A 56,341-nucleotide genomic window follows, 5' to 3' on the forward strand; every position below is an offset into this window, starting at 1 on the left:
CCGAAAACTCAGCAAAGGCGAAAAGACAGCCAACACGGCACTATCCGCACTCCGCGCACCCATCGAGCGGGTCGTGGCACACTTCAAGAACTGGCGGATACTTCACACCGACTACCGACGCCCCTACACCACATACCGGGACGCGTTCGATGCTGCCCGAGCATTGTTCTTCTTCTCGATCAAGTGGGGTTTTGAATAAGACTCATACCAGAGACCTGTCGGGAATCCCGACGGAGGGTCAACCTTTCGCCGGCCACCGGTGAACCCACGATGGCCTGGTCGAACGCCAGACCAGCAGCAACCAGCCTGCGCGCAACCCACGGCAGTTGCGACATCCGGCGCGGCGGTCGCGAACTTCACCGTGGCGAGCACGCCGCGGACGTTCGACGAGCAGAATGGCGCATGGAAGGACGGCGAGACCACATTCCTGCGCTGCACCGTGTGGCGCCAGTACGCCGAGAACGTCGCCGAGAGCCTCACCCGGGGAGCGAGGGTGTTGGTTCAGGGTCGGCTGGTGCAGCGGTCGTTCGAGACCCGGGAGGGCGCCAAGCGAACGGTGGTCGAGGTGCAGGTCGACGAGGTCGGCCCGGCGTTGCGGTATGCGACGGCGAGAGTCAACAAGGTCAGCCGCGGCAGCGCGGTGAACGCTGCGCCTGATGACCCCTGGCAATCCGCGTCAGTGCCCACCGGTCCCGCCGCGGACGTCGAGCCGCCTTTCTGATCGTCCGGTGGACGAGTCCCGCTGATGCCGGTCAGCTGGCGAGTGCGCGGGTGAGGATTTCTTCGACGATATCGGACTTGGCATTGGCGTAGTGCTGGACGTACTTCCAGTTGCGTTTGGCGAGGGTGCGTTTGGTGCGTTCGTAGAGGGCGCGGTCGTCGTTGTGGGTGCGGAGGTGGTCGCGGAAGGCGAGGATGCGGGTGATCTCGGGGTCGGACCTGCCGGGTGAGAAGACGTGGAGGTTGATGCTGTGCGGGGCGCCGTTCTCGGTGCGCTGGATCAGGCAGCGGTGCTCGTACCAGTCGGGTTCGCGGACGCGGAGGGTGTAGCCGAGGCGCTCGAGGGATGGGACGTAGGCGGGCTCGTCGGCGGAGTCGGGGACCACCAGGAGGATGTCGATGATCGGTTTGGCGGCGAGGCCGGGAACGGAGGTGGAGCCGGTGTGCTCGATGCGCAGGACGAGGTCGCCGAGGGCGGCGCGGATCGCGGCCTCGTCGGCGGCGTACCAGGCCGGCCAGTCCGGGTTGTAGTCCTCGAGGACGACCTGCACCGCGTACGGTTTCAGTTCGCCGACGGTCGCGGCGGCAATGAGGTCGTCACCATCCAGCTTCGCCATGCGGGCCAGGCTAGTCAGCCGGCGATCGGGAGTTCGAGCGTGTTTCCGGTCGCCTCGCGCAGGGCCGTCCGCATGGCGGCGCGCGGCGCGGGGTGGCCGGTGAACAGCTCGGCCTGGGTGAAAGCCTGGTGCAGCAACATGTCCAGCCCGGTGACGAGCACTCCGCCCCGCCGCTGGACGGCGGTGGCCAGGGCCGTCGGCCACGGGTGGTAGATCACGTCGAGCACGCAGGGGGCGCTGGCCAGGGCGTCGACATGCGGTGCGATCGCGGCCGCGGGCACCGTGCTCACCAGCACGGCGGACTCCTTGGCCAGCACGGCGAGGTCGGCGGAGGTCCAGCGGAGAACTGTGACCGGCAGGCCCAACCGGTCGGCGCAGGCGACGGCCGCGCCGGCCCGGGACGGATCCCGGACGACGACCGAGACCGACCGCACGCCGAGATCACGCAGCCCCGCGACCGCGGCGCACGCGGTGCCGCCGGCGCCCAGCACCACCCCGAGCGGGCCCGGCCGGAAGCCCCCGGCCCGCAGCGCGCCGACCACGCCGTCCACGTCCGTGCAGTCCGCGTGCCAGCCGGAACCCTTGCGCACCAACGTGTTCGCCGCGCCGACGGCGACCGCCCGGTCGGTCGCGGTGTCCGCCACCCGCAGCGCCGCGTGCTTTCCCGGCATGGTCACCGAGAGACCCACCCAGGACTCGTCGAGCCCGGACACCAGCGCCGGCAACCCGTCCGCGTCCCGCTCGATCCGCTCGTAGGTCCAATTCAGCAACCCGAGCTCGCGGAACGCGGCCAGGTGCAGCACCGGGGACAGCGAGTGGGACACCGGCGAGCCCACCACGGCCGCGCGACGTGGCTCAGTACGCACCGTTCGCCTGGGCCTGCCTGACGTTCGCGTCGTGCTGCTCCGCCGTCTCGGCGAAGCACGAGGTGCCGTCCTTCTGGCAGCGCACGAAGAACAGCCACTTCCCGTCCGCCGGCTTGGCCGCCGCCTCCAATGCCCCCTTGCTGGGCGAGGAGATCGGGCCGGGTGGGAGGCCGAAGTTCGCGTAGGTGTTGTACGCACCGGCCTTGGCGCGGTCCGCCTCCTTCGTCCGGATCGCCGGACGGTCCAGCACGTAGTTGACCGTCGAGTCGTAGGCCAGCTTCATCTGCGGCTGGGCGGCGAGCCGGTTGTAGGTCACCCGGGACACCTTGGCGAAGTCCTTCTCGATCCCCTCGCGCTCGATCAGCGACGCCATCACCAGCACCTGATAGGCGGAGAACCCGGTGTCCGAGGCCATCTTCGGCATGCCGATGGCCTGCAGCCGGGTGGCCGACTCGGAGATCACCTTCTGCCACAGCTCCTGCGCGGTCGACCCGGGCTTCACGTCGTACACCCCGGGCTGCACCAGACCCTCGAGCCGCCGCTTGGGCTCCAGCTTGGACGCGTCCGGCACCGCCCACTCCGGCACGCCGAGCGCGGCCAGGTCCCCGGTCTCGGCGACCTTGCGCAGTTCCTCCACCGGCACGCAAGTGCTCTTGCCGTTCACCTCGGCGCAGGAGGCGGTGCTGAGCCGCTTCACGATGCCGGGCTCGACGCCGCCGTCCAGCTTGGTGATGTCGTCGAGCTGGTACCCGCCGCGGATCTCCAGCCGCCCCTTGCGCGCGTCCGGGGTGAGGATCCGGGTGACCGCGTCCTTGCCGGACACGTGGGTGCGCATCACGTAGAAGCCCGGCTGGATGCCGAGCACGCGGTTGTCACCCTCGGCCGCCTTCACGAACGCCTTGGTGCTGGCCACCACGCCGCCGTCGTGCAGCACCCCGGCGATCACCGCGGTGGACGCGCCGTCGGGGATCTCCACCACCACGTCGCTCTCGCCGGCGCCGGAGTAGTCGTCGTAGCCGCCGATGTCGATGCCGAGCACCTGGGTGAGCCCGAACCAGACGCCGGCGCCGATCAGGCCGATCACCACCAGGACGCCTAACCAGACGGTGATCCGGCGGCTCTTTCGGCGCTTGGGCGGGCGCCGGCGCGCCGCGCGGTACCGCCCGTGGTCGGTGTGCCGCTCGCTGAACAGTCCGAGCTCGTCAGTCACCACTTCGCCTCCGCAGCAGGGCAATCCGGGCGTCCAGCCAGGCCTGCAGGATCTCGACGGCCGCGGCCTGGTCAACCACCGCTCTCTGCCGTCTGCCCCGCACACCCCGGTCGCTGAGCATTCGGGACGCGCTGACCGTGGTCAACCGTTCGTCAGCCAGCCGGACCGGCACCGGATCGATACGAGCCCCCAATTCCCCTGCATACGCCACCGCTTGCTCGGCGGCGGTGCCGTGCCGAGCGGAGAGAGTCCTCGGTAAGCCCACCACCACTTCGACCACCTCGTACTCGGCAACGAGCTCGGCAAGCCGGTCGAGGTCGCGGCCCGACCGCTCGTCACGGGACAGGGTAACGAGCGGCGTGGCGAGCACCGGACCCGGATCACTCAGTGCAACCCCGACCCGGACCGACCCGACGTCCACGCCGAGCCGCCGGCCCGGGCCGGGGTCCTGCTCACCAGGCCTGTCCGGGTTCACCCGATAAGCGCATTCCGCAGCAGCCGCACCGCCTCCTCGACCCCAGCCGGGTTGGTGCCGCCACCCTGGGCGAGATCGGGCTTGCCGCCGCCCCGCCCACCGATCGCCGGCGCGAACGCGGGCACCAGCCCGCCGGCCGCGAGCCCGCGGTCCCGCGCGGCCGCGGTGGTGGCCACCACAAAGCTGACCTTCGCGCCGTCGGCGGAGAACAGCGCGACCACGCCGGGCCGCGCGCCGAGCCGGTTGCGCACCTCGCCGGCCAGCGTGCGCAGGTCGTTGCCGGCCACCCCGTCCGGCGTGGCGAGCGCGACCAGCGCGGTGCCGTTGACGTCCTCCGCCTGCTCGGCCAGCGTGCCCGCGGAGGACAGCAGCTGGGCGCCGCGCAGCCGTTCCAGCTCCTTCTCCGCGACGCGCAGCTTCTCCACCACGGCGCCGATCCGCTCCGGCAGCTCCTCCGGCTTCGCCTTGAACTGCTCGGCGAGCTGCGCGACCAGCACGTGCTCGCGGGCCAGGAACCGGAACGCGTCCAGCCCGACCAGCGCCTCGACCCGGCGGACACCCGCGCCGATGGACGCCTCGGAGAGCAGCTTGACCACGCCGATCTCGCCGGAGCGGTGCACGTGGGTGCCGCCGCACAGCTCCTTGGAGTAGTCCCCGATGGTGATCACGCGGACCTTGTCGCCGTACTTCTCGCCGAAGAACGCGATGGCGCCGGCCTTGCGCGCCTCGTCCAGCGTGGTGATCTCCGCGCGCACGTCGTAGTCGTGCAGCAGCACGTCGTTGACCTCGTCCTCGACGTCGGCGAGCACGCTGGGCGGGACCGCGCCGCCGGGCGAGGTGAAGTCGAACCGCAGCCGGCCGGGCGCGTTCAGCGAACCCGCCTGTGCCGCCTGGGTCCCCAGCGCCCGCCGGACTCCCGCGTGCACCAGGTGCGTTGCCGAATGAGACCGGGACACGGCCCGCCGCCGGTTGGGGTCGACCTCGGCGTGCACGGTCTGGTCGAGGGTGATCTCACCGGTGAGCACCTTGCCGCGGTGCACGTTCAGGCCGGCCACCGGCGACTGCACGTCGTGCACCTCGATCTCGGCGCCGTCGGCGAGGATCCGGCCGGTGTCGGCGAGCTGGCCGCCGCCCTCGGCATAGAACGGGGTGCGGTCCAACACCACCTCGACCTCGGCCCCGGCCCCGGCCGCAGGCGCCGGCTCGCCGCCGACCAGCAGCCCGACAACCCGCGCCTCGGAGCCGAGATCCTTGTAGCCCAGGAACTCCGTGGTGCCGTGAGCGTCCAAGATGGACCGGTAGCCGCCACCGCCGGCGTGTCCGACCTTGCGTGCCGCGGCGTCCTCTTTGGACCGTTGGCGCTGCTCGGCCATGAGCCGGCGGAAGCCCTCCTCGTCCACCGTGAGGCCCTGCTCGGCCGCCATCTCCAGGGTCAGGTCGATCGGGAACCCGTAGGTGTCGTGCAGCTGGAACGCCTTGTCGCCGGGCAGCACGTCGCCGCCGCCCTGCCTGGTCTCCGTCGCGGCCAGGTCGAAGATCCGCGAGCCGCTGGTGAGCGTGCTGAGGAAGGTGTCCTCCTCGTTGCGCACGATCGCGTCGATCCGGTCGAAGTCGCTGACCAGGTTGGGGTAGAACGCGCCCATCGTGGTCCGCACCACCGCGGCGAACTCGCCGAGCACCGGCTCCTGCACGCCGAGCAGCCGCACCGAGCGGACGATCCGGCGCAGCAGCCGGCGCAGCACGTAACCGCGGCCCTCGTTGCCGGGCACGACCCCGTCGCCGATCAGCAGGACGCCGCTGCGCGCGTGGTCGGCGATCACCCGGAACCGGACGTCGTCGGCGAGGTCGGCGCCGTACCGCCGGCCGGACATCTCCTCCGCCCTGGTGATCACCGGCACGACCAGGTCGGTCTCGTAGATGTTGTCCACGCCCTGGAGCAGGATCGCCACCCGCTCGACACCCATTCCGGTGTCGATGTTCTTGGCCGGCAGCTCACCGAGGATCGGGTGGCCTTTCTTCGGGCTGCCCTCGCCCCGGATGTCCTGCATGAACACCAGGTTCCAGAACTCGAGATACCGGTCCTCGTCGGCCTCCGGACCGCCTTCCCGGCCGTATTCCGGGCCGCGGTCGAAATAGATCTCCGAGCACGGCCCGCCCGGTCCGGGCACGCCCATGTCCCAGTAGTTGTCCTCGGCGCCGCGCCGCTGGATGCGCTCCTCCGGCAGCCCGGAGATCTTGCGCCACAACGCGATCGACTCGTCGTCGTCGTGGTAGACGGTGGCCCACAGGCGGCCCGGGTCGAGGCCGTAGCCGCCGTCCGCCTGGCTCGCGGTGGCCAGGTTCCAGGCGTGCTCGATCGCGCCTTCCTTGAAGTAGTCGCCGAAGGAGAAGTTGCCGGCCATCTGGAAGAACGTGTTGTGCCGGGTGGTCTTGCCGACCTCGTCGATGTCGCCGGTGCGCACGCATTTCTGGATGCTGGTCGCCCGCGGATAGGGCGGCGGTTCCTCGCCCAGGAAGTACGGCTTGAACTGCACCATCCCGGCGTTGACGAACAGCAGGTTCGGATCGTCCAGAATGAGCGAGGCGCTGGACACCTCGGTGTGGCCGGTATTCTTGAAATAGGTCAGAAACCGGTTGCTGATCTCATGGGTCTGCACGGCTGGTGTCCTTTGTGGTCAGTCGCGGGTCTGGGCGGGCGCAGGCGAACGGCGGTGCTGCGTCAGCCGTTCGCCCGGCGAGCTCGCGCGCCGGCGCCGCGGGTCACCGGGCTCACCCCGGACCGCTGCTCGACCATCTCGGACAACTCCTCCTCGCGCTCGGCCATCCCGGCGCGCACATCCGCCCCGAACGTGCCGACCGCGGTGGCCAGCTCGTGCATCGCCTCACCCAGGTTGGCCGCCACGCCGGCCGGGGTGGCCTGCCGGGCCACGCTCCTGACCTTGCGGGTCAACGCTACGCCGGCGGCCAGACCCGCTCCAAACCAGAATAGCCGCCGCATCAGCGTTCTCCCTTGCGCCGGGCCTTGCGGGCGTGCTTGCCGTCCGCACCGGCCTTCGCCTTCCGCCGGGCCTTCAGCGCCCGGTTCACGCCGTAGGAGAAGGCGGCCACCTTCACCAGCGGCCCGCCCAGCGTGGCGGTGAACACCGAGGTGAGCGCGGAGACGTTGCCGGTGACCGCCTGGGTGTTCGCGGTGATCCCGTCGACCCGCTCGAGCTGGGTGTTCACGTGGTTGAGCGTGGTGTTCGCCCCGGTGAACAACGGATCCGTGTTCATGTGCGCCTTGCGGATGGCGATCGTGGCCTCGTCCAGCGTGCGGCCGAGCTTGATCAGCACAACCGCCAGGAACACCACCAGCAGCACGAACGCGCCGGCAGCGATCAGCGCGGCCCACTGCCCTGCTGACACGAGCCCTCCTACCCTGGGGTGCCTTGGCTTGGCGGTCAGGCTACCGCGTGCCTGATCACCGGCTCTGATCAGGCACGGCCAACACCGGATGCCAAACGCTGGACATATCCGCGCCACTCCGTAACGGGCCGACAGCGCAGGGCGACCCCCGCTCGACAGCGGACATGTCGAGCGAGGGGACCAGGATGGGCTGGAGGAATGCGGCCCGGCCGGTGGTGCGCCGGGCGCGCGCGGTGGGAACGGTCCTGCGGCGGCCGCCGTGGGTGGCGCCCGGCCATTACTACTCGCCGTTGGCCAGTGTTGCCGACGTGGCCCGGGCCAAGGCGAACGCGAGCCGTGCCGAGCTCCTGGGCTTCGACCTGCGGGCCGGCGAGCAGCGCGACCTGATCAAGCAGATGATCCCGTTGTGGGACGACTATCTGGCCAATGGTTCCGGCCGGCGTTTCCAGCCCGGCAACATGCTGTACTCACGGACCGAGGCCGCTCCCTTCGACGCCATGCTGCGGCTGCGCCGGCCGAAGTCGATCATCGAGGTGGGCTCGGGCTACTCCACCGCGGTGGCCCTGGACACGCGGGACGCGGCGTTGCCCGACCTGTGCATCACCTGTATCGAGCCCTACCCCGACCGCCTGCTCGGGCTGCTCCGGCCCGGTGATCACGAGCAGCTGGTGCTGCGCCGGGAGCCCGTCCAGGACACTCCGCTCGACGTCTTCGACGCGCTGCAACCGAACGACATCCTGTTCATCGACAGCACCCATGTCAGCAAGCCCGGCAGCGACGTGAACTGGCTGCTGTTCGAGGTGCTCCCCCGCCTCCGCGTCGGGGTGCTCGTCCACGTCCACGACATCTTCTGGCCGTTCGAGTACCCCACCGAGTGGCTCGACGAGGGCCGGGACTGGAACGAGAACTACCTGCTCCGGGCGTTCCTGACGCTGAACGACCGCTTCGCGGTGCGGCTGTTCCTCGACTTCGTGTGGAAGACCATGCCGGACGTGGCGGCCCGGTTCCCCGGCGAGTACACCCCGAGCGGGCTGTGGCTGGAGCGGGTCGCCTGACTCACTCCTCCCCGCGCACCGCCTTGCGGAGCTTGGGGAGGCGCTCGGCGACCGGGCGTTCGGCGCCGCGCTGGGTGGGGTGGTAGTAGTCGCGGCCGACGAGCTCGTCGGGTGGGTACTGCTGGGCGAGGATGCCTTCGGGGGCGTCGTGCGGGTAGCGGTAGCCGGTGGCGTTGCCGAGGGACTTGGCGCCGGGATAGTGGCCGTCGCGGAGGTGGGCGGGGACGGTGCCGATCCTGCCTTCGCGGATGTCGGCCATGGCGGCGGAGATGCCGGTGGTGACCGCGTTGGACTTGGGGGCGGTGGCGATGTGCACGGTGGCCTGGGCGAGGTTGAGGGCGCACTCGGGGAGGCCGATGAGCTGGACGGCCTGGGCGGCGGCGACGGCCACCTGGAGCGCGGTGGGGTCGGCCATGCCGACCTCTTCGCTGGCCTGGATGACGAGGCGGCGGGCGATGAAGCGGGGGTCCTCGCCGGCTTCGATCATCCGGGCCAGGTAGTGCAGCGCGGCGTCCACATCGGACCCGCGGAGCGACTTGATGAACGCGGAGATCACGTCGTAGTGCTGGTCGCCCTGGCGGTCGTAGCGGACCGCTGCTTTGTCCACAGTGGACTCGACGGTGGTCAGGTCGATGTGGCCCTCATGCGTGGACTCGGCGGAGTCGGCGGCGGCTTCCAATGCGGTGAGGGCGCGGCGGGCGTCTCCCCCGGCCAGCCGAACCAGGTGGTCCTCGGCGTCGGCGTCCAGGGTGACCGCGGCGGCGAGTCCCCGCTCGTCGGTCACCGCGCGGCGGATCAGGGCGCGCACGTCCTCGTCGGTCAGCGAGCGCAGCTGCAGCACCAGGGAGCGGGACAGCAGCGGCGAGACCACCGAAAAGAACGGGTTCTCCGTGGTGGCCGCCACCAGCAGCACGATCCGGTCCTCGACGGCGCCGAGCAGCGCGTCCTGCTGGGTCTTGGAGAACCGGTGCACCTCGTCGATGAACAGCACGGTCGGTTCCCCCGAGTGCGCCAGCCGCCGCCGCGCCTCGTCGATGACCGCCCGCACCTCCTTCACCCCGGCCGACACCGCCGACAGCGCCGCGAACCGCCGCCCGATCGCCTTGCTCACCAGCATCGCCAGCGTCGTCTTCCCGGTCCCCGGCGGCCCGTACAGCAGCACCGACGCCGGCGCCGCCCCCTCCACCAACCGCCGCAGCGGCGACCCCGCCCCCAGCAGATGTCCCTGCCCCACCACCTCGTCCAGCGACTGCGGCCGCATCCGCACCGCCAGCGGCGTGTTCGCCCGCACCCGCGCATCCCGCGCGGCCAAGCCGCCGTCCGGCGCCTCGAACAAGTCGAGGTCAAGCCCCTCTTCCACAACCATCGACGCTACCCCCGCCCCCCTGCCCCGCCGTCCCCGGTTTCCCAAACCGACTTGTCGCGGGAAGTACCCACGACAAGACCCACCTGTCGCGGGAAGTTCCCGCGACAAGTCGGCTCCCTACCACAGGGGTGGCTGGGTGAGCCGGTTCGGGCGGGCAGTTGTCCACAACTCGGGTGGGTGTCCACAGGCGCGAGGGGACACCGTGACCGGCGGGTCCGCACTGCGCATGGTGGTCGCATGCAAACGTGGTGGCGGCAGGCGAACCTGCGCGACGGACTCATCCTGCGCCGAGCGCTGGTGCCGACGATGACCACGTCGAACGTGGTGCGCAACGCCGTTCGGCAAAAGATCATCGTGGCTCTCCAGCGCGGCGTGTACCTACCTGATCGCCGGGCGGCGAGCGCACTCGAGGCCGCACGCGCCGCACTCGTGGCAGTGAGCGAACCCGATTCGGCCGCGAGTCACGTCACGGCGGCGTTGGTGCATGGACTACGGGTACCCGGGCACCTTCACGACCGGGAGCACATCACCATCCCTCGCCCGGAGCGCCGTCCGCATCGACCCCGGCTGCAGTTGCACACGGCCCGTCTACCGGAGGACGACGTCGTCGTGCTCGAGGGCGTTCCGGTGACGACGGTCGCGCGCACGCTGGTGGACCTGTGCCGATCGTGGCCGAGACTCGACGCCGTCTGCGCGGTGGAGGATGCTTTGCGCCGCGAGCTCGTGGTCAGGGACGACCTGGATCTGTCCAGCTGGCGGCTGACGCGTACGCCGTGGATCATCCGCGCGCGCAGCCGGTTCAACGCGGCGGATCCCCGCTCACAGTCGCCACTCGAGACCCAGGCGCGGCTGGTGCTGATGGACGCCAAGCTGCCGACTCCAGAGCCGCAACTGGTGGTCGAGTTGCCCACCGGCGGGCGGGCCTACCTCGACCTTGGATATCGCCGGCAACAGGTGGGCATCGAACTCGATGGCCGCGATGTTCACGCGATGCCGCGCGCCCTCTACAACGACCGGGTGCGCCAGAACGCATTGACCTCGCTTGGCTGGACGATTCTCCGTTTCACCTGGACCGACGTAACTCGCGGCCGGGACAGTTTCGTCGCCACCGTCGCGGCCGCACTCCGCCGATAGGCCGCCGTTGCCGACTTGTCACGGGAAGTTCCCGTGACAGGACGGACTTGTCGTGGGAAGTACCCGCGACAAGTCGGTTCCGCTGAACGCGAACTCACCTGGTGTGGGGGTGCGCGGGCGGCCAGGGTGGAGTCGTGATCGATCGGGTTGCGGTGCTCTCGGATGTCCACTGTGTACTGCCGGCGCTGGAGGCGGTGCTGGCGGAGCCGGACGTGCGGGGAGCGGATCTCATTGTGCTACCTGGTGATCTGGTGGTCGGGCCGATGCCGGTGGAGACGGTTGAGCTGATCGAGTCGCTGGGTGAGCGGGTGGTGTGGGTCGGGGGGAACTGCGAGCGGATCACAGTGGAGCTGGCGCGCGGGGAGCGGGGCGGTGGTGAGCCGAACCTGACGATGGCGGCGTGGGGGGCCGGGCGGTTGCGGGAGGACCAGGTCGACCGGATCGCGGGGTTGCCGAAGACGGTCACGCTGGAGGTCGGCGGGCTGGGTGAGGTGCTGTTCTGCCACGCGACGCCGCGGGACGACGAGGAGATCGTGCTGGTGGACTCCGGGGAGGAGCGGTGGCGGGAGGTGCTGGCGGGGGCGCCGCCGACGGTCGTGTGCGGGCACACGCACATGCCGTTCGTGCGGTTGGTGGACCGGCGGACCGTGGTGAACCCCGGGTCGGTCGGGATGCCCTACGGCACGACGGGGGCGCACTGGGCGCTGCTGGGCGGTGGCGGCCCGGCGGTTCAGTTGCGGCGCACGGAGTTCGACGTCGAGGCGGCCGCGGCAAAGATCATCGCCGGGTGCGACTTCCCGGGGGTCGAGGAGTTCATCGACCACTACCTGCGGCGGCCGCCGTCGGACCTGGAGGCCCTCGAGACGTTCCGGGCTAGGACTTAGGGGGCAGGGAGGCCGCGTACTTCCGGCCGGCCTCGAGCCATTCGGCCAGCTGGTCGTCGTCGAGGTACTCGCCGGCCACGACGACGAAGCCGCGCATGGGGCGACCGGTGAAGTCGAACTCGCCGGCGCCCGGGCGGGCCAGCGCCGCCTCCTTGGCTTCCGCACCGACCCGGACGATCATGCCGTCGCCCATGATGCCGGCGATCATGTGGCCGTGCTCGAGGAAGCACAGGCCGCCGAACATCTTCTTCTCGCTGATCTCCGCCGCGTCGCCGAGCAGGTCCCGCAGCCGCCCGGCGAGCACCTCGTCGTACGCCATGCGGCACAGGGTCTCACCCGCGCGACCGCTTTGACAGCCGAACACACCGGTGGTCGGATGCGAGGCATGGCCACGATCGTCGTCCTGTCCGGCAGCCCGTCGAACACCTCGCGGACCGCGGCGCTGACCCGGTACCTGGCCGCACTCCTCGACGAGCGCGGGCACGACACCCGCGTGGTCAACATCCGGGAGGACCTGCCGGCCGAGGCGCTGATCGGAGCCGACACCGGCGACCCCGCGATCGCGGACGTGGTCGGCGCGATCCACGACGCGGACGGCATCCTGGTCGCCTCCGCGGTCTACAAGGCGGCCTACACCGGCGTGCTCAAGCTCGTGCTGGATCTGTTGCCGCATATGGCTTTCGCCGGCAAGGTCGTGTTGCCGCTGCTGACCGGCGCGGGCGAGGTGCACACGCTGGCGCTGGACTACGCGCTGCGCCCGGTGCTCGCCGCGCTCGGCTCCTACCACGTCGTGCCCGGACTTTTCGTGATGGACAAGGACATCGAGCGGACCGCGGACGGGATCTCGCTCGCCGAGCGGGCCGATGCCGCGGTGCGCGCCGCAGTCGACACATTCGACACAGCACTTACGGGTGTTCCAACGCCGGCTCAGGGTGATCAAGTACCGGCTCGGGCGTGAGCAGCGAGCGCAGCATCACGGCCAGCGCGTAGGGCACCAGGTCCCGGCCACGCCGCCAAACCCATGGAATTCCCTTCAGCACCAACCAGGCCACGTGCTGCGCGGGCGTCGGCGCCAGCCCGCCGGAGCACTCCAGGCTGACCGGGCGCGGCACCACGCACCCGCGCGCGGCCAGCAGGACGCTGAACTCGGCGGCCAGCATGCGGTGCCCCAGCTCGGACGGGTGCAGCCGGTCCACGCTCCACGACGACACCTCGTACGCGCCCGGCATCCGGTCCAGGTCAACGTATCCGCAGCCACGGTCGGCCACTGCCGCGTCGATCACCGCGTTCAGCCGGTCGATCCGCGCCCGCAGCGCCCGGTGCAACGCCTTCGGCAACCGGAACACCCGGCCGTGGTCGTGGTAGCGCACCAGCAGCACCACCGCGCCCGCGGCCCGCAACTCCCCCACCGCGGCACCGAGATCCGCCCGCATGCCATCCGGATCGAAGTCCGAGCGGAGCGTGTCGTTCATACCCACGATCACCACGGCCGCGTCCGGCCGAACCCGCAACGCCGCGGGCAGCTGGGTCTTCCGCACGCACGCCACCCGTGCGCCGGTGAACGACAGGTTCGTCAGCCGGGCCCCGAGGGCGTCCGCCAGCAGCGGGCCGACCCCCCGCCAGGTGCCGCCGGGCAGCGGGTCGCCCAGACCCACCGCCGTCGAATCGCCGAGTACCACCAGGTTGCGCGCCATCCACGCGGTCATGACCTCACGATCGGTGACCGGGTTGGCGATCAGCGGAACGCAGGGTAAAGCGGCAGCGAGAGATCACCGTCGAACCGGGACTCCAGCGCGCGCACCACCTGCTCGGCGTGCTCGGCGACCGGCTCCACCCCGGCCGCCCCGGCGTACTTGGCCAGCCGGCGCCACCGTGCGGCCAGCACCCAGGGCCGGTCCGGCGTCTCGATCGAGCGCTTGGCGTGCGGGCAGCCTTCCAACTCCGGGTTGGTCATCAGCTGCCAGGTGGTGAACCAGACCCAGAACAGTTGCGCGTCAACGAGTCTGGGCCGCAGCACGGCGTCGTCGCCGAGGTCCGGCCACATCGCCTTCACCTCGGCGCGCCACCCGGCGATCATCGCGTCGGTCATCCCGGTGGGCAGCCCGAACGCGCACCAGCAGGCCGGGAACGGCACCCGCAGGTAGGCCGCGTCGAACAGGATGTTCCGCACGCAGCCACCCTCGAAGTCGAGGAAGCGCACGCCCTTGCTCTGGATGAGGTTGTTGTCCGGGCACGAGTCCGACGGGCTGAACGCGCGGTGCCGGTCCGCGCCGAGCAGGCCCCGCGCCCGCTCCACGCACTCCAGCGTCGCCGCCGAGGTGGCCAACCCCAGCTCGCCCTCCAGCAACCCGGGCAACTCGTCCAGCGCGGCCGGCCCGTCCTCGGCCAGCGGGTCCTTCGAACCGAGCTGACCCAGCCGCCGCTGCAACGCGTCGAAGTCGGCCTCCCGCCCGGCAGTGGTCGCGTGCAGCCGGCCCAGCGAGTGCGCCCAGGACAGCAGCGCCCGCTCGGCGGCCTTGGGATCGTTGCCCATCAGCCGCTCGGCCAGCGTCGGCGCCCGGCCCAGATCTTCCATCACCAGCAGCCGGTGCTCGCCCTGGTGCGCGAACAGCTCCGGGCACACCCGGTCCTCGTTGGCGAGCGACGTGAACAGCTGGTAGCTCACCGCCTCGCGGACGAAGCTGTCGCACGGCTCGTCGGGCGGCAGCACGTACCGCTTGAGCACCAGGGTCCGGGGCAGTGCGAACGAGGCGGACGCGACCTTCACCCGCAGCACGATCGACCGCTCGCTGCCGCCCAGGTCGACCGGGTCGGCCAGGGTGATCCGGGAACCGAACCGGCGGCCGAGCAGCGACTCCGCCGCCAGCACAGTGGCCGTGATCTCCGCATCGTCATTGATGGTCGGCGGGTCGGCGGCGATGTCCACACTCATCGCCTCCGACCCTACTCGCGCGGGGACCGTCCATGTTTCCCTGGTATCGACGGTAACTTTGTCAATCGATTCAGTACGAAGCGATCCCACTCATCCGGTGGACAGCGGGCGGCCCGGATCGGCGACCTGCCAACCACCCTTACGCAGCAACAACACCAGTGCGGCGGCGAGCACGATCCCGGCCATGTTCACGGCAAGCTGACCCACCGAGTCGGCAACCCGGTCCCACTGACCGAGAATCGCCGCCACGCCCGCGTAGCCGGCGGCCGGCACGGTGGTGACCGAGATGAACACGCCGACCAGCGCCGCGGACTTCGCCGAGGTCATGGACAGCATCCCGGCCGCGCCGGCGAGCACCGCGACGACGAACGACCACGGGCCGACCTGATAGACGAAGTCCACCGCGTGCGGCCCCCGCAGCACGCTCGCCTCGAACAGGTTCACCGCGCTGCCCAGCGCCGCGCCGGCCGCGGTGATGCCGATGGCCAGCGGAAACCCGACCGCGATGGCCAGCGCACCGCGGCGCATGAGGTCCCAGCGGCGCCGGGCGAGGCCGACCGCGATCGCGGCGAGCGGGCCGAACTCCGGGCCGACCACCATGGCCCCGACGATCGTCACGGCCGAGTCGGTGATCACGCCGACCGCGGCCAGCAGGCAGGCGATGGCCAGGAACGCCAGGAACGTCACGTTCAGCCGGGACTCCTCGCCGGTGCGGGACAGCAACTCCTGCCACACCACGGCGTCCGCCGCGTCCCCGGGCGCCTGCTCCTCGGCCCGGTCCGCCGCGTCGGACAGCGACGTGTCCAGCTGCTCCAGCGTGATCCCGCCGGCACGGTCGATGCCCAGCGCGCACAGCGCCGCGATCACCTCGTCGGCCGCCTCCCGGGCGACGTCGGCCTCGACCAGGTCACCCGCCGGCTCGACCACGACCCCACGCAGTGCGAGCACATGGGTGGCCCCCGGCTCGGCCCGCAGAATCGACAGCACCTCGTCGGTCGACCCTTCCGGCGAGACGACCCGCATGTGCAGCACCAGGCCCTCCGTTCAACATTCATCGCGCTGAGGAGTGCGATGAATGCGTCTTTCCTCGCGTTGGAGGTGAGGAAAGACGCATTCAGCGCACTCCTAGCCGGCCTGGGGTTTGGCGTCGACGCCGGCTTCCTTGCGCTGCTCGGCGGTGATCGGCGCCGGCGCGCCGGTGAGCGGGTCGTAGCCGCCGCCGGACTTGGGGAACGCGATCACCTCGCGGATCGAGCTCTCCCCGGCCAGCAGCATGACCGTGCGGTCCCAGCCGATGGCGATGCCGCCGTGCGGGGGCGGGCCGTACTTGAACCCCTCCAGCAGGAAGCCGAACTTCTCCCGGGCCTCCTCGGGCTCGATGCCCATCACCCGGAACACCCGCTCCTGCACGTCGCCCCGGTGGATACGGATGGAGCCGCCGCCCAGCTCGACGCCGTTGAGCACGATGTCGTAGGCGTAGGCCAGCGCGTTGCCGGGGTCCTCCTCGAACCGGTCCAGCCACTCCGGGGTCGGCGAGGTGAACGCGTGGTGCACCGCGGTCCACGTTCCCTTGCCCACCGCGACGTCCCCGTGGCTGCGGGCCTCCTCGGCGGCCTCGAACAGCGGCGCGTCGACCACCCAGACGAACGACCAGGCCGACTCGTCGATCAGCCCGCAACGCCGGCCGATCTCCAGCCGCGCGGCGCCGAGCAGCGCGCGGGCGTCGCTGCGCGCGCCGGCGGCGAAGAACACGCAGTCGCCGGGCTCCGCGCCGGCGGCCTTGGCCAGGCCCTCGCGCTCGGCCTCGGAGAGGTTCTTGGCCACCGGGCCGCCGAGCGAGCCGTCCTCGTTGACGAGCACGTAGGCCAGACCCTTGCCGCCGCGCTGCTTCGCCCAGTCCTGCCAGGCGTCGAGCTGCTTGCGCGGCTGGCTGGCGCCGCCGGGCATGACGACGGAGCCGACGTAGGGCGCGTGGAACACCCGGAACGGGCTGTCGGCGAAGTACTCGGTCAGCTCGGTCAGCTCGGTGGACAGGCGCAGGTCGGGCTTGTCCGAGCCGTAGCGGGCCATCGCCTCGGTGTAGGTGATCCGCGGGAACGGTTGCGGGATCTCGTATCCGGCCAGCTCCCGCCAGAGAGCCACCAGGATCCGCTCGCCGAGCGCGATCACGTCGTCCTGCTCGACGAAGCTCATCTCGATGTCGAGCTGGGTGAACTCGGGCTGGCGGTCGGCGCGGAAGTCCTCGTCCCGGTAGCAGCGGGCGATCTGGTAGTACCGCTCCAGCCCGCCGACCATGAGCAGCTGCTTGAACAGTTGGGGCGACTGGGGAAGCGCGTACCAGGAACCGGGCTTGAGCCGGGCCGGGACGACGAAGTCGCGGGCACCCTCGGGGGTGGACCGGGTCAGCGTGGGCGTCTCGATCTCCAGGAAGCCCTCGCCGTGCAGTAGCTGCCGGGCGATCCGGTTGGCCTCGCTGCGGATCCGCATCGCGCGGGCCGGCCCGGGCCGGCGCAGGTCGAGGTAGCGGTGCTTGAGCCGGATCTCCTCGCCGACGGTGAGGTGCTCGTCGGTCGGGAACGGCAGCGGCGCGGCCTCACTGAGCACCTCCAGCTCAGTGGCCAGCACCTCGATCTCACCGGTGGCCAGCTCGGGGTTCTCGTTGCCCTCGGGTCGCCGCGCCACCTCACCGACGACGCGCACGCAGAACTCGGCGCGGAGGTGGTGCGCCCGCTCGGCCATCTCTCCCTCGCGGAACACCACCTGCGCCACCCCGGAGGCGTCCCGGAGGTCGACGAAGATCACGCCGCCATGATCGCGCCGGTGCGCCACCCAGCCGCTCAGCGTGACGGTCTGCCCGGCGTGGTCGGCCCGGAGTGTCCCGGCCTCATGGGTGCGGATCAACGTCGGCCCTCTCAGCTGCGTGCGGACTTTCCGCAAGTAAGAGGCTAGCTAACCGGGTGTGACCGCCGTCCAGCAGGTTTCCCGCTTCCCCCGGTGTGTTTGCGCCTGGCGTCGCCGTGTTGGCCGCTGGCGTCGCTCTATTGTTTGCTGGCGTTGCCACGTTGGCACCTGACGCGCACGGCCACCGACGCCTCGTCAACGACCCGATCCAGCCGGCCCCACGCCACCCGCCGTGACAGGCCAACACACCGACGCGACGCGCCAACACACCATCGCACCAGGCCAACACACCGGCATGAGCCGCCGGCGGGGTTGGTGGTGGCAGGCTGTGACCAGGCCGCGGCCCGGTGAGTGTTCGGTCACCGGACGTAGCTAACTGTTCACACGCAGATTTAACGGGATCGCTACCCACCGGCGACCGCACGCCGTATGGTCAGCCCAAGGCCTTAGGTAATCCAGGGGAGAACACATGGGTAGCGGCATCACCCGCGAACCAGTCCAACTCCACCAAGGCGGCAGCTTGCAGCGTGCAATTGTTGCCGAACAACCGGAATCCCTGGTAGCGGACGCATTTCCCACGGCTTTGCGAGCGGCAATCCAGGCCAGCGGGTTGAGTTTGGACCGGATCCAGTACCGGCTGCGCTCCCGCGGCGTCTCGGTCAGCGTGACCGCCCTGAGCTACTGGCAGTCCGGCCGCCGAAGGCCGGAGCGCGCCGAGTCCCTGGCCGCGCTCGGGCACCTGGAGTCGGTGCTCGGGGTCGCGCCGGGCTCCCTGATGGCCCTGCTCGGCCCGCCCCGCCCGCGCGGCCGGGCCAACCGCGAGTCCAACCGGCTGCCCATCGAGGCGCTGTGGACCAAGTCCGAGCAGGTGTCGAACCTGCTCAAGCGGATCGACTTCACCACCGAGGCCGCGCTCACCCGGATCAGCCAGCAGGACGTCATGGAGCTGGCCGCCGACCAGGGTGAGAAGCGGATCAGCGTCCGGCAGGTGCTGCGCGCCGAGCGGGACGGGGCGGAGCGCACCCTCTGCGTCTACGACCTGGAGCGCCCCGGCCGGCCGTTCCCGGAGATCACCGCGTCGCAGGGCTGCCAGATCGGCCGGGTGGCCCACGACCACGCCGCCGGCATCGTGGCCGCCGAGATCCTGCTGGAGCAGCCGCTGCACCGCGGCGAGACGGTGATCCTGGACTACTCGCTCACCCACCCCGGCCCGCCGTACTCCCGGGGCGACGACAGCTACTGCCGCAAGTTCACCACGCCGGTCCGCGAGTTCGTGCTCGAGCTCCGGTTCGACCCGCGCATGCTGCCCCGCTACTGCGAGCAGTACACCGCCGATCCGGACAACCAGATCACCAGCCGCCGCCGCGTCGAGGTCAACGCCGAAGGCCACGGCCATGCCGTCGCCCTCGACTTCGGCCCCGGCATCTTCTGCGTCCGCTGGGAATGGGCTGAGCCGCCTCGCTGAGCCGCCTCTCCGGAATTTAACTGCTGTCGTTGCGTTCCTGGGAAACGCGGCGGTCATCGGGTTGGATGTGGCTGAGTTGCGTCACGGTCCCCTGAGGTGCGGTGGCGGGGTCATGGGGAAGGCGACGTCGCAGATCTCGTCGTCTGGGTTGGCGGTGTGGAAGTCGGCGAAGTAGACCTCCCGCGGGGCGCCGTCGAACGCGTGGCCGCGCGCGGTGATCCACCGGGCCACCGCGTCGTAGGCGGAGAGGATCTGCGGGTACTCGACCTGGGCCCGGGTCAGCCGGACGTACGCCTCGTGGTGCGCGGGCTCGGTCCGTACCGGCGCGCCCGGTGTGTCGGGGCTGACCGGGAGACAGCACTCGACCGGGCCGTCGCTGTCCTCGTTGACCTCGCCGTAGTAGACGACGAACGCGTCGCCGGAAACGCCGCCGTGGTGCTCGGCCAGCTCGACCAGCCGGGACATGGCCGCCTCGATCCACGGCGAGAGCTGCGGCACCAGCACGTGCCGCCGCTCGGCCAGCACCACCTGCCCGGCCACGTCCCGCCGGTGCACCTGGTACATCCCGAACGGGTCCGCGCCGGACAGGGTCAGCCGCAGGTGCGCGGCCAGCTCGCGCTGCGAGGCCAGCCGGCGCTCGGTCGCCTCCCAGTACCGGGCGACCAGCTCGGCCGCCTCGGCGCGCGGTGCCGCCACCACGGCGCCGACCTGGGCCAGCGGCATGTCCAGCCGGCGGAGCATGGCGACCAGGCGCGCGGTCTCCAGCTGGCTCTCCCGGTACCAGCGGTAGCCGGAGTGCTCGTCGACCTCGGCCGGGGTGAGCACGCCGAGCCGGTCGTAGAGCCGCAGCGCCTTCTGCGACAGCCTGGACCGGCGTCCGAACACGCCGATGGAGAGCCGTCCATCATCATCGCTCACCGCCCAGAGCGTAGTTCGGGGGCTCACGGAAGCCCGGCAGAACGTCGCCGCGTTCCAACGCGTCCGCGATGTCCAGCAGCGTGAGCTCCGCCCAGCGCGGCCCGACGAGCTGCACACCGACCGGGAGCCCGTCCGCGTCGAACCCGGCCGGTGCGACCAGGCCGGGCTGCCCGGTCAGGTTGGCGAACGCGAGCATCTGGCCTTCGGGGTCGTAACCCGTTGCCTCATGGGCGAAAGCCGTCGACAGCGCGGGCGGCAGGAGCAGCGCGTCGAACCCGTCGAAGAACGCCTCCCAGGCGGCGGTGAACCGGTCGCGTTCGGCCAGCGCGGTCAGGTACCAGCCCAGGGTGCGGCGCTCGGCGGGGAGCTCCGAGGCGGGGTCGAAGATTCCGGTGATCGTGAACAGCAGCGCGCCGAACAGCTCGTTCATCGCGGACCAGTCGATGCCGGGTAGCCGCTCCTCGACCTGCGCACCGGCGTCGGACGCGGCCGCGGCGATGCGCTCCACCTGGTCCCGCAAGGGTTTCCGGACATCCATGCCAGGCAGCGCGGGCGCCACCGCCAGGCGCAGGCCGGCCAGCTCGCGCCGCCGCCGGGTGCCGAGCGGGACCGGTGGGATGTCGCCGTCCACCCCGTCCGGGCCGGCGATGATCGACAGTGCCAGCTCGAGGTCGTCCAGGTCGCGGGCCATCGGTCCGATCGTCCCCATGATCCGCACCGGGCGCGGCCCGTCGAACGGTGGCGTCAGGCAGCCGTGCAGGGAGACGCGGTGCTCGGTGGTCTTCAGGCCGTACACCCCGCAGAAGTGGGCCGGCAGCCGGATGGAGCCGGCCAGGTCCGAGCCGATCTCCAGCGGGGTCAGCCCGGCCGCGAGCGCCGCCGCCGCTCCCCCGCTCGACCCGCCCGGCGTGCGCGTGGTGTCCCACGGGTTCGAGGTCCGCCCGAAGATCGGGTTCTCGGACTTGTAGTCCATCCACCACGGCGGCACGTTCGTGTGCCCCATGATGATGGCGCCGGCCGCCCGCAGCCGCGCCGCCACCGTGCCGTCCCGCTCCGGCACCCGGTCCAGCACCGGCGTCCCCGCCGTGGTCCGCATCCCGGCCACGTCGTGCCCGTCCTTGAGCGTCATCGGCACCCCGTGCAGCGGACCGAGGACCTCCTTGCGCCGCACCGCCTCGTCCGCCGCCGCGGCCTGCTCGCGGGCACGGTCGGCGTCGAGGGAGACGACGGCGTTCAGCCCCGGGTCGTACTTCGCGATGCGCTCCAGGTGCGCCTCGAGCACCTCCACGGCGGTCAGCTCGCCCTGCCGGATCCGTCCGGCCAGTTCACCTGCGGTCATGCCGGCGAGTCTTGCCCCTGCCCCAGGGGCAAGGGCAAGACGGTGCCGTTCCCGGTCAGGGCGCGGGCGAGGAGGCCATGGCCTTGCGCAGGTCCTCGGCGTCGTAGATCAGCTCGCCGCGGACGATCGTGCCGTCCCGGATCTCCAGCACCTCCGCGGCGGTGAGCACGCCGGGCAGCATGGCCATCTCCCAGTCGATCACCGAGCAGACCAGGTCGCCGTCGGTGAACTGGTGCCGGACGGTGAAGTTGCGCACCGCGGCGCCGGCCTGGCTGGCCATCGCGCGGTAGCCCGCCGCGGAGTCGAAGCTGGCCACCGGGCCGGTGAAGGTGAAGTCCTCGGCGAGCGGGACGCCGGTCATGTCGCCGGACCGGTTCCGCCAGGCGTCGTAGTAGAGGTTGGCCGTGGTTCGGGGATCCATCGTGGTTCTCCTCGGGTTCGGGCCGCGGGGTGCGGCCGTTCGCCCCGTCTGATCCGGGACGCGGCGAGAACTCATCGGCGCGCGCGTAGATTGCTGCCCATGATCGAGCCGGCGCTGCTGGTGGCCGCGCGGTCGGGCGACGGCGACGCGTTCCGCGAGCTCGTGGCGCCGCACCTGCCGGCCCTGCACCTGCACTGTTACCGGATGCTCGGCTCGTACCACGACGCCGAGGAGGCCATGCAGGAGGTGCTGCTGCGGGCCTGGCGGCACCTCGACGGGTTCGAGGCCCGGGCGCCGCTGCGGCACTGGCTGTACCGGATCGCCACCACCACCTCGCTCAAGATCATTGACGCGCGGGCGAGGCGGCCCGGCACCGTCGCGGAGATCAACTACCTGGAGCCGTACCCGGACCGGTTGCTCGACGCGCTGCCCGCCGGCGCCGACCCGGCCGCCGTGGCCGAGCGCCGCGAGTCGGTGTCGCTCGCCTTCGTCGCCGCGCTGCAGCTGCTGCCCGCCACCCAGCGGGCCGCCGTGATCCTGCGCGACGTGCTGGCCTGGCGGGCCGGGGAAGTGGCCGCGCTGCTGGAAACCAGCGTGGCCGCGGTGAACAGCGCGCTGCAGCGGGCCAGGGTGACGCTGCGCGCGGCGCTGCCCGAGGGTGCCCGGCGCCCGCTCGACGCCGAGGACCGCCGGGTGCTCGCCCGGTTCGTGGACGCCTGGCACCGCCGCGACGTCTCCGGCCTGGCCATGCTGCTCCGAGACGACGTGGAGCTGCGCATGCCGCCCGTGGAGCTGGCGTTCCACGGCCGCGACGCGGTGCTGGGGTTCTTCACCACCGTGCCGGCGGGTGGCGCGTTCGAACAGATGCGCCTGGTGATCACCGCGGCGAACGGACAGCCGGCCGTGGCCGCCTTCGACGCCGGCCCCGATGGGCCGCAGCCCTACGGCGTCATGGTCTTCGAGCTGATCGATGGCGCGATCGCCACCATCACCGGCTTTCCGACGGTGGCGGACCCGTTGCTGGATCAGGCCTTCGCCCTGCGACCCTGACGTCAGGCGACGGTGCGCCACCAGGTGTCGGGTTCGGGGAGGGCGTCGACGTCGAGGAGTTGGCCGGGGCGCGGCACGGCCACCCGGACGCCGCGGTCGGCGGCGTCGGCGAGGACCCGCTCGACCGGCTCGGACCAGGAGTGCAGGGCGAGGTTGAAGGTGGCCCAGTGCACCGGGACGAGCAGGCCGCCGCGGACGGCGAGGTGTGTGGCGATGCCTTCCTCGGGGGTCATGTGGATGTCCGGCCAGTACGGCGAGTAGGCGCCGACCTGAACGAGGGTGAGGTCGAAGGGGCCGTGCTCGGCGCCGATCCTGGCGTAGCCGTCGAAGAATCCGGAGTCGCCGGTGTAGAACACGCGGCGGTTCGGGCCGGCCACCACCCAGGACGCCCAGAGCGTGCTGTTCTCGGCGGGCCGGCGGCGGCCGGAGAAGTGCCGCGCCGCGGTGGCGATCAGCTCCAGCCCGGCGACGGTGGCCCGCTCCTCCCAGTCCAGCTCGACGATCCGCCCGGCCGGGACGCCCCAGCGCTCCAGGTGCGCGCCCACACCCAGGGGCAGCACGAATGGCGAGCTCGGCTGGCTCGCCGCGAGCCGCCGGATCGTGCGCATGTCGAGGTGGTCGTAGTGGTCATGGGAGATCACGATCGCGTCCAGCGGTGGGAGGTCCTCCAGCGCCAGCGGTACCGGATGCAGCCGGCGCGGACCGACCGCCTGCGACGGGGACACCCGCTCGCTCCACACCGGGTCGAACAGCACCCGCCGGCCCTCGATCTCGACCAGCGCGGTGGCGTGCCCGAGCCAGGTGACCCGCAGCCCGTCCGCCGGCGGCGCGGCGAGCTCGGAGGCGTCCGGCGCCATCAGCGGGACCGGCCCGCGTGGCCGCCGAATCTCCTTGCCCCGCACCATCTCCCGCAGAATGCCCGGCCCGCTCGACGCCGCCGCGATCCCCGCCGGCACCTCGTTGTGGAACGCGCCGTCCCGGAACCGCGGCGACGCGAGCATCCGGTCGAGCCGGGCGCCGGCCGGGCGCGCCCCGAGCGCGGCCGGGACGTCCCACGCGGCCCGGGCGAGCGCGGTCGCGGCACCGACCGGCACGAGCAAGGCGGAGCGCCGAACCACAGCGGGCAACCGGTACACGAGCGGTGTCCTTTCCCTCAGCAACCCCTCTACCTGCGTACACCCCATGGTGCCTTGATCACGCTGAGGGAAACCTGAGAGCCCGCCCCGCTTACCCGAGACCCCGATCACACCCACCCCAACCCCGTGACCGGCCAACTCAGCGACGCCACGCGCCAACATGGCTACGTCACGCGCCAACATGCGGGTCAGAGCAGGGCGAGCTGCTCCTGGCGGACCGGCACCGTGGGGGCGCCGGCGGGAAGGCTGCCTTCGGGCCAGCTGGCGTCCTCGGCGGGTTTGGGGTCGCGGTTGGACTTGGGCAGGAGGTCGTGGCGGCGGAGGAGGGGTTCCACCCGGGCGGCGAGCCAGGTGCGGTAGGTGCGGTCGGCGTAGCGCCGGTGGGCGTAGATGTCGCGATAGTCGGGCACCAGGTCGGGATGCTCGGCGGCGAGCCAGGCGGCGAACCATTCGCGGGCGCCGGGGCGCAGGTGCAGCGGGAGCGCGGTGACGCCGGTGGCTCCGGCGGCGGCGATGGCGGCGAACAGGGCGTCGAGCTGCTCGAGGGAATCGGTGAGGCGCGGCAGGATCGGGGCGACGAACACGCCGCAGGGCAGGCCGGCCTCGCGCACCCGGCGGACCAGCTCCAGCCGCGCCTGCGGGCTGGGGGTGCCGGGCTCGAGGGAGTCCTGCAGCTCCCGGTCGAGCAGCGCGATCGACACGCCGAGGCCGACCGAGACCTCCCGGCTGGCGGCCACCAGCAGCGGAAGGTCGCGGGAGAGCACGGTTCCCTTGGTGAGGATGGAGAACGGCGTGCCACTGCCGGCCAGCGCCCGGATGATGCCGGGCATCAGCGCGTAGCGGCCCTCGGCGCGCTGGTACGGGTCGGTGTTCGTGCCGAGCGCCACGTGCTCGCGGGTCCACTTCGGCGCACCGAGCTGCGCGGCGAGCACCTCCGGCGCGTTGACCTTGACCACGATCTGGCTGTCGAAGTCGTTGCCGGAGTCCAGATCCAGGTAGGTGTGCGAGTGCCGGGCGTAGCAGTTGTGGCTGACCACCCCGTTGGCGATGAAGTCACCGGTGCCGGTGGTGATGTCGAACAGCGGAAGCTCCAGGCCGAGCGGGTCGACCGCGACCACCCCGAGCTTGGCGGCCGACTTGAACGCGGTGCCGTCGATGGTCCGCTTCTCCGTCTCCGCCGGATCCACCGTGTGCAGGAACCGCAGCCGCTCCGCCAGCCCGCCGAGCAGCCGCACCCAGATCGTGCCCTCGGCCCACCGTGTTTTCTCCACGACACACTCGAAACCCAGGTGCCGCAACGAGTTCGCGGTCAGCCGGGTGAGCTCGCCGACGGTGGTGGCGATCCGCAGGATCCCCCGCGAGTGGCTGCCCCGGGCGTCGTACACCCCGGCCAGGAACCCCTTGACCCACTCGTTTCCGTGCGTCTGCGGCACGTCGATCAGCTCGTCCGAGGCGACGTCGAGCTCGCCGAGGTACTCCCGGGCGCGCGCCAGCGCCTCCGCGCCGCGCCCGCCGCCGCGGATCAGCCCGCAGAGGTAGCCGAGCCGGTACTCGACGAGCAGCTTCGGCGGAGTGGCGAACGCCCCGGTGCCGACCAGCTTGTTGCCGGTGGTCAGGTGCGGCCGCCGGCCCGGGCCGGCCATCTCGCCGGTGACGTGCTTCCAGCCGCGCTCGGTGAGGAACCGGTGGTCGCCGCTGGCGATGAGCGTGGTGCCGTCCTCCAGCGACACCCGGTACGCCGGCTTGACCGTCGACCAGTGGTCCAGCACCGTGGTGGGCACGTAGCGCCGGTAGTTGCCGCGCCGCTCGGTGCCGTAGATCCGGTCGCCCACCTGGAGCTCCGCCAGCGGCCGGACGCGCCCGTCGGCCAGCAGGATCGGCGTGTCCCCGGCCAGGCAGTACCGGCAGCCGTGCGAGCAGCCCCGGTACGGGTTGACCGTCCAGTTGAACGGCATCGGCGAACCGCCCGGCACCCGGTTGAGCACCGACTTGGCCCGCACCTCGTGGAACACCATCCCCGCGAACTCGGGTGTCCGAACGCTGCGCACCAGACCGGGCAGACCTGGCAGGATCTGCTCGTCGGCCGCGTCCACCCGCTGCCTGTCCCATCGCACGGAATCAAGTCGAACATACGTTCGATCGGGTTGTCAAACGAGTGGAGGCACCCGTGCTCGACCCGGTGCTGGATGCCTTGCGGGCCACCGCGTTCACCGTGCTCGGGGCGCCGACGAGCTGGGCCGAGGTGATCGGCTTCGGCTCCGGCGCGCTGGTGGTGTGGCTGGTCGTCGTGCAGCACGCGGCGAACTGGCCGGTCGGCATCCTCAACAACCTGATGTTCTTCGCGCTGTTCCTGACCAGCGGCCTGTACGCGGACGCCTGGCTGCAGGTCTTCTACCTCGTGCTCGCGCTGTACGGCTGGTGGGCGTGGCTGCGCGGCGGCGAGCGGCGCACGCACCTGCGGGTATCCCGCACCACACCCGCCCAATGGGCGGCGCTGCTCGCCGCCGGCATCGCCGGAACGGCCCTGCTGGCCTGGATTCTCGACGCCGGCACCAGCTCGACCGTGCCGCTGCCGGACGCGCTCACCACGGTGCTCTCCCTGCTGGCCACCTGGGGTCAGGCCCGCAAGAAGATCGAGTCCTGGTGGCTGTGGATCACCGCGGACCTGATCTACGTTCCGCTGTACGGCTACAAGGACCTGTGGCTCACCGCGATTCTGTACACCGGGTTCCTCGCGCTGTGCGTGGCCGGACTGCGCGGCTGGACGGCGGACTACCGCACCCGGGCGGCCGGCGGCAGGTCCGCGGCGCTCGCCACCGGCCAGGCGAGCGGATCCGGGCCCAGCGCCAGCAACTCGGCGACCTGAAGCCGGCACCACGGCGAGACCTCACGCTCCCCCGCGGTCACCGCCTCGGCGAACGGCAGCCAGCCGACCCACTCCACGGATTCCACCTCGGCCGCCGCCGGAGCCGGCGAATCCTCCGTCACCGCACGGAAAACCGGGCACAGCTCGTTCTCCACCACACCGCTGTCCATCTCCGCCCGGTACCGGAACCGGGGCAGGACCAGGTCCACGGCGCCCACCACCAGCCCCAGCTCGTCGCGGAGCCGGCGGGTGACCGCGGCCGCCACCGGCTCACCCGGCGCCGGATGGCCGCAGCAGGAGTTCGTCCAGACGCCGGGCCAGGTCAGCTTGGACAGCGCGCGCCGGGTCAGCAGCACCCGGCCCGCCGGGTCGAACACGTAGCTGGAGAACGCCAGATGCAGCGGCGTGTGCCGGTCGTGCACGGTGGCCTTGTCCGCGACGCCGACCGGCTCACCGCGCTCGTCCAGAAGGACCACCTGCTCCATCGCACACCTCTCACCGAGGGCACCCGCCCGCTGACCCGCCTGCACCTTATTCAACGGTCAATCATGTCTTCGGACACGGGTTTCTGGGACAATCACGGTGCGATGGACCCGTGGCAGCAGTGGCGTTTTGTGATTAACGAACTGGTTGCGGCAGCAAGCTGGAGGGCGTTTCCGAGTTTCGGCGGGGCATGAATTCGGCTGGGGCGCCCGCCAGCGGTAACACACGGTGGATTCATCGTTTTCGGCTGGGAACGGGGTGATCTTGCTCGATGCTCGGTATGCGGCGGTTTCGGCACGCGTTGGTACTCGGAAAGTTCTATCCGCCCCATTCCGGGCACCACCATCTGATCCGGACCGCGGCCCGGGCCAGCGACCGGACCACGGTGGCGGTGCTGGCCTCGACGGTGGAGTCGATCCCGCTCGCCGACCGGGTGTACTGGCTGGCCGCCGAGCACTGGGCGGACCCGGGGGTCGCGGTGCTCGGCGACCTGGACGACCACCGCATCGACTTCGACGACGACCATGTCTGGGAGCAGCACGTCGGCGTGGTCCGCTCGGTGCTGGCCCGGCGGGCGCTGCGGGACGGGGACCCCGACGCCGCGCCGGTGGATGTGGTCTTCTCCAGCGAGAAGTACGGCGAGGAGCTGGCCGCGCGGCTCGGCGCCGCCCACGTCGCGGTCGACCCGGAGCGGCTGGAGCACCCGGTGTCCAGCACCGCGGTGCGCACCGACCCGATCGGCCTGTGGCGCTATCTGGCCGCATCCACCCGCGCGGGGCTCGCCGCCCGGGTCGTCGTGCTCGGCGCGGAGTCCACCGGAACCACCACGCTGGCCGAGCAGCTCGCCACGCATTACCGCGCCCGCAAGGGATCCTTCGCCAATACCCGCCTCGTCGCCGAGCACGGCCGGGTGCACACCGAGGGCAAGCTGGCCGCCGTGCACGCCCTGGCCAAGGCGTCCGGCCGGCCACCCCCGGCGCTCGACAGTCTTATGTGGACAGTGGGTGACTTCGTCGACGTGGCCCGGCGGCAGGCCATCGCGGAGGACGAGGCGGCCGCCCGCGGTGGCCCGCTTCTGTTGTGCGACAACGACTCCTGGGCGGCCACCATCTGGTGCGAGCGCTATCTCGGCCGGCCGCAGGCCGACGTCGGGCAGGCCGCCGGCGATCGCCGGCCGGCGCTCTACCTGCTCACCGACCACGCCGGCGTGCCGTTCGAGCAGGACGGCTGGCGGGACGGCGAGCATCGCCGGGAGTGGATGACCGCCCGGTTCGTCCGCGGTCTCCGCGACCGCGGCGTGCCCTGGGTGCTGCTCTCCGGCAACCCCCGGCACCGGCTGCGCCGCGCCGTCCGGGCCTGCGACGACATCCTGCGCACCCACTTCCGTTACTCGCCACCGCTCGGTCAGTGACATCGGTGTGTGGCCTGACAACCCCGCCAACAGCCAACACGGCGACGCCATGGGCCAACACAGCATCGTCAGCGGCCAACACGGCGACGCCAGACGCAAACACACCGTGTTGAATAGGGCGCTGTGCTGAACGGTGAGACCGAGCCACTTCCCCGGGTGCGGGCAAAACACCGCTACGCGCCCGAACCGGACGAGGCGGATGAGTGGTCCGTTTCCCACCATGGACGCGAAGAACCGCCGTCGCCACCGCCGCCGGGCCGGGTGCGGCGGTTGCTGGCCGTGCTGCTCGTGCCGTTCGCGCTGGCCGCCGTGGTCGGCGTGGTGCTGCTCTACCGCGGCGACGACACCGCGCGGACGGCGAACACGACACCGGTGAAGAGCGAGGTGACCGCGACCCAGTCCGGGGCGTGCACCGCCGACGTCCCGGCCGGCACGCCGCAGGGGGGCCAGTGCGTCACGGTCACCGTGCGGATGACCGACGGGCGGGCGCCGAACCGCGAGGTCCGGCTGATCGTGCCGAACGAGCCGAGCAGCCCACGGTTCGCCGCCGGGGACAAGGTGGTGCTGGCCTACGCCGGCGGCAATCCGCTGGAGGGCCAGTCCTACCAGCTCGTCGACTTCCAGCGAACCACCCCGCTGGCCGTGCTCGCTGCGCTGTTCGCGCTCGCCGTGCTGATTCTCGGGCGCTGGCAAGGGATCAAGGCACTCGTCGCGCTCGGGCTGAGCTTCGGCGTGCTGGTCCTGTTCGTGCTGCCGTCCATCATCGCCGGCCAGAACCCGTTGCTGGTCGCGGTCGCCGGCGCCGGCGTGATCATGTTCCTGGTGCTGTACCTGACCCACGGCCTGTCCGCGCGGACGTCCACCGCCGTGCTGGGCACCGTAGTGAGCCTCGCCCTGATCGGTGGCCTCGGCACGCTGTTCTCCGCCACCGCGAAGCTGACCGGCCTCGACGAGGAAACCGCCACCCTCATCGGCACCCTCGGCCACGGCATCGACGCGCGCGGGCTGCTGCTCGCCGGCGTCGTGATCGGCGCGCTCGGCGTGCTCGACGACGTGACGGTCACCCAGACCAGCGCGATCTGGGAGCTGCGCGCCGCCAACCCGTTACTCAGCGCCCGCGAGCTGTACGCCGCGGGCATGCGGATCGGCCGCGACCACGTCTCCTCCGCGGTCAACACCCTCGTGATGGCCTACGCCGGCGCCGCGCTCCCGGTCCTGCTCTACTCGTCCATCTCCGGTGTGGGGTTGGGCGGCATCCTCACCTCGCAGTCCATCGCCCAGGAGGTCGTGCGCACCCTGGTCGGCAGCATCGGGCTCGTCGCCGCCGTGCCCATCACCACCGCGATTGCCGCCATCGTGGCCACACAACAGCTACCATCCAGCCCCAATGGCGGACACACCCACGGATGACGGCGAACTGCTCCTGATCTCATTGCTCCGCAACCCGGTCAGGACGATGGACTCCGCCCTGCGCACCGGTGCCGCCGCCGTCCCCGCCGTGCTGGACGCCCTCCGCGCCCTGCCCCGCATCGCCGGCGCCCTGGAGAAGCTCGTACCGGCATTGCAAGCGGCACAAGGCTCCCTGGACCGCATCGACCGCCTCAGCACCTTCGTCGCCCAGGAGCTCCCGGAGACCCAGCACCAACTCGAGGAGCTCCGCAAGCAGATGCTCGCCCTCACCGGCGTCAACCGCGCCCTCACCGAGTCGATCCGGCTCCTCAGCCGCGGCATCGGCGTCGTGCACAGCACCACCGACGTCCTCGGCGGTCTCCTCCCCCGCCCGCCGGCTAGTCCAGGCTCGCCACGAAGCGGGTGACCGCGTCGGTCTTCAGCCGCTGCGCCAGCCGTCCGGACGGGGCGAGCGAGGCGAGCCGGTACAGCGGGCGCTCGGCCGCGGGGTCGCCTTTCGCCTCGGCCCGGAGCTGGGCCACGAGGAGCTCGGAGAAGACCAGCCCGCTGGTGTTCTCGCTGGTGGCCAGGGCGTCGGCCAGGCGGCGCAGCATCAGGATGCCGAGCTCACGGCCGCCCGTGCCGGCGTAGACCGCGACCGGCAGGTTGATCGACTTGCCGCGGCGGGCGACCAGGAGGCCGATCGTGCGGGTGCCGCGCACGTCCGTGACCACCAGCTCGAGACGGTCGGCGTGGCGGAGGTCCACGGTCTTGCGGCCGACGGTCTTCGCCACCAGCGTGGTGCCCTCCAGCCACAGCCGGCGGCGGCCGGAGAGCCAGGTGAGCGCCAGCAGGGCGATCATCACGGCGGCAGCGGTGATCAGGCCGGCCAACTGGCCGCCGACAAGGCCGACCATGCCGCCGATCGCCGCACCGATCACCACGGCGACCCCGACCACGGCGCAGCCACGGCGCCGGACGGTGCCGGCCTCGTTGAGGTTGAGCGGAACTACCTCGCTCAATCCATCACCTCGCAAGCTCGGTGATGGCGACCCCGCCGCCTCGTCCCCCGGCGGCGGGGCAGTGCCCTTGGTTCGCTCGCAAGCTCGTTCACAAGCCCCGCCGTCCGGGCAGGGGGCGGCCCGGCGAGGCGAGCTCCAGGAGGAACGGGTTGCTCACGCGCTCGCGGCCGATGGTGGTGGTCGGGCCGTGCCCGGGCAGCACGACGGTGTCGTCGTCGAGGGTCAACACCTTGGTGCGCAAGGTGTCGAGCATCGTCGGCATGTCACCCCCCGGCAGGTCGGTCCGCCCGATGGAACCGGCGAACAGCGTGTCCCCGGCGAAGAGCACCCGGCCGCCCTCGTCGTTCGCGCTGGAGAAGACCACGGAGCCGCGGGTGTGCCCGGGCGTGTGGTCCACCATGATCGACAGGCCGGCCAGATCGAGCACGGTACCGTCGGCCAGCTCACGGACCTCGGCCGGCTCCCGCATCTCGATCCTCCCGCCGAAGAACGCGGCACCCTGCGCGCTGATCCCCTTGAGCGGGTCGGTGAGCAGGTCCCGGTCCTCGGGGTGGATCCAGGCCGGGATGTCGTTGCCGTCGCACACCGGGGCCACCGCGAAGACGTGATCGAAGTGGCCGTGCGTGAGCAGCACGGCGACCGGGGAGAGCCGGTGCTTGCGCAGCGCCTCGGCGATCGGCTCCTCGGCGTCCTGACCTGGGTCGACGATCACGCACGCGTCGCCTTCGGCGGGCGCGACCAGGTAGCAGTTGGCCTGAAACGCTCCGCTGGCGAAGCCGACGACGAGCACGGCGAGAACCTCCGGGGAAAGGGCTTACTACGTTTCAGCGTAGTGTCGCGGACCTCCACACGGTTCTCACAGGGTGTCCCCCTAGACTGCCCGGTTGCCAGGCAAGACGTTGAGGTCAGGGAGGATGCCCGTGCCGACGAACGAGCAGCGTCGCCAGGCCGCCAAGCGCAAGCTCGAGCGGCAGCTGGTCCGCCGGGCGGAACGCGCGAAACGGCGCCGGATCATCGGTGTGATCATCACGGTCGTCGGCGTGATCGTCGCGGTCGGGTTGGTGTACTGGTTGGCCAACCTGGGCAACGGCAACACGCCCGCGTCCGCGAACAGCACCGACACCAGCACCCCGAACCAGCCGGCGGACACGCCCTCCTCCATCCCGACGGAGACCGCGCCCGTGCCCAAGCGCCCGACGCCGCTGGCCGCCACGGCTACCTGCGAGTACCCGGCGAGCGCCCAGGCGCCGGCCGCGAAGCCGGTGCAGCCGCCGCCCACGGCGAACATCTCCGCGCAGGGCACGGTCACCGCCGACGTGGACACCTCCGCGGGGAAGCTGAAGTTCACCCTGGACCGGGCGCTCGCCCCGTGCACCGTGAACAACTTCGTCAGCCTGGCCAAGCAGGGCTACTACAACGACACCCCGTGCCACCGGCTCACCACCTCGGGCATCCAGGTGCTGCAGTGCGGTGACCCGACCGGGCAGGGCTCCGGCGGTCCGGGCTACACCTTCAAGGACGAGGTGTTCCCAGAGATCAAGTACGGCCGCGGCATCCTGGCGATGGCCAACTCCGGCCCGGACACCAACGGCAGCCAGTTCTTCATCGTCTACGGCACCGCCGAGCTGCCGCCGAACTACACCGTGTTCGGCACGATCGACGCCGACAGCCTCAAGGTCGTCGACGAGATCGCCAAGGCCGGCACCGTCTCCCAGGGCCAACCCGGCGACGGCGCGCCGAAGAACCCGGTCAAGCTGACCACGGTCACGATCGCCGGGTAGCCGGGCGAGTCGTACGTTCCAGCAAGCGAGTCGTACGCTCCGGCACTGCCCTTCCGGCTGATGTCGGGGGGTCCTGCCAGACTGGAACGGTGACCGACCGGTACCGGGAGCACGCGCCGACGTTCGACCCGCACGGGTTGTACGCGCAGGTGTGGGTGCGGGAGATCGGCGTGCCGCGCGTGGTGCGGGTGGTGCCGGATGGCTGCATGGACGTCATCTGGCACCGCGAGAGCGGCCACCTGTTCGTGGCCGGGCCGGACAGCCTGGCGCACGTGGCGCCGATCGACCCGGGCACGCTGGTCGGGGTGCGCTTCTCCCCCGGCTCGGCGCCGGCCGCGCTCGGCGTGCCCGCGGACTCGCTGCGGGACGGCCGGGTTCCGCTCGACGGGATCTGGCCGGGCGCCGAGGTTCGCCGCCTCGCGGACGCGCTGAAGGGCGCCGCGGACGCGCGGCCGGTGCTGCAGCACGCGATCACCGCGCACGCCGACCGGGCCCGGGACGGCGTGGCCACCGCGGTGCTCCGGCTGCTGGACGCCGGCCGCCAGGTCGGCTCGATCGCCGAGACGGTCGGCCTGAGCGAGCGCCAGCTGCACCGCCGCTGCCTGGCCGCGTTCGGCTACGGCCCCAAGGTCCTGCACCGGATCCTCCGGTTCGACCGGGCCCGCCGGCTGGCCGGCTCCGGCGTCCCGTTCGCCGACGTCGCGCACACCCTCGGCTACGCCGACCAGGCCCACCTCTCCCGCGACGTCAAGGCCCTCGCCGGAGTCACCCTCAGCGAGCTCGTGCCACGTCAGGAGGCCGAGGTGACCCGATAGACGTCGTAGACGCCTTCAACGCTGCGGACCGCCTTCAATACATGGCCGAGGTGCTTGGGGTCGCCCATCTCGAAGGCGAAGCGGCTGACGGCGACGCGGTCGCGGGAGGTGGTGACGGAAGCGGAGAGGATGTTGACGCGTTCGTCGGCCAGGACCTTGGTGACGTCGGAGAGCAGCCGGTGCCGGTCCAGCGCCTCGACCTGGATGGCGACCAGGAACACCGAGGAGTCGGACGGCGCCCACTCGACGTCGACCAGGCGCTCGGGCTCGGCCAGCAGCTCCTTGGCGTTGGTGCAGTCGGTGCGGTGCACGCTCACCCCGCCGCCGCGGGTGACGAACCCGAGGATCTCGTCGCCGGGCACCGGGGTGCAGCAGCGGGCCAGCTTCACCCAGATGTCGCTGGCGCCCTTGACCACCACGCCGGCGTCGCCGGTGGGGCGGCGCCGGGTGATCGTGGACGGGGTGGCCCGCTCGGCCAGTTCGTCCTCGGCGTGCTCGACGCCGCCCAGCAGTGCCACCAGCCGCGCCACCACGTGCCGCGCCGAGGTGTGCCCCTCGCCGACGGCCGCGTACAGCGAGCTCACCTCGGGGTAGCGCAGCTCGCGGGCCAGCGCGGTGATCGAGTCCACGGACACCAGCCGCTGCATCGGCAGCCCGGTCCGGCGCACCTCCTTGGCGATCGCGTCCTTGCCGGCCTCGATCGCCTCTTCCTTGCGCTCCTTGGCGAACCACTGCTTGATCTTGGCGCGGGCCCGCGGCGAGCCGACGAAACCAAGCCAGTCCCGGGACGGCCCGGCGCCCTCGGCCTTCGAGGTGAAGATCTCGACGACGTCGCCGTTCTGCAGCTTGCACTCCAGCGCCACCAGCCGGCCGTTGACCCGCGCGCCGATGCACCGGTGCCCGACCTCGGTGTGCACCGAGTAGGCGAAGTCCACCGGCGTGGACCCGGCCGGCAGCGTGTACACGTCGCCCTTCGGGGAGAACACGAAGATCTCCCGGACGGCCATCTCGTAGCGCAGGTTCTCGAGGAACTCGCCGGGGTCCGCGGCCTCCCGCTGCCAGTGCAGCAACTGGCGCATCCACTGCATCTGCTCGATCTCCACGGACTGGCCGTCGAGCGTGCCGTTGGACTCCTTGTAGCGCCAGTGCGCGGCGACCCCGTACTCCGCCTTCTGGTGCATCTCGTAGGTGCGGATCTGCACCTCGAGCGGCTTGCCGTCCGGGCCGATCACCGTGGTGTGCAGCGACTGGTACACCTCGAACCGCGGCTGGGCGACGTAGTCCTTGAACCGCCCGGGCATCGGCTGCCACAACGCGTGCACCACACCCATCGCCGCGTAGCAGTCGCGCACGTCGTCGACCAGGATGCGCACCCCGACCAGGTCGTGGATGTCGTCGAACTCGCGCCCGCGCACGATCATCTTCTGGTTGATCGAGTAGTAGTGCTTGGGCCGGCCCTCCACCTTGGCCTTGATCCGCGCGGCCTCCAGGTGCCCGGTCAGCTCGTCGGTCACCTTGTGCAGGTAGGTGTCCCGGGACGGCGCCCGGTTGGCCACCATGCGCACGATCTCGTCGTACTTCTTCGGCTGCAGGATCGCGAACGCCAGATCCTCCAGCTCCCACTTGACCGTGGCCATGCCCAGCCGGTGCGCGAGCGGGGCGAACACCTCCAGCGTCTCGCGCGCCTTCTTGGCCTGCTTCTCCGGCGGCATGAACCGCATGGTGCGCATGTTGTGCAGCCGGTCGGCGAGCTTGATCACCAGCACCCGCGGGTCCTCGGCCATGGCGACCACCATCTTGCGGATGGTCTCCGCTTCGGCCGCGGTGCCCAGCTTCACCTTGTCCAGCTTGGTGACGCCGTCGACGAGCCTGCCAACCTCCTCGCCGAAGTCCTCCTGAAGCATCTCCAGCGAGTACGCGGTGTCCTCGATGGTGTCGTGCAGCAGCGCCGCCACCAGCGTGACGGTGTCCATGCCGAGCTCGGCCAGGATCGTCGCGACGGCGAGCGGGTGGGTGATGTAGGGATCCCCCGAGCGGCGCCGCTGGCCCCGGTGCATCTCCTCGGCCACGTCGTAGGACCGTTGCAGCAGCGCCAGATCGGCCTTCGGGTGCAGCTCCCGGTGCACCGCGGCCAAAGGCTCGAGCACCTGTTTGACCGGCGCGGAGCGCTGCGCGGTGATCCGCCGGGCCAGCCGCGCGCGCACCCGCCGGGTGGCCGAGGCCGGCCGTGGAGGAACCTGCGACGGCTGCGGATCCTCGACCGCCTCGGCCTCCACGTCTTGGCTCACACGCGCTCCATGCGTACCCATAGGTAACCCCTGAGATTCCGAGGATAGCCTCGGAATCCTCGAGGAGGAGCGGTCGGGGCGGTGAACGGGCCGTTCACACCGTCCGCAGAGCGTGCACCGGACGGTCGGCTAGTCGTTTCCGACCGTCCAACGCGCCGATCTCCAGCACCACGCAGACGCCGGTCACGGTGCCCCCAGCGTGCTCGACCAGGGCGCAGGCGGCCGCCGCGGTGCCGCCGGTGGCCAGCACGTCGTCGATGACCAGGATCCGCTGGCCGGGCTGGATGACGCCGGCGGGCACCTCGAGTGTCGCGGTGCCGTACTCGAGCCGGTACTCCAACCGGTGCCCGACCACGGGCAGCTTGCCGGCCTTGCGCACCGGGACGACGCCGAGGCCGTGGGTGGCCGCGTAGGCGGCGCCGAACAGGAACCCGCGGGCCTCGACCGCGGCGACCAGGTCCGGGCCGGCACCGCTGACCCGCCGGAACCCGTCGACCACGGCGGCCATCGCCGGCGCGTCGGCCAGCACCGGGGTCAGGTCCCAGAACAGGATGCCGGGCTCCGGGAAGTCCGGCACCGTCCTGGCCAGGTCCAACGCCTGCGCGAGGTCGCCCACGTTGTGGCTCAGTGGCGCCGTTTCCCGCTCGGCCGCCGGCCCGCCGGCCGGCCGCCGCCGCGCTTGGCGTCCGCGGCGCTGCGGTTGCGCGCCGGAACGCTCTGCGCCGCGGCCATGGCCCGCTCGTGCCGCAGCTCCGCGTCCAGCGAGTCGTCGTCGGAGAGGTCCACCACGGCCACCGGCTCGCCGGTGACGGCCGCCGCGGCCTCCCGCTCAGCCGCCTTGCGCGCCAAGGTCTCCCGCCGGGCGTAGACCCGCGCGGCCTGCTGCTGGAACTTCGGCTCGCGCATCTTCAGGTCCACCAGCAGCGGGGTGGCCAGGAAGATCGACGACAGCGCACCCGCGATCAGACCGGTGAGCTGCACCAGGGCCAGGTCCTTCAGCGTACCGACGCCGAGCAGCCCGACGCCCACGATGAGCAGGCCGAGCACCGGCAGCAGGGCGATGAGCGAGGTGTTGATGGACCGCATCAGGGTCTGGTTCAGCGCCAGGTTGGCAGCCTCGCCGTAGGTGCGCCGGGTGAGCCCGAGCAGGCCGCGGGTGTTCTCCTTGACCTTGTCGAACACCACCACCGTGTCGTACAGGGAGAAACCGAGGATGGTCAGCAGGCCGATCACGGTCGCCGGCGTCACCTCGAAGCCGACGATCGAGTAGACGCCCGCGGTCACCGAGATGTCGTGGACGAGCGCGACCAGTGCGGAGGCGGCCATCCAGCGTTCGAAGTAGAACGCCAGGAAGATCGTCACCAGCACCAGGAACACGCCGAGCGCGATCAGCGCCTGCCGGGAGATCTCGCCACCCCAGGACCCGCTGACCGCGCTGTCGCTGATGGCCCGCTCGCTCGGCGTGCCGGTGGCCCGGTCCTTCGGCTGGAACTCCTTGAACAGCGCGGCCTTGAGCTGGGTGACCTCAGCCGCGGACAGGGTCGGCGACTTGATCTGGATGGTCTGGTCGGCACCGATGCCGACGGTCTGCACGATCGGCGCCTCTTTGTGCAGCGTCGCGTCGAAGACCTCGGTCACCCGCTCGGTGGAGATCGTCCCCGCCACGCCCTGGGCCGGCAGCTGGACCCGGGTGCCGCCCTTGAACTCGATGCCGAGGTTGAACCCGCGGAAGATGATCGAGGCCAGGCAGATCAGCACGAACGCGCCGAAGAGCACGTACCAGAGCTTGTGCCGGCCGACGATGTTGAACGCGCCGGTGCCGGTGTAGAGCTTGGCCAGCAGGTTGTGCCGCCGGCCGGGGGGGCGCTTGCCCTCGCCGCCCTCGGCCAGCTCCGCCCCGGTGTCGTCGATGCTGGACACGTCACGCCTCCTTCACGGCCGGGCCGGAGGTACGGCTGGCCGCGCGTTGCGCGGCGGCCAGCCGCTGTACCGCACCCAACCCGGAGAACCTGGGATGGGACAAGGTCTTCGAGATCGAGGCCAGCGCCACCAGCGGGTGCGTCACGAGGAACACCACGACCAGGTCCAGGATCGTGGACAGGCCCAGGGTGAAAGCGAAGCCCCTCACCTGGCCGACGGCCAGCAGGTACAGCACGCCGGAGGCCAGGAACACCACGGCGTCGGCGGACAGCACCGTGCGCCGGGCCCGCACCCAGGCCCGCGGCACCGCGGAACGGAACGACCGCCCCTCGCGTACCTCGTCTTTCAGGCGTTCGAAGAAGATCACGAACGAGTCCGCGGTAATACCGATGGCCACGATGAACCCGGCGATGCCCGGCAGGTCCAGGGTGAGCCCGAGCCAGCGGCCGAACAGGATCAGGATGGCGAACACGATCGCGCCGGACAGGGCCAGCGACAGGATGGTCAGCACGCCCAGCAGCCGGTAGTAGAACAGGCAGTACACGAACACCAGCAGCAGGCCGATGGCACCGGCGATCAGGCCGGCCCGCAGCGACGCGAAGCCCAGTGTGGCGGACACGGTCTCCGCCTCCGAGGACTCGAAGGACAGCGGCAGCGAGCCGTACTTCAGCACGTTCGCCAGGTCTTTGGCCTCCTGCTGGGAGAAGCCGCCGGCGCCGCCCTCGATCCGGGTCTGGCCGCCGACGATCGCCTCGCGGATGCTCGGCGCCGAGACGACCTCGCTGTCCAGCACGAACGCGGCCTGCTTGCCCACGTGGCTGGTGGTGTAGTCGCCCCACTTCTTGCCGCCCTCGCTCTTGAAGTCGAGAGTCACCTCGTAGCCGGCACCCTGGGTGTTGACCTGCGCACTGGCGTCGCTGATGTCGGTGCCGTCGATGAACGACGGGCCGAGGATGTAGACGATCGGGTCCTTGCGGTCGCACGCGACCAGCGGGAGCTTCGGGTCGTCGTTGCCGACCAGCGGGTCCTTGTGCCCGGGCGAGCAGTCGAGGGTGGCCATGGCGGCCCCCTGTGCATTCTGGTCGGCCGGCGCCGAGCCGTCTGCGCTCGGCACCAGCTTGGCGTTCTGCCGGCACAGCTTGGCCTCGGTGATCAGCGCCCCGGCCTCGACCTTGGGCACCCGCTTGTTCTTGACGTCGTCGTTGTAGGAGTCCAGGTCCTGCTTGTACTTCTGGCAGTTGGCCACCGGGTCGCCCTGATCGGCGGGCGGGGTCGCCGGCGGCGGCGAGGTGGCCGGCGCGCTGCCGCTCGTGCTCGGTGGCGGCGTGGTGGTCGGCTGCTGGGCCAGCACCGGGGCCGGCCGGCCCTGCGGGGGCGCGCTGGTCGGCGCGCCGGCGGTCGGCGGGGGCGCGTTCGAACTCGACGAGGTGGGCGGCTGCTGCTGGTCCTGCGGTGGCTGCGCCTGGTTGGAGGCGATCACCTCGCGGAAGTACAGTCGCGCGGTCTGGCCCAGGCTTTTTGCCTGGTCGCCGCCCTCGCCGGGAACCGTGATGACGATCTGGTTGCCGTCCAGGACCACTTCGGCGCCGGTCACACCGATGCCGTTGACCCGGGTCTCGATGATCTGGCGCGCCTGGTCCAACGCCTCCCGGCTCGGCGGCTGCCCGGACTCGGTGCGCGCCGTGAGCGCGACCCGGGTGCCGCCCTGCAGATCGATCCCCAGCTTGGGCGTCGGCTTGTGGTTGCCGGTGGCGAACACCAGCAGGTAGAGGAGAGCGACGATAGCCGCGAACGTCACGAGATTGCGAACTGGGCGGAACTGCCCGGCCGGTGGTGCCACGGTCGGTCGGTCTCCTCAACCTTGCTCGGATGTGCACGGCCCTCGTGCACGCGGACCCACGCCACCGCCCGCACCCCGGCGAGCGCAGGCGTGGGTGCGGGCGCAGCGTACACGCAGCGAGATATGCCCTGTGTGATCCGGGCATGCCACTACGTGGTCGGGCCGATCAGCCCTTCTGCTTGCCGGGCTTGATCTCCTCGGGGGCCTCGTCGACGACCTCGTGATCGTCGATCACATCGGGTTCGGCGACCTCGTCGGCCAGGTCCTCGTCGAACTCCTCGATGTCGACCTCCGGGCCGACCTTCTCCCGCACGGCCGCGCGCAGCCAGGTGGTCTCGACGCCGGGCGCGATCTCGAGGTCAATGCTCGCCTCGTCGGAGATGTCGATGATCGTGCCGTAGAGGCCCGAGGTGGTCATCACCCGGTCGCCCACGGCCAGCGAGCTCTGTAGCTCCTGCTGCTGCTGCACGGCCCTGCGCTGGCGCCGGCTCATGAAGAACATCATTAGGCCGAGCAACCCGAAGAGCAGAAGCAAGGGAAGCAGATCCATTTTTCTCCGTCCGGCGGACGTCGCGTCGCTGCGTTACGTCCGGTTTGTTCTGTAGTTATGTCCGACGAGTGTGCCAGCCTCACTCTGCGGTGTGCGTGGGGTCACCCTCGTCGAACAGGGTAGGCGGCACCTGACCGGCCGCGTCGCGCGGGGCCGACAGGCCCAGATGCGTCCACGCCGCCGCGGTTGCCACCCGTCCTCGTGGCGTCCTGGCCAGCATGCCCAGCCGCACGAGGTACGGCTCGCACACCTCTTCCACGGTAGCCGGCTCTTCGCCAACCGCAACGGCCAGCGTGGAGACGCCGACCGGGCCGCCGCCGAACGAATGCACCAGGGCACCGAGCACCGCGCGGTCCAGCCGGTCCAGCCCCAGCTCGTCCACGTCGTAGACCTTGAGCGCGGCCTGGGCGACCGCCCTGGTCACCGAGCCGTCCGCGCGGACCTCGGCGAAGTCGCGGACCCGGCGCAGCAGCCGGTTGGCGATCCGCGGCGTGCCCCGCGACCGGCCGGCGATCTCGTTGCCACCGTCCGGTTTCAGGTCCACGCCGAGGATCGTCGCCGACCGCCGCAGCACCTGCTCGAGTTCCTCGGCCGCGTAGAACTCCATGTGCGCGGTGAAACCGAACCGGTCGCGCAGCGGTCCGGTCAGCGAGCCGGACCGGGTGGTGGCGCCGACCAGGGTGAACGGCGCGATCTCCAGCGGGATGCTGGTGGCGCCCGGGCCCTTGCCGACCACCACGTCGACCCGGAAGTCCTCCATCGCGATGTAGAGCAGTTCCTCGGCGGGCCGGGCGATCCGGTGGATCTCGTCGATGAACAGCACGTCGCCCTCGACCAGGTTGGAGAGCATGGCGGCCAGGTCGCCGGCGCGCTCCAGGGCGGGCCCCGAGGTGATCCGGATGGCGCTGCCCAGCTCCACGGCGATGATCATCGCCAGGCTGGTCTTGCCGAGCCCGGGCGGGCCGGACAGCAGCACGTGGTCGGGTGGTGCCCCGCGCCGCACCGCGCCCTCCAGAACGAGTTGCAGCTGCTCCCGGACCCGGGGCTGACCGACGAACTCGGTGAGCCGCCGGGGTCGCAGGGTGGACTCGTCCTCCCGCTCCCCCGGCTGCGCCAGCGGGGAGAGCTCGGTCGGGGCGGACTCCTCCGTCATGGCCTCATCGTGCACGGTCACCGCTTGGTGCCGAGCGTGGCCAGGGCCTTGCGCAGCACGCCGGAGGTGTCCGCGCCGCCGTTCTCCAGCAGTACCCCGTCCACCGCCTGCTCCGCCTGCTTGACCGGAAAGCCAAGCCCGACAAGGGCTTCGACGACCGACGAGCGCACCCCGCCAGCCGGCCCGGTAGCCGCGGGGCTGGCCGACGGCAGCGCGTTCACCTTGTCCCGCAGCTCGATGCTCAACCGCTCGGCGCCCTTCCGGCCGATCCCCGGCACCTGGGTGAGCACCGCGATGTTGCTGTCCGCCAGGGCCTTGCGGAGCTGGCCCGGCTCCAGCACGGCGAGCGTCGCCAGCGCGAGCCGCGGGCCGATGCCGGACACGGTCTGCAGCAACCGGAACAGCTCGCACGCCTCGGCATCGGCGAACCCGAACAGCGTCAGGGAGTCCTCCCGGACCACCAGCGCGGTGGCCAGGCTCGCCTCCTCGCCGCGCCGCAGGGTGGCCAGCGTGGACGGCGTGGCCTGGACGGCGAACCCGACGCCGCCGACCTCGATCACCGCGTGGTCCAGCCCGACGGACAGCACCCGCCCGCGTACCGAAGAGATCATCTGGCGCCTCCGTTCCGTGCCGCAGCGGCAAGTCTGGCCCGGTGCCGGCGGGCCAGCTCGGCCGCCCTGGCCTCCGCCTCGGCCAGCCGGTTGCGCAGCGGCGCGCGCCAGAGGTGGCAGATGGCCAGCGCCAGCGCGTCCGCGGCGTCCGCCGGCCGGGGCCGTTCCGGGAGATCGAGCAGCCGGGTGACCATGGTGGTGACCTGCGCCTTGTCCGCCCGCCCCGAGCCGGTGACGGCCGCCTTCACCTCGCTCGGCGTGTGGAACATGACCGGCAGCCCGCGCCGCGCCGCGGCCAGGGCCACCACGCCCCCGGCCTGCGCGGTGCCCATCGCGGTGCGCACGTTGTACTGGCTGAACACCCGCTCCACCGCGACCACGTCGGGCCGGTGCGTGTCCAGCCAGCTCTCCACCACGTCGGCGATGCTCAACAGCCGCACGGCCAGGTCGGCGTCGATCGGCGTGCGCACCACGTCCACCGCCACGCACCGCACCTCGCGGCCCGCTCCCCCGTCCACCACGGCGACCCCGCACCGGGTCAGCCCGGGGTCGACGCCCAGCACCCGCACGCGCACACTCCCGCCACCGTCCGTGAACACTCGTTCGAACCCTACGGCGCCGGCGCCGGGCCTGACGGGCCGACACGCCGCGGGGGTTGGGGATGGGGTGCGCCGGGGCTGGCCTGCCCCTCTGGTTGCGTTGGCGGGCGATGGTTAGGACCAAGCTGGGTCTACAGAAGGCTTGGGAGGTGGCGGGGAGCCTGGGTTGATCTTCCCGGGCCTGCTGGCAGGGTGGCGGAGAACGAGCTGGTCAAGTTGATCTTCCAGAGCGCGGCTGGTGGGCCATGGCCGTGGCTGGTGAGGCAGGTGGGATCGGTGTGACTATTGGGCGGTCGAACATGCCCTGAAGGCGGCCTTCAGGACGCTCAACGCCCCGAAGGCCGCCTTCAGGACATTGGTCAACGCCCCACCGGCCCCACCACCAGCCGCCGCCCGCCAACGCCACCCACGTGGCAGGCGAGCCGCGCCCCCTCACCGACTCACCGAATACCGCTCAACCAACTCCCCACCCAGCCGGGCCAGCTCGGCGCGGACCGAGTCCGGCTCGACGACCTCGATCGTCGCGCCCCAGCCGGCGAGCGGCTGGGCGATCATGAGCGGGGTCGGGGCGGCCACCCGGACTTGGGCCCGGCCGCCGACCGGCACGCCCTCGACGGAGCAGTGGCGGCCGAAGTGGTCGCGGAGCACGGGCACGAACCGCTCGGGGATGAGCACCGTGGCCGAGAGCAGGGAACGCCGCCGCTCCACTTCCTCGACGACCCGCTCCCAGGCGCGGGACAGCTCGAAGCCGGCGGGCCGTTCGGCGACCAGGTCGGTGATCACCGCGCCGGCCACGCGGTCGATGCGGAAGGTGCGCTGTCCCTTGCCGGTGCCGGCGAGGAGGTACCAGACGTCGTCCTTGTCGACCAGGCCCCAGGGGTCGACGAGGCGCTCGGTCCGCTCGCCGGTGCGGCCGCGGTAGGCGAGCCGGACCTTGCGCCGGCGCACGACCGCGAGCTGCAGCCGCTCCACCAGCTCGGGGCGGGCCCGGTCGCGCTCGCCCCAGCCGGCCGGGTCGACCACCACGGCGGCGGCCGCGGCCTCGGCGTCCGCGCGGAACGTGCCGGGCAGCGCGCGCACCAGCTTGCGCAGCGCCGACCGGAGCTCCGGGGCGCCGCCCGCCGCGGGGCCGGCGAGCAGGAACAGCGCCCGCGCCTCGGCGTCGGTGAGCCCGCTGAGATCCGTGCGCGCACCGCCGACCAGCGACCAGCCGCCGCCCCGGCCCGCCTGCGGGTACACCGGGAGGCCGGCCGTGGACAGCGCCTCGAGGTCCCGGCGCGCGGTGGCCACGGACACCTCCAGCTCCGCGGCGAGCTCCGACGCGGTCACCCGCCCCCGGGCCTGCAGCACCAGGAGCGCGGCCACCAACCGGTCCGCACGCATGCCGGATCCTCGCAGACAAAGTGCTCAATCGGTGAGCACTTTGTGCCGAAGGATTGGGTGTTGACCAAGGCAGTGCCCATGAAACAGACCGAAGAGGAGCAGATATGTTGCGCGGACTGGCCACCGTCTCCTTCTACGCCGACGACCACGCGGCGGCGACGCGCTGGTACACCGAGATGCTCGGCATCGAGCCGTACTTCACCCGGCCCGGGTACGCCGAGTTCCGCATCGGCGACTACCAGCACGAGCTCGGCGTCATCGACCGCCGGTACGCCCCGCCCGGCGCGGCCGGGCCCGGCGGCGCCATCGTGTACTGGCACACCGACGACCTGCAGGGCACCCTGGACCGGCTGAAGTCGTTGGGCGCCAAGGAGTTCGAGCCGCTCACCGAGCGCGGCCCGGGGTTCGTCACGGCCTCGGTGGTCGACCCGTTCGGCAACGTCCTCGGCGTCATGACCAACGTGCACTACCTCGAGGTGCTCGGCTCCTGAGCCAGGCGCGGGATCACGATGCGCTCCTCGATCAACTCGGGGCGCAGCGGCGAAGCCGGCCGCAGCCACGGGTCGCTCGGCCCGCCGTCCGGGTCGGGCGACCACCGCCGGCAGACCGCCGGCAGCTTGACCGGGTAGACCGTGAGCGTGCCGGCCTGATCGATGTGCAGACGCAGGAAGCCCTTGTGGTCCTCGATGCTCTGGCCGGCGAACGCCTCGTTGAGGTTGATCCCGTACCGGCTGGCGATCAGCAGGTAGGCGGCGACGATCTCGGCGTCCAGGAACCCGGCCACGACCGGCGTGCCGATGATCACGATGGCGAACACCAGCAGGTCGGCCGCCTTCGTGGCGGGCAGCACGTCGACGTTGAACCAGAGCACCAGGAACGCCCAGCCCACGCTCAGCGCGATGTGCGCCAGGGCGTGCAGAACGCCGGCGACGGTGTTCCCGCGCGGGTCCTTCGGCAGGTTGATCCGGGCGAACCCCAGTCCGCCGAGCAGCAGCACCGTGGCCACCAGCACCGCCGGCGCCCACGCGGCGAGCAGCCGGAAGATCCCCACGCCGGTGTCGGCCACCGCCAGGCCGAGGAGCACCGCGAGTGTCATCGCGGTCTGCAGGATGCCGGTGAGCAGCCAGAAACCCGGGTTGCGCCACGGCAGCCGGAAGATCCCGGGGGCGAGCCGCCGGGACGTGGCCTGGTCCGGGAACGTGGATTTCCGGTCGAACTGGATCGTCCCGGGTGGCCGGCGGACCCGGGACTTCGGCGGCGGCAGCTCGAGCGTCTCGGGCAGCTCGTGGGTGGCGGACAGGTACGCGCCGCCGATGCCGCAGGTGATCCGCTGGCCGGTGCCGCCGCGCTCGGCGTAGCGGACGTAGTGGTGCTTGTCGCCGGAGAGCATCAGCCGGATCGACGCGCCGCGCGGCCGGATGATCTCGCGGCTGAAGAACTCGATCGTGTCGTAGCCCTTGGACTCCCCGCCCGACCCGGCGGACACCCAGGCCGGCGTCGAGGTGCACAGGATCACCGCGTCGCCAGGCCGCAGCTCAGCCGCGGCCTGCCGGAAGTACTCCAGCTGCGGCGCGTCCACGTAGTCGTCGAGCTGGGTGTCGATGGCGAACAGCCACCAGTGCCGCGGCAGCTGCACGGCGAAGTAGCTGCGGGTCTGCTCGGTCTGCCAGCCGCCGAACGGCCGGCGCTGGGCGAACACCCGCAGGAACGCGGTCAGCCCGTCGTACCAGTCGTGGTTGCCGGGCAGGGCCAGCAGGATGGGTGGAACTCCTTGCGGCACCGGCAGGGCGGCCCGGTACGGGCCCTTGCTGCGGTCCTCGTAGGCCCGGGTGGACGCGGCCGGGTACACCTGGTCGCCGCCCATGATCAGGAGCCGGCCGCGCGGCAGCGGCCCGGCCCCGTCCAGCTCGAGGGACTCGGCGGCGAGCAGCGAGGCGACCGAGTACGTGGCGTCGAATCCGTCGCCGAGGTCGGCCACGTAGTCGAACCAGATCTCCCCGGCGTCGCCGTGACGGTGCACGGCGGCCGGCAGCCCGGCCTGCAGCTCGCGCTTGTCCGCGAACGACCCGAAGATCTCCGCGACCAGCGACTGGGCCCCGGTGGTGATCAGCACCCGGGGTGCCAGCCAGCGCACCGCCTTCTGCGGCCGGAAGCCCAGCTGCTCCTCGGTGAACTCGGCCGGCCGCGGCCGGACCGTGGGCGCCTCGACCGGCGGCAGTTCCTCGGTCACTCGGTCCTCCTGTGCTGACGTGGCACTACTCAAACGATCGCGACCGGTAGCCGTTGCGTAACCTGCGCTCCGTGCCGCATTCGCTGACCCCGCGGCAGATCGCCGCGGCGCTGGGCCTGGCTCCGCTGCCGGTGGAGGGCGGCCTGTGGCGCCAGAGCTGGCGTGACGGGAGCTGCTCGGCGATCTACTACCTCCTGGTGGCACCGGACTTCTCGGCGCTGCACCGGCTGGACCGGTTGGAGATCTACAGCTACCACGCGGGCGCGCCGGCGCGGCTGCTGGTGCTGGACGGCGACCGGGTGAGCGAGCCGGTGCTCGGGCCGGACGTCGCGGCCGGGCAGCGTCCGCAGGTGGTCGTGCCGGCCGGCGCCTGGCAGGGGTCGACGTCGCTGGGCGCGTGGACGCTGATGGGCACGGTGGTGGTGCCGCCGTACACCGACGGCAGCGTCGAGTTCGCCGAGGCCGGCCCGCTGTGCGCGGCGTACCCCGGCCACGCTTCCCGGATCCGGGCCCTCACGCCTCGAGGTGGGCGATCAGCTTCCGGGTGATGCGGGTCAGCTCGGCGCGGTCCCGCGCGGTCAGCGGCGCGAGCATGGCCTGCTCGTTGGCCACGTGCTCGGTCACCGCGGCGTCCACCAGCCGGCGTCCCTCGGCGGAGAGCTCCACGTCGAGGCTGCGGCGGTCGGCCGGGTTCGGGATGCGCTTGATCAGCCCGCGCTGCTCGAGCCGGTCCAGCCGGTTGGTCATCGTGCCCGTGGTGACCAGCAGCGACCCGGCCAGCCTGGTCGGGGAGAGCCGGAACGGCGCCCCGGCGCGGCGCAGCGCGAACAGCACGTCCCCCTCGCCGCGGTGCACACCGTTCGCCGCGGCCAGCTCCTCGATCCGCCCGGTGATCAGCTGCGCCACCCGCATCAGCCGGGCGACCAGGGCCATCGTGTCCAGGTCGAGGTCGGGGCGCTCGTCCGCCCACTGACCGACCAGCCGGTCGATCCGGTCAGGCTCACTGCTCACGGTTCCAGTTTAGCTTGACGTCAAGTATCTCAAGCCTTGCTGTCTATCTCGGCCTCAAGTAACTTGATGTCAAGCTAAATCGAAGGAGGAACCGATGACCGAGACGCTGGCGATCAGCCCGACCGAGCACCTGACGATCCGGCTGCGCACGCCCGAGCTGCTGGAGTTGGAGGCGACCTACCTGCCCGGTGGCCGCCGGCCGCCGAAGCACTGGCATCCCGCGCAGGACGAGCACTTCGAGGTCTTCGAAGGCACCGTGCGGGCCATGGTCGGCGCGACCGAGCACCGGCTCACACCCGGCGACACCATCGACGTGCCGAGCCGGACCCCGCACCAGTTCTGGAACCCCGGCACCGAGCCCGCCCGGGTGCTCTGGCAGGTCCGCCCCGCCGGCCGCACCGAGCAGTGGTTCGCCAGCATGGCCGCCCTCCGCGCGGACGGCGGCAGGCCGGGCGCACTCGGGCTCGCCGTGCTGCTCACCGAGTTCCGCGACGTCTTCCGGCTGTCCACGCCGGCCGCGCCGCTGGTCAACGCCGCGCTCGCGGTGCTCGCGCCGCTGGGCCGGCTGCGGGGTTACCAGCCGGTGCGCGGTTAGGAAACCGCGGCGCCGCTGCGGTCCTCGTACAGCTCACGGAAGAAGAAGTCGCGGAGCGGGTCGCGGTGGGTCTCCTCGCCGCACCAGTCGTCCTCGACGTCCTCGGCGACGTGATGCTCGGCGATCATCGTGCCGCGAACGTAGTGCCGCACCACGGGATGCGGATGCGCGCGTCCGTACGTCAGCTCGCCGCCGCGGGCGTACTCGAGCGTGACCACGAAGAAGTTCTCGCTGTCGCCTAATCGGCTCTCCCGCACGTAGTCGACCGGGATCTCCTCGTAGTACGCCGCTTCGGCACCTTCCAGCACCACCACGTCGCAGAGCAGCCCGAACTGCTGCCACAGCGCGGAGGTCCGGCTGGCCCGGCACAGCACGGCGATCATCAACGCCTCCGGGTCGGCCGGCAGCCCGCGCGGCGGCCACGGGATGCCGTGGTAACGCAGCTCGAGAATCCGGTGCAGCGCCCGGATGCAGTACCGGAAGCCGTTGATGAAGCCGGTCGTGGTCTGCTCGAGGTCGCGACCCTGCATGAGCGTGCCGGCGAAGTACAGGTCCCGCACGTTCACCGACTCCCAGGCCGAGGTCTGGGCCGGGAACCGGTCGTCGAGCACGAGTGCGGGCCGGCTCTCCCCACCGAAGATCGAGTTGTCGAACCGGAACCCGGTGCACACGATCACCCGGTCGCAGCGGATCTCCCGGATCACGTCCCGGGTCAACCGGACCGAGACCAGGTAGCCGTCGCCGTCGCGGCCGATCCGCACGATCTGGCCGTCCAGCACGGCGTCGCGCAGCTGCCCGCTGATCCGGCTCTGCCGGGCCACCCGGATCGCGCCCGGCCCGGCGACGTGGATCAGCGCGGCCGTCTCGACCAGGTTCCCCGCGGTCTCGAACGCCGAGTCACCCTTGCCGATGATCAGCACCCGCTGGTCGGCGAACGCGGCCGGGTCGACGGTGACCGTGCCGTACAGGTCGGCCGTCTCGATACCCGGAATGCTGGGCAGGTACGGCTTCGACGGCCCGGTGGCAACGATCAGCAGCGGCGCCTCGTACGCCGCGCCGTACTGGTCGACCACCCGGAACCGCTCGTCCCGGCTGACCCGCACGGCCGTGGTGCCGTAGCGGATGTTGAGCCTCAGCGCCTCGGCGTAGTCGGTGAGATAGCGGACCATCACGTCGGCGTCCGGGTAGTACCGCTCGGTGTACCGGGTGAACAGCAGCCGCTCCCGGTCGGACAGCAGCGAGTTCCAGTCCACCCGCAGGTTCAGCTCGGGGTCGTCGGAACCGGTGTGCGTCTTGTTGATGGACAGCAACTGGCGATGCCGGGGAAAGGTGCGGAAGAACGTTCCCGGCGTGGCACCCGATTCCAGGATCAGATAGTCGCGGCCCGCGCGCTCCAGGAAGTACCCCAACTGTAAGCCGGCCGGGCCGGCGCCAAGGACCAGGTAGTCCGTTCTCGTGACCATGAGCCGCCTCCCAGTCCACCGACACCTGGTACCGACGGCATTACGACGGTGGACGCGAAACGGTTCACTGTGCGGATGCGTTCGCAAAGCAACAGGGCTGGTGCCGCTAGGGGCCGTCCGCCCCGGGTGTCCAGCTCTCCGGGGCTCCGCTGGCGGTGAGCACCGGCTGCCATTCGGCGAAACCGGCGGGTGCGTCGGGCTGCCACGGCCAGGCACCCTGCGGTGTGGCGACAATGAGTTGCACCGCCGGAAAATCACCACTCGGATAGAGCAGTAGTGCGCTTCCGAAGAACTCCGGATAGTGCCCGCGGCTCACCCGCTCAAGCACCACCGGCGTTTCCTGAAAGAAATCCACGTACGTCCGCCCCAACACGAACCGCTCCCCCGCCCGCGCCCGGGCCACATACGCGTTGACGAGCACCCGCCCCATCCCGTCCGGCAACCCCACCGCGACGGCCTCCGCCACCCCGAACCGCCGCCACGCCCCCACCGTGAACACATACCCCGCGCCGAACTCGTCCCCCGCCACCTCCACGGTGGCGTTCCCATGCTCCTCAGCCTGCGCGAACAGCCACTGCCGCAACTCCTCGTGCTCGTCAGGTAAGCCGTGGACCGTCATGGGTTCGGAGATCCTTCGTTGTCGAATGCATCACCGGTGAGCACCACCGCCCTCACCCCACGGCTTCCATGACTTCGTCGGAGACGTCGAAGTTGGCGTAGACGTTCTGGACGTCGTCGCAGTCTTCGAGGGCGTCGATCAGGCGGAAGACCTTGCGGGCGCCGTCGACGTCCAACGGCACGCTGACCGAGGGGAGGAAGCTGGCCTCGGCGGACTCGTAGTCGTAGCCGACGGACTGGAGCGCCGAGCGGACGCCGAGCAGGTCGGTGGCTTCGGAGACCACCTCGAAGCTGTCGCCGAGGTCGTTGACCTCTTCCGCACCCGCGTCGAGGACGGCCAGCAACACATCGTCCTCGGAGAGGTCGTTCTTGGGGAGGATCACCACGCCCTTGCGGTTGAACAGGTAGGACACCGAGCCGGGGTCGGCCATGGAGCCGCCGTTGCGGGTCATCGCGGTGCGCACCTCGCCGGCGGCCCGGTTGCGGTTGTCGGTGAGGCACTCGACGAGCACCGCGACCCCGTTCGGCGCGTAGCCCTCGTACATGATCGTCTGCCAGTCCGAGCCGCCGGCCTCCTCGCCGCCCCCGCGCTTGCGGGCGCGCTCGATGTTGTCCTGCGGCACCGAGTTCTTCTTGGCCTTCTGGATGGCGTCGAACAGCGTGGGGTTGCCGTCCGGGTCACCGCCGCCGGTACGCGCGGCCACCTCGACATTCTTGATCAGCTTCGCGAACAGCTTGCCCCGCTTGGCGTCGAGGGCGGCCTTCTTGTGCTTGGTGGTGGCCCACTTCGAGTGGCCGCTCATCTCTCCTCCGTCTACCCGTGTGCAACGTCAGACGGCAGCGCGGACCATCTCCACGAAGAGGCGGTGCACCCGGGTGTCACCGGTCAGCTCCGGATGGAACGCCGTGGCGAGCATGGACCCCTGCCGAACGGCAACGATCCTACCGGCGGCCGCTCCGGCACCCGGCACGTCGGGCACCGTGGCGAGCACCTCGACCTCGGGCGACGCCGACTCGACCCAGGGCGCGCGGATGAAAACGGCCCGTACCGGCCCACCCGGCACCCCGGCGAACTCAAGATCCTCCTCGAACGAGTCGACCTGCCGGCCGAAGGCGTTGCGCCGCACGGTGATGTCCAGCCCGCCGAGCTGGTGCTGGTCCGGCCGGCCGTCCAGCACCTCCCGGGCGAGCAGGATCATCCCGGCGCACGAGCCGTAGGCCGGCATCCCGTCGGCGAGCCGCTTCTGCAGCGGAACCAGCAGGTCGAACGTCTCCAGCAGCCGGGAGATCGTGGTGGACTCGCCACCCGGCAGCACCAGACCGTCCACTTCGGACAGCTCGTGCTCCCGGCGCACCGGCACGAACTCCGCGCCACAGGCCCGCAGCGCGTGCGCGTGCTCCCGCACGTCACCCTGCAGGGCGAGCACCCCCACCACCGGTCCGGCCATGATCCCTCCTTAGCTTCATCACCTCGCAAGCTCGCTCACGTCACGCCCAGCAGCCGCAGCCCCGCCGTGCACGCCGCCGCCGCGATCACCACGACCACGAACGGCGCCTTCCGCCAGGCCAGCACGCCACCCACCAGCACCCCGGCCGGCAGCGCCACCCCGGCGAAGTGCCGCCCGTCCATCAGCGACGCGGTCGCGATCAGAGCCACCAGCAGCACCACCGCCGCGGTCGACATCAACGCCTGGATCCGCTCGGACAGCTCCACCCGGTCCCGCAGCAGCGGCCCGGCCACCCGGAACCCGTACGTGCCGAGAGCGATGACAAGCACCCCGATCAGATTCACACCGGCACCCCTTCCTTTTCCTTGCGGGGCACCAGGATCAGGCCGGCGAGCGCCAGCAGCAGCGGCACGCCGGGCGGCAGGAACGGGCTCGCGGCCAGCGCGATCGCGGCGCCGAGCAGGGCCGGCCGCACCACGTCCGCACCACGCAGGCTGGGCAGCACCAGCGCGAGCAGCGCCGCCGGGAACGCCGCGTCCAGGCCGAACGCCGAGGGGTCGCCGATCGCCTGGCCGGCCAGCACGCCCGCGATCGTGCCGAGGATCCAGGCCAGGTACAGCAGCACCCCGCACAACCAGAACGCCGCCCGGCCGCGCTCCCGGTCCGGCTGCGCGATGGCGAACGCCACCGTCTCGTCGGTGACCAGGTGGCTGCCCACCAGCCGCGCCATCCGGCCCCGGCCCATGATGCCCGCGATCGCCAGGCCGTAGGGCATCAGCCGGGAGTTGAGCACCAGGGCACCCAGCACGGCCGCGACCAGGCCACCGCCGGCCGCCACCACGCCGACCGCCAGGAACTGCGCACCGCCCGCGAAGACCAGCACGGACATCGCCGGCGGCACCCACCAGGGCAGGCCGGCGGACACCGCGATCGCGCCGAACGAGGCGCCGATCACCGCCACCGCCGCGGCGATGGCCAGCACGTCCCGGACAAGAGCCGAGTCGATTGTTCGCCAGATCGAACGCATGGCTTCTACAATGAACGGAACGCCGCCCGTTCGTCAAGGAGAACGAATGGACTCGTCCGCCGAACACCCGCCGAGCCGGGGAGCCCCGCTCGACGTCATCGCGCACTCGCTGCGCCGCGAGCGGGCCCGGGTCGGGCTCTCGCTGAGCGAGGTCGCCAAGCGCGCCGGCATCGCCAAGTCCACGCTCTCCCAGCTCGAGTCGGCCAGCGGGAACCCCAGCGTGGAGACGCTCTGGGCGCTCTCCGTCGCGCTCGACGTACCGTTCAGCCGGCTGGTCGACCCGCCTCGCCCGCGCGTCCAGGTCATCCGCGCGGGCGAGGGGCCTGCGGTGTACTCCGAGCGGGCCAGCTACATCGCCACCGTGCTGTCGTCCTGCCCGCCGAACGCCCGGCGCGACCTCTACCTGATCACCGCCGAACCGGGCTCCGCCAAGGAGTCCGACCCGCACATGCCCGGCGTGGTCGAGCACGTGGTGCTGGCCGCCGGCCGCGCCCGAGTCGGGCCCACCGAGGAACCGGTCGAGATCGGCCCCAACGACTACGTCGCCTACCCCGGCGACGCCGAGCACGTCTTCGAGGCGCTCGAGCCGGGCACCGTGGCGGTCATGATCTCCGAGCACAACTGAGCGGTTGGAAAGCAACGTCACGTTGCTTCCCCGGTGGCGCACTTGTCGCGGGAAGTTCCCACGACAGGAGCGACTTGTCACGGAAAGTTCCCGCGACAAGTCGGTTCCTCCCTTACTCACGGCTGTTTCAAGATCATCTGAGTGGTTGTTGTTGCTGATGGGACTGTGGTGACGCCAGGTACTCCAGTAGCTGCGCCGTCGTGCGACGAAGGGGGCCTTTGTCACGCTGAGCGTGACAAAGGGGGCCTTTGTCGCACTCACTCCACAGTGGACACTGAGGTATTGCCCAGGTTCCACACCACCGGCACGCCATCGGCCTTGGGTGGTACGTCCTGAGCCGCCGCTTAAACGATCTTGAAACGGCCGGGCTCCCCTGCTCACCAGCCGCGCTCGGCCAGGCGGTGCGGCTCGGGGATCTCGTCCACGTTGATGCCGACCATGGCCTCGCCCAGACCCCGCGACACCTTGGCGATCACGTCCGGGTCGTCGTAGAACGTGGTGGCCTTGACGATCGCCTCGGCCCGCTTGGCCGGGTTGCCGGACTTGAAGATCCCGGAGCCGACGAACACGCCCTCGGCACCGAGCTGCATCATCATCGCCGCGTCCGACGGGGTGGCGAGGCCGCCCGCGGTGAACAGCACGACCGGCAGTTTGCCCAGCCGCGCGACCTCGGCCACCAGCTCGTAGGGCGCCTGGAGTTCTTTCGCCGCAACGTAGAGCTCGTCCTCGGGCAGCGAGGTGAGCCGGCGGATCTCGGCCCGGATCTGCCGCATGTGCGTGGTCGCGTTGGACACGTCGCCGGTACCGGCCTCGCCCTTGGAGCGGATCATGGCCGCGCCCTCGGTGATCCGCCGCAGCGCCTCGCCCAGGTTGGTCGCGCCGCACACGAACGGCACGGTGAACCGCCACTTGTCGATGTGGTTGGCGTAGTCGGCCGGGGTCAGCACCTCGGACTCGTCCACGTAGTCCACCCCGAGCGATTGCAGCACCTGGGCCTCGACGAAGTGGCCGATCCGGGCCTTGGCCATGACCGGGATGGACACCGCGCCGATGATCCCGTCGATCAGATCGGGGTCGCTCATCCGCGCGACGCCGCCCTGGGCGCGGATGTCGGCCGGCACCCGCTCCAGCGCCATCACGGCCACCGCACCGGCATCCTCGGCGATCTTCGCCTGGTCCGCGGTGACCACATCCATGATCACGCCGCCCTTGAGCATCTCGGCCATGCCGCGCTTGACGCGGGCGGTGCCGGTGTGGGTCTCTGGGGACTGAACGTCAGACACGATCGACCTTCCGTACAAAGGGATGGAGTTCCGCTGACCTCATGCTAAGGCCGACGTGGACCGGTCAACCGGGCCAATCCCGGGCGTTCTCACCAGGCCACTATCGAACCGCGAGCCGCATTGCGGCGACGTTGATCCGTGCGAGTGGTGCACCGCCCGAAAGCTTGTCCTCAGCAGGCGTACGGTGTGGGATCGAGCACATCCGTTTCCCCGGGGTTCACCCAGACAGCGCGGTCCGTTCGGGAGGTAGATGTCATGGCAGCAAAGAGCACCGACAACGGTGACGGTGGAGCTGCGGTCGCTGTAGACGATCCCGCCAAGGTGCGCAACATCGTACTGGTCGGCCCGTCCGGCTCGGGCAAGACCACGTTGACCGAGGCGCTTCTCACCGCGGCGGGAGTGATCTCCCGAGCCGGCTCCGTCACCGAGGGCACCACCGTATGCGACCACGACCCGGCGGCCCAGCGCCAGCAGCGCTCGGTCGGCCTCGCCGTGGCCCCGCTGATGCACGACGGGATCAAGATCAACCTGATCGACACGCCCGGGTACGCGGACTTCGTCGGCGAGGTCCGGGCCGGTTTGCGGGCCGCGGACGCCGCCCTGTTCGTGGTGAGCGCCGCCGAGGGCGTGGACCCGGCGACCACCGCGCTCTGGGAGGAGTGCGCCGCGGTCGGCATGCCGCGAGCCGTCGTGATCGCCCGGCTCGACCATCAGCGCGCGGACTTCCCCGCCGAGCTCGCCGCCTGCCAGGAGGCCTTCGGCGCCGGCGTGCTCCCGCTCTACCTGCCGGCGTCCGGGGGGAAGCCCGGCCTGATCGGGCTGATCACCCGCCGGCTGCTCGACTACAGCGGCGGCTACCCGCCGGCGGCCGGCGAGCCCGACGCCGCCGAGCTGGACCAGGTCACCGACGCCCGGAACGCCCTGATCGAGGGCGTCATCGAGCAGAGCGAGGACGAGTCCCTGATGGACCGCTACCTCGGCGGCGAGGAGATCGAGGCGGAGACGCTGATCTCCGATCTGGAGACCGCCGTGGCGCGCGGCTCGTTCCACCCGGTGATCCCGGTGAGCGCGCTGACCGGCGTGGGCATCGCCGAGGTGCTCGAGGCGCTGTCCGGCGCGTTCCCATCGCCGCTGGAGCACCCGATCCCCGAGGTCACCGACCCGCAGGGCCACCCCCAGGGCGAGCTCAAGGCCGACCCGTCCGGGCCGCTGGCCGCCGAGGTCATCCGCACCTCGATCGACTCCTACGTCGGCCGCGTGTCCCTGGTCCGGGTGTTCTCCGGCACCCTGCGCCCGGAGCGCCCGGTGCACGTCTCCGGCCACGGCCTGGCCGAGCGCGGGCACGACGACCACGACGCCGACGAGCGGGTGGCGCACATCTACTCGCCGCTCGGCGCGAACCTGCGCGAGGTGCCGTACTGCGTGGCCGGCGACGTGTGCGCGCTGACCAAGGTCACCTCCGCGGAGACCGGGGACACGGTGTCCGCGCCGGACCGCCCGCTGCTCATGACCCCGTGGCAGATGCCCGAGCCGCTGCTCCCGGTGGCCATCGTGGCCAAGACCCGCAGCGACGAGGATGCCTTGTCCCGCAACCTGAACCGGCTCGTCGCGGGCGACCCTACGCTGCGCCTGGAGCGCAACGCGGAGACCCACCAGCTGGTGCTCTGGTGCATGGGCGAGGCGCACGCCGACGTGGTGCTGGCCCGGCTGCGAGCCGGCGGCGCCGACGTGGACACCGAGCCGGTCAAGGTGGCGCTGCGGGAGACGTTCGGCGGCAAGGCGCGCGGCCACGGCCGGCACGTCAAGCAGTCCGGCGGCCACGGCCAGTACGCCGTGTGCGACATCGAGGTGGAGCCGCTGCCGGTGGGCGCCGGCTTCGAGTTCCTGGACAAGGTGGTCGGCGGCTCGGTGCCGAACCAGTTCATCGGCAGCGTGGAGAAGGGCGTCCGGGCCCAGCTCACCAAGGGCCTGACCGCCGGCTACCCGGTCGTCGACATCCGGGTGACGCTGTTCGACGGCAAGGCGCACAGCGTCGA

The 56,341-nt window shown here is 71.3% G+C and carries 56 protein-coding genes and 2 pseudogenes (1 of these 58 cut by a window edge); 19 read left to right on the top strand and 39 right to left on the bottom strand.

The window, feature by feature from the left end; translation table 11 throughout:
* Both VGR06_RS02490 and ssb read left to right on the top strand, forming a co-directional pair.
* Positions 1 to 199, top strand: a pseudogene (locus VGR06_RS02490) (transposase); the annotation flags it as partial.
* A gap of 135 nt (positions 200 to 334) precedes the next feature.
* Positions 335 to 721, top strand: a pseudogene (ssb, locus tag VGR06_RS02495) (single-stranded DNA-binding protein); the annotation flags it as partial.
* A gap of 31 nt (positions 722 to 752) precedes the next feature.
* Here the strand turns inward: ssb and VGR06_RS02500 are convergent.
* The 7 genes from VGR06_RS02500 to VGR06_RS02530 all read right to left on the bottom strand — a co-directional run bounded on the left by VGR06_RS02500 (position 753) and on the right by VGR06_RS02530 (position 7,293).
* The gene (locus tag VGR06_RS02500; protein ID WP_327557275.1) at positions 753 to 1,337 is read right to left on the bottom strand and encodes a GrpB family protein; all 585 of its coding nucleotides are present in this window, start codon (positions 1,335 to 1,337) and stop codon (positions 753 to 755) included.
* A gap of 14 nt (positions 1,338 to 1,351) precedes the next feature.
* Positions 1,352 to 2,203 carry a shikimate dehydrogenase gene (locus VGR06_RS02505; RefSeq protein ID WP_414637134.1) on the bottom strand — a complete coding sequence of 284 codons (852 nt, stop codon included), beginning with the start codon at positions 2,201 to 2,203 and terminating at the stop codon, positions 1,352 to 1,354.
* Positions 2,193 to 3,413, bottom strand: coding sequence for an endolytic transglycosylase MltG (locus tag VGR06_RS02510; protein WP_327557276.1), 1,221 nt, complete (start codon positions 3,411 to 3,413; stop codon positions 2,193 to 2,195). Before VGR06_RS02510 ends, VGR06_RS02505 begins: the two co-directional genes overlap by 11 nt.
* Positions 3,406 to 3,888: a Holliday junction resolvase RuvX gene (ruvX, locus tag VGR06_RS02515; RefSeq protein WP_327557277.1), complete on the bottom strand. Its 483-nt coding sequence runs from the start codon at positions 3,886 to 3,888 to the stop codon at positions 3,406 to 3,408. Before ruvX ends, VGR06_RS02510 begins: the two co-directional genes overlap by 8 nt.
* Positions 3,885 to 6,545 carry an alanine--tRNA ligase gene (alaS, locus tag VGR06_RS02520; protein ID WP_327557278.1) on the bottom strand — a complete coding sequence of 887 codons (2,661 nt, stop codon included), beginning with the start codon at positions 6,543 to 6,545 and terminating at the stop codon, positions 3,885 to 3,887. Before alaS ends, ruvX begins: the two co-directional genes overlap by 4 nt.
* Before the next feature lie 62 nt (positions 6,546 to 6,607).
* The gene (locus VGR06_RS02525; protein ID WP_327557279.1) at positions 6,608 to 6,886 is read right to left on the bottom strand and encodes a hypothetical protein; all 279 of its coding nucleotides are present in this window, start codon (positions 6,884 to 6,886) and stop codon (positions 6,608 to 6,610) included.
* Entirely contained in the window at positions 6,886 to 7,293 is a 408-nt protein-coding gene (locus VGR06_RS02530; RefSeq protein WP_327557280.1) for a DUF948 domain-containing protein, read from the bottom strand. Before VGR06_RS02530 ends, VGR06_RS02525 begins: the two co-directional genes overlap by 1 nt.
* Positions 7,294 to 7,478: 185 nt before the next feature.
* Between VGR06_RS02530 and VGR06_RS02535 the strand changes: the two genes are divergently transcribed.
* Positions 7,479 to 8,348: a class I SAM-dependent methyltransferase gene (locus VGR06_RS02535; RefSeq protein WP_327557281.1), complete on the top strand. Its 870-nt coding sequence runs from the start codon at positions 7,479 to 7,481 to the stop codon at positions 8,346 to 8,348.
* A 1-nt stretch (position 8,349) separates the two neighbouring features.
* Here VGR06_RS02535 and VGR06_RS02540 read toward each other — a convergent pair whose 3' ends face one another.
* Entirely contained in the window at positions 8,350 to 9,714 is a 1,365-nt protein-coding gene (locus VGR06_RS02540; protein WP_327557282.1) for a replication-associated recombination protein A, read from the bottom strand.
* 306 nt (positions 9,715 to 10,020) lie between these two features.
* Between VGR06_RS02540 and VGR06_RS02545 the strand changes: the two genes are divergently transcribed.
* Together VGR06_RS02545 and VGR06_RS02550 are read left to right on the top strand one after the other, a co-directional pair.
* On the top strand, positions 10,021 to 10,848 hold the full coding sequence (locus tag VGR06_RS02545; protein ID WP_327557344.1) for a DUF559 domain-containing protein: 828 nt from the start codon (positions 10,021 to 10,023) through the stop codon (positions 10,846 to 10,848).
* 134 nt (positions 10,849 to 10,982) lie between these two features.
* Positions 10,983 to 11,732 carry a metallophosphoesterase family protein gene (locus VGR06_RS02550; RefSeq protein ID WP_327557283.1) on the top strand — a complete coding sequence of 250 codons (750 nt, stop codon included), beginning with the start codon at positions 10,983 to 10,985 and terminating at the stop codon, positions 11,730 to 11,732.
* On the opposite strand, the gene VGR06_RS02555 is transcribed toward VGR06_RS02550, so the two are convergent.
* The gene (locus VGR06_RS02555; protein WP_327557284.1) at positions 11,722 to 12,051 is read right to left on the bottom strand and encodes a TfoX/Sxy family protein; all 330 of its coding nucleotides are present in this window, start codon (positions 12,049 to 12,051) and stop codon (positions 11,722 to 11,724) included. The genes VGR06_RS02550 and VGR06_RS02555 overlap by 11 nt on opposite strands.
* Positions 12,052 to 12,117: 66 nt before the next feature.
* Here VGR06_RS02555 and ssuE point away from each other — a divergent pair, with 66 nt between their 5' ends.
* A complete protein-coding gene (gene ssuE, locus VGR06_RS02560) occupies positions 12,118 to 12,690 on the top strand; it encodes an NADPH-dependent FMN reductase (protein ID WP_327557285.1) in 573 nt (190 codons plus the stop codon).
* Here ssuE and VGR06_RS02565 read toward each other — a convergent pair.
* From VGR06_RS02565 to aspS, 4 genes are all read right to left on the bottom strand, one after another.
* On the bottom strand, positions 12,638 to 13,438 hold the full coding sequence (locus tag VGR06_RS02565; RefSeq protein WP_327557286.1) for an SGNH/GDSL hydrolase family protein: 801 nt from the start codon (positions 13,436 to 13,438) through the stop codon (positions 12,638 to 12,640). The two genes, ssuE and VGR06_RS02565, sit on opposite strands and share 53 nt — an antisense overlap.
* A 29-nt stretch (positions 13,439 to 13,467) precedes the next feature.
* Positions 13,468 to 14,664 (bottom strand): hypothetical protein, encoded by a 1,197-nt coding sequence (locus VGR06_RS02570; RefSeq protein WP_327557287.1) that lies wholly within the window; start codon positions 14,662 to 14,664, stop codon positions 13,468 to 13,470.
* Between the two features lie 90 nt (positions 14,665 to 14,754).
* Complete coding sequence (locus VGR06_RS02575) at positions 14,755 to 15,696, bottom strand: DUF389 domain-containing protein (protein ID WP_327557288.1); 942 nt, start codon at positions 15,694 to 15,696, stop codon at positions 14,755 to 14,757.
* A 93-nt stretch (positions 15,697 to 15,789) separates the two neighbouring features.
* On the bottom strand, positions 15,790 to 17,565 hold the full coding sequence (gene aspS, locus VGR06_RS02580) for an aspartate--tRNA ligase (RefSeq protein ID WP_327557289.1): 1,776 nt from the start codon (positions 17,563 to 17,565) through the stop codon (positions 15,790 to 15,792).
* Between the two features lie 610 nt (positions 17,566 to 18,175).
* Here aspS and VGR06_RS02585 point away from each other — a divergent pair.
* Complete coding sequence (locus VGR06_RS02585) at positions 18,176 to 19,030, top strand: hypothetical protein (protein WP_327557290.1); 855 nt, start codon at positions 18,176 to 18,178, stop codon at positions 19,028 to 19,030.
* Between the two features lie 81 nt (positions 19,031 to 19,111).
* On the opposite strand, the gene VGR06_RS02590 is transcribed toward VGR06_RS02585, so the two are convergent.
* From VGR06_RS02590 to VGR06_RS02600, 3 genes are read right to left on the bottom strand one after another with little or no spacing between them, the layout of a single operon-like run.
* A complete protein-coding gene (locus VGR06_RS02590) occupies positions 19,112 to 19,948 on the bottom strand; it encodes a MerR family transcriptional regulator (RefSeq protein WP_327557291.1) in 837 nt (278 codons plus the stop codon).
* Positions 19,938 to 21,287: an amidase gene (locus tag VGR06_RS02595; protein WP_327557292.1), complete on the bottom strand. Its 1,350-nt coding sequence runs from the start codon at positions 21,285 to 21,287 to the stop codon at positions 19,938 to 19,940. Before VGR06_RS02595 ends, VGR06_RS02590 begins: the two co-directional genes overlap by 11 nt.
* Before the next feature lie 55 nt (positions 21,288 to 21,342).
* On the bottom strand, positions 21,343 to 21,708 hold the full coding sequence (locus VGR06_RS02600) for a nuclear transport factor 2 family protein (protein ID WP_327557293.1): 366 nt from the start codon (positions 21,706 to 21,708) through the stop codon (positions 21,343 to 21,345).
* Between the two features lie 99 nt (positions 21,709 to 21,807).
* On the opposite strand from VGR06_RS02600, the gene VGR06_RS02605 reads away from it, so the two are divergent.
* The gene (locus VGR06_RS02605) at positions 21,808 to 22,758 is read left to right on the top strand and encodes an RNA polymerase subunit sigma-70 (protein ID WP_327557294.1); all 951 of its coding nucleotides are present in this window, start codon (positions 21,808 to 21,810) and stop codon (positions 22,756 to 22,758) included.
* A 2-nt stretch (positions 22,759 to 22,760) separates the two neighbouring features.
* Here VGR06_RS02605 and VGR06_RS02610 read toward each other — a convergent pair whose 3' ends face one another.
* On the bottom strand, positions 22,761 to 23,894 hold the full coding sequence (locus VGR06_RS02610; protein ID WP_327557295.1) for an MBL fold metallo-hydrolase: 1,134 nt from the start codon (positions 23,892 to 23,894) through the stop codon (positions 22,761 to 22,763).
* Positions 23,895 to 24,082: 188 nt separating this feature from the next.
* On the bottom strand, positions 24,083 to 26,008 hold the full coding sequence (locus tag VGR06_RS02615; RefSeq protein ID WP_327557296.1) for an intein-containing Rv2578c family radical SAM protein: 1,926 nt from the start codon (positions 26,006 to 26,008) through the stop codon (positions 24,083 to 24,085).
* Between the two features lie 53 nt (positions 26,009 to 26,061).
* Here VGR06_RS02615 and pnuC point away from each other — a divergent pair, with 53 nt between their 5' ends.
* Positions 26,062 to 26,760, top strand: coding sequence for a nicotinamide riboside transporter PnuC (gene pnuC / locus VGR06_RS02620; protein WP_327557297.1), 699 nt, complete (start codon positions 26,062 to 26,064; stop codon positions 26,758 to 26,760).
* On the opposite strand, the gene idi is transcribed toward pnuC, so the two are convergent.
* The gene (gene idi, locus VGR06_RS02625; RefSeq protein WP_327557298.1) at positions 26,667 to 27,245 is read right to left on the bottom strand and encodes an isopentenyl-diphosphate Delta-isomerase; all 579 of its coding nucleotides are present in this window, start codon (positions 27,243 to 27,245) and stop codon (positions 26,667 to 26,669) included. The genes pnuC and idi overlap by 94 nt on opposite strands.
* A gap of 278 nt (positions 27,246 to 27,523) precedes the next feature.
* Here idi and VGR06_RS02630 point away from each other — a divergent pair, with 278 nt between their 5' ends.
* The 3 genes from VGR06_RS02630 (at position 27,524) to VGR06_RS02640 (ending at position 30,470) form a co-directional block, all read left to right on the top strand.
* Positions 27,524 to 28,654 (top strand): AAA family ATPase, encoded by a 1,131-nt coding sequence (locus VGR06_RS02630; protein ID WP_327557299.1) that lies wholly within the window; start codon positions 27,524 to 27,526, stop codon positions 28,652 to 28,654.
* 123 nt (positions 28,655 to 28,777) lie between these two features.
* The gene (locus VGR06_RS02635) at positions 28,778 to 30,064 is read left to right on the top strand and encodes a YibE/F family protein (protein ID WP_327557300.1); all 1,287 of its coding nucleotides are present in this window, start codon (positions 28,778 to 28,780) and stop codon (positions 30,062 to 30,064) included.
* Entirely contained in the window at positions 30,042 to 30,470 is a 429-nt protein-coding gene (locus VGR06_RS02640; protein ID WP_327557301.1) for a hypothetical protein, read from the top strand. Before VGR06_RS02635 ends, VGR06_RS02640 begins: the two co-directional genes overlap by 23 nt.
* Here VGR06_RS02640 and VGR06_RS02645 read toward each other — a convergent pair.
* Positions 30,442 to 31,065: a hypothetical protein gene (locus VGR06_RS02645; protein ID WP_327557302.1), complete on the bottom strand. Its 624-nt coding sequence runs from the start codon at positions 31,063 to 31,065 to the stop codon at positions 30,442 to 30,444. The two genes, VGR06_RS02640 and VGR06_RS02645, sit on opposite strands and share 29 nt — an antisense overlap.
* A gap of 88 nt (positions 31,066 to 31,153) precedes the next feature.
* Positions 31,154 to 31,855 (bottom strand): MBL fold metallo-hydrolase, encoded by a 702-nt coding sequence (locus VGR06_RS02650; protein WP_327557303.1) that lies wholly within the window; start codon positions 31,853 to 31,855, stop codon positions 31,154 to 31,156.
* 130 nt (positions 31,856 to 31,985) lie between these two features.
* Here VGR06_RS02650 and VGR06_RS02655 point away from each other — a divergent pair, with 130 nt between their 5' ends.
* Positions 31,986 to 32,846, top strand: a complete 861-nt coding sequence (locus tag VGR06_RS02655; protein WP_327557304.1) for a peptidylprolyl isomerase — start codon at positions 31,986 to 31,988, stop codon at positions 32,844 to 32,846.
* Between the two features lie 89 nt (positions 32,847 to 32,935).
* Positions 32,936 to 33,661: a helix-turn-helix domain-containing protein gene (locus VGR06_RS02660; protein WP_327557305.1), complete on the top strand. Its 726-nt coding sequence runs from the start codon at positions 32,936 to 32,938 to the stop codon at positions 33,659 to 33,661.
* Here VGR06_RS02660 and VGR06_RS02665 read toward each other — a convergent pair.
* From VGR06_RS02665 to VGR06_RS02705, 9 genes are all read right to left on the bottom strand, one after another.
* Positions 33,637 to 35,937, bottom strand: a complete 2,301-nt coding sequence (locus VGR06_RS02665; RefSeq protein WP_414637135.1) for a RelA/SpoT family protein — start codon at positions 35,935 to 35,937, stop codon at positions 33,637 to 33,639. The two genes, VGR06_RS02660 and VGR06_RS02665, sit on opposite strands and share 25 nt — an antisense overlap.
* Before the next feature lie 106 nt (positions 35,938 to 36,043).
* Entirely contained in the window at positions 36,044 to 36,565 is a 522-nt protein-coding gene (locus VGR06_RS02670) for an adenine phosphoribosyltransferase (protein WP_327557307.1), read from the bottom strand.
* 8 nt (positions 36,566 to 36,573) lie between these two features.
* Positions 36,574 to 37,860 carry a protein translocase subunit SecF gene (secF, locus tag VGR06_RS02675; protein ID WP_414637136.1) on the bottom strand — a complete coding sequence of 429 codons (1,287 nt, stop codon included), beginning with the start codon at positions 37,858 to 37,860 and terminating at the stop codon, positions 36,574 to 36,576.
* Between the two features lie 10 nt (positions 37,861 to 37,870).
* Positions 37,871 to 39,709, bottom strand: coding sequence for a protein translocase subunit SecD (gene secD / locus VGR06_RS02680; RefSeq protein WP_327557308.1), 1,839 nt, complete (start codon positions 39,707 to 39,709; stop codon positions 37,871 to 37,873).
* Between the two features lie 166 nt (positions 39,710 to 39,875).
* Positions 39,876 to 40,259 carry a preprotein translocase subunit YajC gene (yajC, locus tag VGR06_RS02685; RefSeq protein WP_327557309.1) on the bottom strand — a complete coding sequence of 128 codons (384 nt, stop codon included), beginning with the start codon at positions 40,257 to 40,259 and terminating at the stop codon, positions 39,876 to 39,878.
* 79 nt (positions 40,260 to 40,338) lie between these two features.
* On the bottom strand, positions 40,339 to 41,412 hold the full coding sequence (ruvB, locus tag VGR06_RS02690; RefSeq protein WP_327557310.1) for a Holliday junction branch migration DNA helicase RuvB: 1,074 nt from the start codon (positions 41,410 to 41,412) through the stop codon (positions 40,339 to 40,341).
* A gap of 17 nt (positions 41,413 to 41,429) precedes the next feature.
* Positions 41,430 to 42,023, bottom strand: coding sequence for a Holliday junction branch migration protein RuvA (gene ruvA, locus VGR06_RS02695; protein WP_327557311.1), 594 nt, complete (start codon positions 42,021 to 42,023; stop codon positions 41,430 to 41,432).
* Positions 42,020 to 42,592 carry a crossover junction endodeoxyribonuclease RuvC gene (ruvC, locus tag VGR06_RS02700; RefSeq protein ID WP_327557346.1) on the bottom strand — a complete coding sequence of 191 codons (573 nt, stop codon included), beginning with the start codon at positions 42,590 to 42,592 and terminating at the stop codon, positions 42,020 to 42,022. The genes ruvA and ruvC overlap by 4 nt, the downstream gene beginning before the upstream one ends.
* Positions 42,593 to 43,054: 462 nt before the next feature.
* The gene (locus VGR06_RS02705) at positions 43,055 to 44,005 is read right to left on the bottom strand and encodes a helix-turn-helix transcriptional regulator (protein WP_327557312.1); all 951 of its coding nucleotides are present in this window, start codon (positions 44,003 to 44,005) and stop codon (positions 43,055 to 43,057) included.
* Between the two features lie 104 nt (positions 44,006 to 44,109).
* On the opposite strand from VGR06_RS02705, the gene VGR06_RS02710 reads away from it, so the two are divergent.
* Positions 44,110 to 44,496 carry a VOC family protein gene (locus VGR06_RS02710; protein WP_327557313.1) on the top strand — a complete coding sequence of 129 codons (387 nt, stop codon included), beginning with the start codon at positions 44,110 to 44,112 and terminating at the stop codon, positions 44,494 to 44,496.
* On the opposite strand, the gene VGR06_RS02715 is transcribed toward VGR06_RS02710, so the two are convergent.
* Positions 44,472 to 46,235, bottom strand: a complete 1,764-nt coding sequence (locus VGR06_RS02715; protein WP_327557314.1) for a metallophosphoesterase — start codon at positions 46,233 to 46,235, stop codon at positions 44,472 to 44,474. The genes VGR06_RS02710 and VGR06_RS02715 overlap by 25 nt on opposite strands.
* Before the next feature lie 71 nt (positions 46,236 to 46,306).
* Here VGR06_RS02715 and VGR06_RS02720 point away from each other — a divergent pair, with 71 nt between their 5' ends.
* A complete protein-coding gene (locus tag VGR06_RS02720) occupies positions 46,307 to 46,783 on the top strand; it encodes a cupin domain-containing protein (protein WP_327557315.1) in 477 nt (158 codons plus the stop codon).
* Here the strand turns inward: VGR06_RS02720 and VGR06_RS02725 are convergent.
* Entirely contained in the window at positions 46,749 to 47,246 is a 498-nt protein-coding gene (locus VGR06_RS02725) for a MarR family winged helix-turn-helix transcriptional regulator (protein ID WP_327557316.1), read from the bottom strand. The genes VGR06_RS02720 and VGR06_RS02725 overlap by 35 nt on opposite strands.
* A 94-nt stretch (positions 47,247 to 47,340) precedes the next feature.
* On the opposite strand from VGR06_RS02725, the gene VGR06_RS02730 reads away from it, so the two are divergent.
* Complete coding sequence (locus VGR06_RS02730) at positions 47,341 to 47,841, top strand: cupin domain-containing protein (protein ID WP_327557317.1); 501 nt, start codon at positions 47,341 to 47,343, stop codon at positions 47,839 to 47,841.
* On the opposite strand, the gene VGR06_RS02735 is transcribed toward VGR06_RS02730, so the two are convergent.
* The 6 genes from VGR06_RS02735 to VGR06_RS02760 all read right to left on the bottom strand — a co-directional run bounded on the left by VGR06_RS02735 (position 47,838) and on the right by VGR06_RS02760 (position 52,397).
* Positions 47,838 to 49,304: an NAD(P)-binding domain-containing protein gene (locus VGR06_RS02735; RefSeq protein WP_327557318.1), complete on the bottom strand. Its 1,467-nt coding sequence runs from the start codon at positions 49,302 to 49,304 to the stop codon at positions 47,838 to 47,840. The genes VGR06_RS02730 and VGR06_RS02735 overlap by 4 nt on opposite strands.
* 106 nt (positions 49,305 to 49,410) lie before the next feature.
* Entirely contained in the window at positions 49,411 to 49,923 is a 513-nt protein-coding gene (locus VGR06_RS02740; RefSeq protein ID WP_327557319.1) for a DUF4262 domain-containing protein, read from the bottom strand.
* Positions 49,924 to 49,975: 52 nt separating this feature from the next.
* Complete coding sequence (locus VGR06_RS02745) at positions 49,976 to 50,725, bottom strand: YebC/PmpR family DNA-binding transcriptional regulator (protein ID WP_327557320.1); 750 nt, start codon at positions 50,723 to 50,725, stop codon at positions 49,976 to 49,978.
* A gap of 27 nt (positions 50,726 to 50,752) precedes the next feature.
* Complete coding sequence (gene pdxT, locus VGR06_RS02750; protein ID WP_327557321.1) at positions 50,753 to 51,370, bottom strand: pyridoxal 5'-phosphate synthase glutaminase subunit PdxT; 618 nt, start codon at positions 51,368 to 51,370, stop codon at positions 50,753 to 50,755.
* Positions 51,371 to 51,405: 35 nt separating this feature from the next.
* Positions 51,406 to 51,714, bottom strand: a complete 309-nt coding sequence (locus tag VGR06_RS02755) for an AzlD domain-containing protein (RefSeq protein WP_327557322.1) — start codon at positions 51,712 to 51,714, stop codon at positions 51,406 to 51,408.
* Positions 51,711 to 52,397, bottom strand: a complete 687-nt coding sequence (locus tag VGR06_RS02760; protein ID WP_327557323.1) for an AzlC family ABC transporter permease — start codon at positions 52,395 to 52,397, stop codon at positions 51,711 to 51,713. Before VGR06_RS02760 ends, VGR06_RS02755 begins: the two co-directional genes overlap by 4 nt.
* A gap of 46 nt (positions 52,398 to 52,443) precedes the next feature.
* Here VGR06_RS02760 and VGR06_RS02765 point away from each other — a divergent pair, with 46 nt between their 5' ends.
* Entirely contained in the window at positions 52,444 to 53,022 is a 579-nt protein-coding gene (locus tag VGR06_RS02765) for an XRE family transcriptional regulator (protein WP_327557324.1), read from the top strand.
* A 377-nt stretch (positions 53,023 to 53,399) separates the two neighbouring features.
* On the opposite strand, the gene pdxS is transcribed toward VGR06_RS02765, so the two are convergent.
* Complete coding sequence (pdxS, locus tag VGR06_RS02770; RefSeq protein ID WP_327557325.1) at positions 53,400 to 54,305, bottom strand: pyridoxal 5'-phosphate synthase lyase subunit PdxS; 906 nt, start codon at positions 54,303 to 54,305, stop codon at positions 53,400 to 53,402.
* A gap of 255 nt (positions 54,306 to 54,560) precedes the next feature.
* Here pdxS and VGR06_RS02775 point away from each other — a divergent pair, with 255 nt between their 5' ends.
* On the top strand, positions 54,561 to 56,341 hold the 5' portion of the coding sequence (locus VGR06_RS02775) for an elongation factor G-like protein EF-G2 (RefSeq protein ID WP_327557326.1). It continues 364 nt past the right edge of the window; only the first 1,781 of its 2,145 coding nucleotides appear in the window; its start codon is at positions 54,561 to 54,563; its stop codon lies beyond the right edge, outside the window.

Origin of the sequence: Actinophytocola sp., assembly GCF_036002505.1 — a bacterium.
GTDB lineage: Bacteria > Actinomycetota > Actinomycetes > Mycobacteriales > Pseudonocardiaceae > DASYTH01.

Coding starts and splice junctions, on each gene's coding strand:
- VGR06_RS02500 (WP_327557275.1), bottom strand. CDS start 1,337: ATGGCGAAGCTGGATGGTGACGACCTCATTGCCGCCGCGACCGTCGGC.
- VGR06_RS02525 (WP_327557279.1), bottom strand. CDS start 6,886: ATGCGGCGGCTATTCTGGTTTGGAGCGGGTCTGGCCGCCGGCGTAGCG.
- VGR06_RS02535 (WP_327557281.1), top strand. CDS start 7,479: ATGGGCTGGAGGAATGCGGCCCGGCCGGTGGTGCGCCGGGCGCGCGCG.
- VGR06_RS02540 (WP_327557282.1), bottom strand. CDS start 9,714: ATGGTTGTGGAAGAGGGGCTTGACCTCGACTTGTTCGAGGCGCCGGAC.
- VGR06_RS02545 (WP_327557344.1), top strand. CDS start 10,021: ATGACCACGTCGAACGTGGTGCGCAACGCCGTTCGGCAAAAGATCATC.
- VGR06_RS02555 (WP_327557284.1), bottom strand. CDS start 12,051: ATGGCGTACGACGAGGTGCTCGCCGGGCGGCTGCGGGACCTGCTCGGC.
- ssuE (WP_327557285.1), top strand. CDS start 12,118: ATGGCCACGATCGTCGTCCTGTCCGGCAGCCCGTCGAACACCTCGCGG.
- VGR06_RS02565 (WP_327557286.1), bottom strand. CDS start 13,438: ATGACCGCGTGGATGGCGCGCAACCTGGTGGTACTCGGCGATTCGACG.
- VGR06_RS02570 (WP_327557287.1), bottom strand. CDS start 14,664: ATGAGTGTGGACATCGCCGCCGACCCGCCGACCATCAATGACGATGCG.
- VGR06_RS02595 (WP_327557292.1), bottom strand. CDS start 21,287: ATGACCGCAGGTGAACTGGCCGGACGGATCCGGCAGGGCGAGCTGACC.
- VGR06_RS02600 (WP_327557293.1), bottom strand. CDS start 21,708: ATGGATCCCCGAACCACGGCCAACCTCTACTACGACGCCTGGCGGAAC.
- VGR06_RS02605 (WP_327557294.1), top strand. CDS start 21,808: ATGATCGAGCCGGCGCTGCTGGTGGCCGCGCGGTCGGGCGACGGCGAC.
- idi (WP_327557298.1), bottom strand. CDS start 27,245: ATGGAGCAGGTGGTCCTTCTGGACGAGCGCGGTGAGCCGGTCGGCGTC.
- VGR06_RS02630 (WP_327557299.1), top strand. CDS start 27,524: ATGCGGCGGTTTCGGCACGCGTTGGTACTCGGAAAGTTCTATCCGCCC.
- VGR06_RS02640 (WP_327557301.1), top strand. CDS start 30,042: ATGGCGGACACACCCACGGATGACGGCGAACTGCTCCTGATCTCATTG.
- yajC (WP_327557309.1), bottom strand. CDS start 40,259: ATGGATCTGCTTCCCTTGCTTCTGCTCTTCGGGTTGCTCGGCCTAATG.
- ruvB (WP_327557310.1), bottom strand. CDS start 41,412: ATGACGGAGGAGTCCGCCCCGACCGAGCTCTCCCCGCTGGCGCAGCCG.
- ruvA (WP_327557311.1), bottom strand. CDS start 42,023: ATGATCTCTTCGGTACGCGGGCGGGTGCTGTCCGTCGGGCTGGACCAC.
- VGR06_RS02705 (WP_327557312.1), bottom strand. CDS start 44,005: ATGCGTGCGGACCGGTTGGTGGCCGCGCTCCTGGTGCTGCAGGCCCGG.
- VGR06_RS02710 (WP_327557313.1), top strand. CDS start 44,110: ATGTTGCGCGGACTGGCCACCGTCTCCTTCTACGCCGACGACCACGCG.
- VGR06_RS02730 (WP_327557317.1), top strand. CDS start 47,341: ATGACCGAGACGCTGGCGATCAGCCCGACCGAGCACCTGACGATCCGG.
- VGR06_RS02735 (WP_327557318.1), bottom strand. CDS start 49,304: ATGGTCACGAGAACGGACTACCTGGTCCTTGGCGCCGGCCCGGCCGGC.
- VGR06_RS02740 (WP_327557319.1), bottom strand. CDS start 49,923: ATGACGGTCCACGGCTTACCTGACGAGCACGAGGAGTTGCGGCAGTGG.
- VGR06_RS02745 (WP_327557320.1), bottom strand. CDS start 50,725: ATGAGCGGCCACTCGAAGTGGGCCACCACCAAGCACAAGAAGGCCGCC.
- pdxT (WP_327557321.1), bottom strand. CDS start 51,370: ATGGCCGGACCGGTGGTGGGGGTGCTCGCCCTGCAGGGTGACGTGCGG.
- VGR06_RS02760 (WP_327557323.1), bottom strand. CDS start 52,397: ATGCGTTCGATCTGGCGAACAATCGACTCGGCTCTTGTCCGGGACGTG.
- VGR06_RS02765 (WP_327557324.1), top strand. CDS start 52,444: ATGGACTCGTCCGCCGAACACCCGCCGAGCCGGGGAGCCCCGCTCGAC.